Here is a 57,192-nt window from a genome sequence, read left to right as displayed (position 1 = left end):
TTTCCGTAAAAGGGCTGTCGGAACGTGAAGTGAAAGCCGATGTCGCAGTCTGGCCCATCCGTTTTAGTGGCGGTAGTCAGGATCTGACAGAACTGTATGACACCATGGAGCTGCAAACCCAACAAATTCAGGCGTTCTTAAAAGGCGAAGGTTTTAAGGCAGAAGAAATTACCACAGGTTCTCCAGTCACTACAGATAAATACGCCCAGCAATACGGCGGTGATGCCAATGTCGCGCTACGTTATACCGCGCATCAGACCATTACGGTTTATACCCACAATATTGATGCAGTCCGTGCAGCGCAAACCCGTCTGGTCGCTCTCGGTAAAAAAGGTATTGCTTTTGGTGGTGATGATTCCGGGCAAAGAACGGAATATATTTTTACCAAACTGAATGACATCAAACCGGCGATGATTGAAGAGGCCACACAAAATGCCCGCAGTGTGGCAGAAAAGTTTGCAGCAGATTCTCAAAGCCGTCTCGGGAAAATCAAGACAGCCAATCAAGGTCTGTTTAGCATTGAAGACCGTGACAGCAATACGCCTTATCTAAAGAAAGTTCGTGTGGTTTCTACAGTGGATTATTATCTGGCTGATTAAATGGCTGGAAAACTGAACTTAGCGGTTTGAAAAATTTAGAGCAGAATGAAGTTTTAAGTGAAGATAAATTCCAGTAATTCTGCTCTTTCCGCAATAAAAGATCTTTATTTTGAGCTAAAAGATAAAAAATTCTTCTATAAATATATTCTAAGAAAAATATTTTCAAAAACTGGGAAAATTAAAAAATCTTAGGAAATTAATTTTACCGCAGCTTGGCTACTATATATCTCAAGGGTGTGATGGGATCGAAAAGAGTAGCATGCTGTGAGTGGCGCAAAACGCGAGTGCAGTACGAACCCAAAAGGTCTCGATTCGGCTTAGGACGCTATAGACCAAAAGTTTATAGGCTATAAGATCATTTCTTACAAAGAGTGATAGTTGAAGTAAACCATCAAGATGTTTTCCCAACACCCTCAAAATTTTCTCTTCTAATAATAAATCTTCTCCTCCAAACTGCTTAATACTTTCCTTACCCAGTCACTTATCTTCTTCCTCAAATAGCTTTAAATTCATTTGAGATTCAATCAAATACTATTAAAATCACATATCTAATCTATTTTATTTGTAGCCTATTGCTTTCAATTATCCTTTATTTAAATACTATTCTAATGTCACCGGTTGTTTATAAGTATTTGATATAAATAATTTAAAATATAATATGTTTAATATTTGCTCACAAATTATATCCTTGAAAAATAAAACAGAATGCTATGATAATTTTACATATAAGAAAGGGGCACGTCTCATGAAAAAATATGAATTAGAAATCAGTTATCCGCATCAGGAAGAAGACGAAGCAGAGCAGCTAGGCAGCTTATCGGCAGAAGAAATTCTCTCTACTTTTAAGTCCATCAATTGGCAACAGTTACGGATTTTACAATTACAGATGCAAGCCGCCATTACCACTTTTACCGTAACAGATTCCGATACTGAACAGTCGATCCAGATCACGCTAAATGAACTGGCGCCCTCAGGTCAGCTTGAGTTCAGGCTGGAAAGTGATATTGAAGTCGAAGCTCAGCATAAAATTCTGGGACTGTTTAGCCTGAAAAACAAAGACTATGTGTCATTTCGCAGTCTGACTATGTCACAGGTTCAGCAATATCTTATGACATTCTTAAATGAAGATCTCGACAGCCTGAAAACCCAGTATCAGTCAGGTCATTCAGTATCTCCCATCAGTGCAGCGTCCAAAGCTTAGTCGGGCATTGATTCTATAACAGGGCTGGATTGACAGTATTCCCTGACATTGTTATTTTGCGCGTTTTCTCCTGAATGCTTACAGCACATGCCTATTAACGACAACTTTGTCTACGCGCCGCCTCAAGACCCATTGCATATTCTGTATGAAGATGATGATCTAGTCGTCATTGAGAAGCCGGCTGGTTTGTTGTCTGTTCCGGGACGTTTGCCTGAGCATCATGACAGTGCTTATCTACGGGTACTAGAGCGTTATCCGAATGCCAAAATTACCCATCGTCTGGATATGGCGACGTCCGGAATACTGATGTTTGCCAAACATCGCGAAGCCGAAGTGGCGGTCAGTAAAATGTTCCAGGCACGTACAGTCAGCAAGCACTATATTGCGCTGGTACAGGGAGAGATTCAGACCGAGGGCAGTGTCGATGTGCCTTTAATTACTGACTGGGAAAATCGCCCACGGCAAATGGTACATTTTGAACTGGGTAAAGCTGCCAAAACACTCTATCAACGGCTGGAATATCTGCCTGAGCAAGACATCAGCCGGGTATTACTGACGCCAATTACCGGACGTTCACATCAGCTCAGAGTCCACATGCTGCATATCGGTCATCCGATTACGGGCGATAAAATTTATCATCCGGAACCAACGCGTAGTGCTCTTAATCGCATGGCCTTGCATGCCAGTGAACTGACTTTTACTCAACCCTTGAGTGGTCATAAAGTTGAGATTCTTGCACCTGCGCCATTTTAGTGAGACTTAACCATTCAAAAAATGAATATAGATTCTGATAAATATTTGAATTTCAGTAAGCTGCAACAGAAATGTTAGAATTTATTTCAATCATCGGAAAATTATGGAGTTGAATTTAAACAGTTTTCTAGAAAAATTATGTTCTGAATCATGTCTTATCAAGTAATGAATTTTTGAAATAAAAAATGTGTACCAGAAAACATTGCAGGAATCATTTAAGGGGGATTTATCACTTTATCTTTAGTTTAACTGTTTGATCTGTCTATTTTTATTAGGTTTTTCTCAAGATTTTCAGCCTATCCGAAATTCGATCTTATAACTTTTGATATAAAAATAAAAACCACTCTAATCGCTTATCACCAACAGATTCATGTTAAGTAAATTGATAGGCATAAAAATATTAAGGTTTTATAGGTGAAAGATCATTTAAAAGATCAAATATATTAAATATTTATGGTCAATTTTTATCTTTGATTCTCATCATTAAATTATGCAGAATAACTTTAAAACATCATAAATTTTTAATTTTTTAGTGCCTATATATGGTGCAAGGGGTAAGGGACAGGATGATGCTAAGTGGCGCGCTCTTTGTTCTCGCAAGTGTTTTAATCATTGTATTACTAGGGGTATTCAATAGCCTGAAATTATCAAGAAACAATATTCGGTCTCTACAGGAAAATCTGGATCATTCACGCAGTAAATTAGCTGATTATGAAACACAAGTTGATGAATTAAATTATGAAATGACCCAGCTACGGATGCAGTTGGGGAGCGCCAGAACTGAACTGAATAAATATAAAAAATATCAGGATATCTGTGACATCGAGCAGTACATTATTAACCGCAGTTTGCAGGCTGAAAATTTCGTAGAAGTAACCAAGCTTGATGCTTCCATCATGCTGGATGATCTCAAAGCCTATATCGCTCAGGTCAAAGCATATTTACAGAGTTTACAGGCTCAGGCCGAAGCTGATATTGAGCAGCAGGCCCGAAAAGCTTTACAGGCTTATTATCAGCAGGCCAAAGAACAGCAGCGACTGCAAGAAGTAGTTGAGGCTCTCGAGCAGAAGATCAAGGGCTATCAACATGGTTTTGATGTGCCGGTCACGCAGCTTCTGGATCAGCTCATTAGTGGCTACAATGATACTGATGCAGCTCGGCATTTACTGACTATCAGAACACAGATTGAGCAGGCCAAAGAACAGCAGCAGATGGCTAGCTGTAACTATGTTGATGAAGACCGTCGCAAGAGCACCATCGAGATTTTGAGTCTGGCATTTAATAGCAGGGCAGAATTCTATTTGTCCCAGTTAAATACTCATAATCTGGGAGAAATGCTGCAATCCTTAAAAGATGATTATCGCCTGATGAACTATAAAGGACAAAGCTTGAGCCAAGCCATGATTCAGGAGTCTTATCTGAACTTACGTCTGGAAGAGCTTAAATTCGCCGCCATTTTACTCGAGCTTCGACAGAATCAAGTGTCTGAGCCATCTGCAGTAATCGCTTCCTAACTCCAATTAAAAAAGACAAATCAACCGATGAAATTTTTTAATCTGCAGATTGATATGTAGGTATTTTAAATTAGATGAAAATGCAGCTTTTTTTCTCAAATTATTAAATTTATATTGATAAAATTCAGTTGGTTATTTAGAGAAAGTTAATTTTTTTTCATATTCTGTACTCGATAATTCAAATAAAATAAGTTAAGCTGAATCGAATAATAAAACATCATAATAAGGGTATCTCTATGGCACGCGATTATGACAAATTCCCTGACGATGAAAATGGTCATGTACTGTGGCAAATGTATCAGGATGGTGATGATCTGCAGGACGACCATGAAATTGAATTCTCGATAGCCTTTAATAGTGAAGAACAGGCTGACCGCTGTGCATTGAACTTGCTTAAAGAAGAACAAAAGATAAGCCTATATCAGGATGAGGAGAGCGATACGCTGGAATGGACAATTACTATTCATGTCTATATGCAGCCTACCTATGAAAATATTGTCGATCTGGAACAATGGTTTACCAGAATTGCCGCTGAATTTCAGGGTGAATATGACGGCTGGGGCTGTATGGCCTATGTCTATGATGATGAAGTCGACCCGGAAGAGGGCGAAAGCAAACTGCGTAGCAGCTAATCAAAATTTCCTTATTCAAGCCCGGTTAAGCCGGGTTTTTTATCGCCTGCGGTATTGGTCGGGTCAACTGTAGTTTTTTGTTATACATCCTATAAAATGGATAGATAACAATTATATTTAGGCCGTACAGTATGTTGGGCAGTTATTTAAATACTGAGGCCGACGAAATCAGGATGATCCGTCCGAATAATAAATAAAAATAATCTTTCAGTAAGAACAAGAAAAAAAGGTAGGCTGAAATGAGTTATACCCTAAAAATGCATCGCGTATTCAGTGCGCCACCGGAACGGGTGTACCGGGCCTTTATTCATCCAGATGCTATTGCAAAATGGCTGGCACCGCATGGCTTCACTGCCAGAGTTGAGCATGCCGAAGTCAAACCGGGAGGCAGCTATAAAATCACCCTGACCAATTTTGCTACCGGTACCCAGCATCATTTACATGGCACCTATCATGAAGTTATTCCCAACCAGCTACTGCGCTATACCGATTGCTTTTCTACACCTGAAGTCAAAGGTGAAATTGAAGTCACGCTCATCTTTGAAAAAGTGTCTGTAGGCACCAGCCTGCATATTATTCAGGTGGGTTATCCGGATCTAGTACCGCCATCTGCATGCTACTTAAGCTGGCAAGAGTCATTGCAGCTTTTGTCCTGGCTGGTCAATCCACATATTTTGGATGGTTAAGTTCAGTTAATTAAGTTGAGCGGGAGATCCTTTTAAAGCTTGAGCATGAACCTATCCAAAGATGCTATAATTCAGCTTTAATTTTTTGTTTTTTCTTTTATTTTTTTATTTTGTCGAGGTTGCTATGGCTCTACCACAATGCCCAAAATGCCAGTCTGAATATACCTATGAAGATGGTGACTTGTTAATCTGCCCAGAATGTGGATATGAGTGGAAAGAAGGGGAAGCAACTGAGGAACCCGTGGTCATCAAGGATGCGCATGGCAATCTGCTGGCTGATGGCGACACAGTTACGCTGATTAAGGATCTTAAAATTAAAGGGTCTTCTTCAGTGGTTAAAGTCGGGACTAAGGTCAAAAATATTCGTCTATTACCCGATGCAACTGATGGACATGATATTGACTGTAAAATTGATGGCATTGGCGCCATGAAGCTCAAATCTGAATATGTGAAAAAAGCCTAATACGTTCTTATACGAATGAGTGCTTTCGGTCTTCGGGTTTGAAGGTTTATGCTTCTTCCTCAAACTCGAAGATCAATCTCTTCTGATCACTATATCATGCCTGGATCTATGCTTTATGCCTCATCTTCATTTTGAATATTCAGATAATATTCAGCAGCTCGAAACCCAACCTTTAATGTTGGCAATTCATCAGGCCTTATTTAACGCCGGTTATATTAATGACCCGAATGATTTAAAAAGCCGGGCGATTGTACAGCAAGATTTTGTGATTGGACTAGAGCAGAAGACAGATCAGGCTTATGTGCATGCTAAAGTTTCTCTCCTGACTGGTCGTAGTCTGGACATTCGTCAAGCAATTTCCAAGCTGGTACTTCAGGTCATGCAGCAGCACATTGTCTCGCAGCCAGGGCTAAAGATTCAGCTCTGTGTTGAAATTCTGGAAATGGACAAAGAAACTTACACTAAAGCTATTATTTGAATTTTTTAGATTGAAGTGAGGACTAGAAATGAAGTTTTCCTAGTTCCTCTCTTTATCTTGAATGTATAAGAACTTAATAAAAAATTGAGAAGTATCAAAGCAATTTTGAAATATAAAGAACGATAAATAAAACTAGGACGTGTCCTCATTTGGCTTTGCACCAAATAAATATGCAGGCTATACGGATTATAGATTTATAATTGCGTGCTAGTTTATCAAATCGAGTTGCAATAGCACGGAAATGTTTTAATCTCGCAAAAGCATTTTCAACTAAATGTCTTAATTTATATAGATATTTATCAAATTCCTTATTCGATCTCTTACTGTTTGATCTCAATGGAATAATGGGAATCATATTCTTGTTCTTGGCACATATTCTAATGTGCTCAGCATCATACCCCTTGTCAGCAATGAGATAAGTTGCCTCGCGTACAATATCAATCAGTTGTTTTGCAACTTGACTGTCGTGGACGCCACCCCCAGTGATTTTAAAATCAATCGGTAATCCATTCGCGTCGGTTGCAAGATGTATTTTTGTTGTTCGTCCACCACGTGATTGTCCAATTGCTCTTTCGAAACCATTCCGAGCTCCACTTGCATGTTGATGCACGCGTATGTAGCTTCCATCAATGAATACCCATTCCTGATCCAGAATGCCTCGTAATCTAAAAAAAATTTATTCCACAATCCCTTGCTTGCCCAACGATTAAAACGATTATAAGCAGTTTGCCAAGGACAAAGTTCTTGAGGAATATCACGCCATGTCGCACCCGTACGTAGTTTCCATAAGATGGCTTCCATGATATTTCTACTATTTTTTGAACAGTAACAACCGTGTAATCGCATAGTATCTTGAATTTTCTGCCAAATATCATCGGTGAGAAGAGTACGTGCCATTGAAAAAATATAGAAATGAAAAGAGCTTAAAGGAGGATTTTAAGTATTTAAAACCAATTCTTCAAATGAGGACACGCCCTAGAGCATAAAAATTTAAATAATCAGTCAAAATTCACCTGATGATTGTAGTTGATCAGAAAATTTTGCCTATGATTAAAAAATGGTGTAATTTTAGGTATTAGGTCACATTTTTGACCTGATCTATGGGGGATGGGTAAAACCAGAACCCATCCACATAATTAAAAATAATGAAAAACAAGAAAGACTGAAAAATGATGAGATGCTTGAAATCTCGGTTTTCAAGTCTGAATAAAACCTTATAGAGAGGTATTCAATGAAAATAATAGGGGAAGAATGTCTGGCTCAGGAAGTCAGGACATTTTTACAAAAATGGGATCAAGCTATTTGTTCACTTGAATTCAGCGAAATTCGTCAACTTTGCCGACCAGATGTCTGTCTGATTGATATTAGCTCCGAGCTGAAAGGGATTGAGGCTTATCAGGCTGCATGGCAACAGTACCGCCCATATATGCGCAACAATGGTATGCGCGTTGAACGGCAGGAGGTCACCATTCAGGTCAATAATGACATGGCTTTCGTGTATGGGTATGTCCGGATTGCCTATGCGGTGATGGAACGATATTTTTCTTTACAATGGTGCCGCTTCAGCATGGTCTTAAGCAAACAGCAAGATCAGTGGCAATTGCATTATCAACATATTTCTGTTCCTGTTCAGGAGAAAACTGAAAAACTGCGTCCTGTGAAACTGGCAGGTTAAGGCGCAAGTTTTAAATTTCATTGTAACAAGATCATCATGTCTATTTGTCCATTCTTGAAAAAAATCACCATAAAAAGCCTGAATCGTTCAGGCTTTTTTATTTAGGGAAGATTAGAAACGTTTTGGAATCCGCTGACCATCCGGTACCGGAATTTCCGCATTCTTTAATACACCAAATAACCAGGTTTCTGCATGTTGTACGGCTGTTTTTAACTGGTCACCCAAGGCTAGACGTCCGGCAATAAAACTTGCTAATGAACAGCCTGAGCCGTGATATTCACCCTCCAGACGCGGGCAACGGGTTTCGTTGATCAATTCACCCTGAATATATAGACGGTTCTGGATATAGTCGGGAGTATCTTCATGGCCGCCTTTAACCAGAATCGCGTGAGCACCCATTTCAAACAGTTTCTGCGTGGCCTGATCCAAATCCTGTTCACCTGTTAGGGCACGCAACTCAACTGTATTCGGAGTTAAAATCGTGGCTAGTGGAATCAGTTGTGTAAACGCTTTGACCAGTGTGGCCTGATTGCCGAGTGAGCCACCACTGTTGGCTACCAGCACCGGATCCAGTACATACTGATAATCTGCATGCGCTGTTAGAAATTCTGCCAGCGCCTCAATATTTTCAGTAGTACCCAGCATGCCTGATTTAACACAGCGGATCGGTAGATCATTTACCACGGCATTAGCCTGAGCCAGCAATAATTCTTTTGAAGTTGCTTCAAAACCAAAAACCTGTTGCGAGTTCTGAATGGTCAGGGCTGTACAGGCAATTGCAGCATGAGCACCACTTTGGCCGATGGCTTCAATATCTGCTTGAAGGCCTGCTCCACCTGAAGGATCTAAACCTGAAAAGCAAAGTACGGTAGGTCGCAAAATGATGTCCTTCATTCACTAAAATTGCCTTAGTATAGGCAAATTTATTCAAACTCTCGATATTAATTTCTATCACTTGCAAGAACTGTCTGTCAGGCAAAATTTCGTATGTTTATCTGATCAAAATATAGAGTTGACTACCCTGAAAATGGGCGTTATTGGCTTATTTTTATGGCCTAGTAATTGCTTTAGGGTAGAGAAATCTGGCTATACTCACGATATGAATTGATGTCGGCTGCAAACATAGGGGACAAGGTGTGATTCAGAATATTTTAATTGACTTGGATGGTACATTAACTGACCCAAAAGTGGGGATTACGACTTCTGCCCGCTACGGTCTGGAAAAGGTGGGTCATCCGATCAGTGAAGACACGAATATTGACTGGATTATCGGGCCTCCTCTAAAAGCTTCGCTAGCCAAAATTCTGAATGTAGATGCGGATGATACTCTGGCTGAACAGGCACTAATGGCATACCGCGAGCGTTTCGCAGTGACTGGTCTATATGAAAATCACGTCTTTGAAGGCGTAGCTGAAACTCTGGCGGAACTTAAACGCCGTGGTTATCGCCTGTTTCTCGCAACAGCAAAACCAACCGTTTATGCTAAACAGATTCTGGAACATTTTAATCTGGCCCAGTATTTTACTGAGATTTATGGCAGTGAGCTGAATGGTGATCGAACCAATAAAGGGGAACTGATTCAGTATATCTTGGAACAACAAGGCATACAGGCTGAGCAATGCATTATGGTGGGGGATCGTGAGCATGATATTTTTGGTGCCCGCCATAACGGGATTGAGTCGATTGCAGTCAAATACGGCTATGGTTCAGAAATTGAATTACAGCAGGCACAGCCTAAGTATATGATTGAGAACTTTAGTCATTTATTAAACTATTTAAAATAATTTTTTATTTTCATTAAAATAAAATGCTTCTATGTTTAGGAGCATTTTTTATATTCATTATTAACAATAATTTTTAACTTTATCTTTTGAATAGAAATCTATTTTATTGCGTTAACTTAATTAATTATTTGTATACTTTTATTCTAATATTTTTTAGGCTTACATAAATATAATAATGTATTTTGTGTGATGAATGTCATAGTTTAATTATAATTCACAAAAACATATTTGCCATATTTTAATATCTATTTATTTAAATCTAACTAAAATGTTAAAATTCAACAGCTTAACTTTATAATAAGTTTTTAATTTATTCATTTCACTATGTTTTTAATATTTGGTAACAAGTTAAAGATAACATTTTTCAAATTCTCATTCCTTTATTTTGATGCTATGTATTTCATGTTTAATTCAGTAATAAATAAATTATAAAAAAAGGATGGGGGATAATATGGAGAATATACAGATATTGTCGGCAGAAAATGGAGAATTAATTCAGGATATTAATACTAATATTGTGAATTTAACCTAAAAATCAGTGATTAAAGTAAATGCCACGATTGATGAAGTGGCAAAAATTACGCGTCAAGGTAATTCGGCTGTTATCTATTTTAAAAATGGTGAAACTATTACGATCGAAAATTATTTTGATTATGCAGTGAATGATAATCGAATCGTTTTTGAGCATGAAGGCCAATTGTACTGGGCGGAATTTACTGATGAAAATGGGGTAATGCTCGATACGATTCAATATCACCCGCTTACAGGAGATCTGGCTGAGAGTGGAACCGTAGCTGCGTGTGTTTTACCTTGACTGGGTGGGGCACTGGCTCTAGGAGCTATTGCGGCAGCGGCAGGTGGAGGCTCATCCTCAGGAAGTAGTTCGGATAATCGGGATATGAGTCCGCCGAAGTTAACCGGCGTCATTGTGAATGAAGAAGGCCAGCTTGAACTGAGTTTCGATGAAAATATAAATGGTTCAAATCCACGCGCTGAAGATTTCACAGTGGTTGTGGATGGAGAAGAAATTCCCGTCACCGATATTATTGTACAAGATGATAAGATTATCCTGATTACGGAACCGGAGATCCGGGACGGACAAGAAGTTACGGTTGAATATCAGGATAGTACACCTGATGATAATCAGGGAATTAAGGATTCAGAAGGGAATGTATTAGAAGATCTGGATTCAGATGATGTGGGGGGAGTGCAGAATCCGGATATTAGTGGGCCCGTACTTTTAGCTGCCGAAGTTAATGCCAATGGCAATATCGAGCTTAGCTTTAATGAAGCGCTGGATGCAGATAATTTATCTCCTTTAGATAGTCTGGTCGTTACAGTGGGTACAGCTCCAGATCAGACTACAGTCGATGTGATCAATATTGCTGCCGATGGAAATATCCTCACGATGATTACCAATCCAGTGATTACAGCTGGGCAGAGCGTTAGTGTTGAAAATATACTGATCCAACCCCTGGAAATGATGACAATGCAATTCAGGACTTGGCAGGGAATGATGCCGCAAGCTTTACTACAGCGGATCTACCCAATGGAGTTGTAAATAATTCAGAACGTTTACTGAATCTTACCGATGATAATGTGTCCGCAATTGTGGAAGGATCACAAGATGCGACTGTAGTGGCAACATATAGTGATAGGAGTGGTATCGACGTGCTCAATGGCACTTCGGAAGTTGCCGTAGTCGGTTTTACGATTGAGGAAAATACTTCTAGTGTAGTGATCGCTGTACAGCAAGAAAATCTGGTTGGCTTGGCGAATGCCTTTACTTTCGTGGTACGTAGTACAACCACTGGCGAAGAATTTGAGGCCGCTTCAGCAAATACCAGTCAAGGCGGCTTGATTGCTGGTGCATTGGGACTGGAGCTACTGGGTGGAGTGGCAGATGCTCAAGGATTGAAGCTAGATATTAATGACTTGCCTGCTGGAATCTATGAAGTCTCTGTATATGGTGATTCTTCATAATTAGCAGATATCCTGACCACTATAGATCTAGCAAGTTTAGGGGATAACACGGTTAACAATCTGGTGTTAGATACCGTATTAGGTCTACTGGAAGCTACCTTGACTGGCCAAAATGCTGATCCTCGTGGAATTCTGGAGCAATTGACACTTCGTGAGTTATTGGATTTAACTACAGGTTCTTCTGTACCAATTATAAATTTTAACCACAGCAGTTGATTCAGTTTTGTCATTGGCTCTGGATAACATACTAGTTCGCCCAATATTAGGTGATGTATACAATACCTCCGTAGGGAGTTTACTTGCAGGAAATGGAGGCGGGGCATTAGGATTCCTATTAACTACCTTAGGACTGGGTACAGCATTAGATGCGCTTCTAAATGGAATTTTAGAAGGGGTAGATGGTGCAGGAGCAGACACAGCGATCTATTATTTACTAAATAATGCTGATGCAACAGGCGGCAATGGTACAGATACCTGGACTGACTTCAATGCAGTTGAAGGTGATACCATCGATGTCTCTGCATTATTAAGTGATCAGGCAGTAGATGCATCAAATCTGGGAGAACTATATCACGCTCGAACAACGTGGAGATGATACAGTCGTGACGATCGATCGTGATGGTTCCGATACCGATACCACCTTTGCGCGCGCTGATTTGCTGATATTGCAGAATGTAGACAGTGCAACTTTACAGCTGGATGACATCATTAAATATAATCCAATCTAACCAGAAGTTTTTAAAATGGATTATTCATAAAAATTTATAATGTCATTGAACTTCAATTAAAAAATCCCGCTTGATGCGGGATTTTTTAATTTTACATGGGCATTTAAAGTGTTAAAAACCAGATAGAAGCAGCAATGACGACAATTAAGATAACCAGAAAGATTTTTAGATTGGTTTTAGGATACGTGGTGCTCAAGCTTGCTTTCGTAATTTCCTGACCTTCAGGATCATACAGAATCACCTTTTGTGCACTATTTTCATAACCTAACTCTAGCAGGGCACGCTGTTCAAGAGCTGTCAGACCCTCTTCAGGCATATCCATAACTTGCAGCAGCGTTGTAGAGCCCCAAAGTTTTTGAACAATTGAAGTAGATACCAGCTGTTTTAGGGTTTCTGAGGCAGCCTTAAAGTCAGCAATGATGCTGAGTTCATGAGCATAGGGAACGGAAGGGACCATTGTTTGCACAATCATGCCCTCATTGTCCATCAGTTGCATTTTATCTTTATAAATTTGCACCCATATTGCATTGGGAAGTTTGGATAACTGATCTTGCAGCATGAATTGCCCACGTATTGCTTTGATATTAAATTAAATAATCTATAAACATATCCCGTATCAAGACGGGATATGTAATGTTCCATTACTTGGCAGGAGCGCCATATTCATTATTTTCTTTTTTGGTATTACTTGCCCACCAGATGATGAGTAAAATTATTCCTATCCCTGTAAGCACAAGCAATTGCCACCATCCAGAGCGTCCAATGTCATGCAAACGACGCGCCCCTACAGCCAGACTTGGGAGTAAAAGAGCTAAATTTAGCAGGCCATTTACCAAAGGTTTCGTCCCTAAAACTGCATCAATGACTTCACTAATAATGCCTAAAATTACACAAAACAGCATAAAGAACCAAAATTCTTTACGGCGTGCACGACCAGAAAAATTTGCATAATTGGTTAGACATTTTACAAACCAGTCGATACTGCTATAATTCTCTTCAGCCTGATCCAGATTGGAACATTTGTTAATCTGATTGCTAATGCTTTCTCCCAGATGAATCGAGCTGCCCAAAGCCAGATAAATATCTGCTGCCTGACCGGTTGAGTTAACAATAAAATCAACCCGGTCACCGCGTGATGGAGGGCGTTGTCCACGCCAGTCTGCACCGCTAAAACTGTAGCGGTTGTGATCATCCCCTGTGATAAAACCCGTATTATCTTGAATAGAAAAATCCAGGATGGAACCTTTCATAAGCCCTCTCTATTTATCTTCTGGCTACTATGGATTTGTATAAATATTATTCATATATGGCTGATAGTAGCATAGGAAATTTAGTTTGAGATCAAGCTTTTATAAAAATATTTAGGTAATAAATTTTCACTATCTAAAGCTAGAAATTCTGATTAATAAGAAGTTGATTTAGCTTATAATGAATAGTTTAATTAAATTTAGATTTTCTTAATTTTTTGAATAATAAGCAATAATTCAAGGGAAGAAAAACTGAAGTAAATTTAATAAAGCTAAGAATATACTAAGATTTATAAAAATAATTTAAATCAATAACTTAATTAATTTTAGTATTTTACTCAATATGAATATATTGCGAATTTTTACGTAGAGTTTGAATAAGAAACTAATCCTCAACAGACTTTGCTTAAGTTAATAAATGCTTATATATTGATCTCATAAAACAACTTAAACATTACACTGTTTTTAAGCTAATTCACCTATTTTATAAAGGCATTTTTAATTAATAAAACATTAAAGGGTGCCATGATGAAAGCTATTCCAATGAAGAAGATGATTAACTGTGTTGCGATGAGTGGTGTATTGCTATTCACTGCTGGGCAAACAATGGCAATGAATCAGCAATCTTCAACTGTTGCTCAAGCAAATTCTAAAGCATCAAATGACAGCCGAATGCATTTAACCGAGAGTCAAGTGATTAAGGTTGTAAGTACGGTCAATAACGGTGAAATCAAACAGGCAAAAACAGCCTTGCCAAAACTTAAAACAGATGACGCACGTAAGTATGCGCAAATGATGATTAGCGAACATACAGCGAATGAGAAAAAAGGTCAGGCTCTGGCAGACCGTTTAAAATTAACTCCGCAAGCAAGCAGTCTCAGTACGGCATTGCAAAGTGATAGTGACAAGATTGTTACTGACCTGAGCAAGCCATCTGCAGCTGATAAAGACTATATGATGAGCCAAGTTGAAGTACATCGTAAAGCTCTGAACACTTTGGACACACAATTAATTCCAAATGCGAAAAATGCGGAATTAAAAAGCATGTTGACGCAAACCCGTACTGCGGTAGCGATACATCTGAAAAAAGCTGAACAAATTGTTGAAAAGATGAAATAAGTTAAGCATTCATCCAATAAAAAAACCGCCATTTTAGGCGGTTTTTTTGATCATAATACTTTATATATCATGTGATATTTCTTACCAGCTTAACGCACCACCAGTTTGGTAATCTGTTACGCGAGTTTCGAAGAAGTTCTTCTCTTTACGTAGATCCATCATTTCAGACATCCACTGGAATGGGTTGTTTACACCAGTAAACTGTTCAGGCAAGCCTAACTGGCTCAAGCGACGGTTACAGATAAATTTCAGGTATTCTTCCATCATACCGGCATTCATGCCCAATACACCGCGTGGCATCGTGTCACGTGCATATTCGATTTCAAGCATGGTGCCTTCAAGGATCATCTGAATCACTTCTTGCTGGAATTCAGCAGTCCACAGATGTGGGTTCTCGATCTTGATCTGGTTGATCATATCAATACCGAAGTTCAGGTGCATAGATTCGTCACGCAGGATGTACTGGAATTGCTCAGCAACACCATTCATCTTGTTACGACGGCCCATAGACAGAATTTGGGTGAAACCGCAGTAGAAGAAGATACCTTCAAGGACACAGTAGAACGCGATCAGGTTGCGAAGCAGGATCTGGTCATTTTCTGGCGTACCGGTTTTGAAAGTAGGATCACTTAGAGACTGGGTATATTTCAGGCCCCAAGCTGCTTTACGTGCTACTGATGGAACTTCACGGTACATGTTGAAGACTTCGCCTTCGTCCATACCTAAAGATTCGATACAGTACTGGTAAGCATGCGTATGGATCGCTTCTTCAAATGACTGACGCAGAATGTACTGACGGCATTCAGGGTTGGTGATGTGACGGTAAATCGCCAATACCAGGTTGTTTGCAACCAGTGAATCCGCAGTAGAGAAGAAGCCCAGTGAGCGCATCACGATGGTACGTTCATCTTCGGTCAAGCCATTTTCAGACTTCCACAACGCGATGTCGTGGTTCATGTTGATTTCTTGAGGCATCCAGTGGTTGGCACAACCATCCAGATATTTTTGCCAAGCCCATTCGTATTTGAATGGTACTAACTGGTTCAAGTCAGCACGGCAGTTGATCATACGTTTATCATCAACCTGTACACGCTGTGCACCCATCTCAAGTTCTTCAAGACCTGGCGCAACGTCCAGTTGGTCTAGGGAAGCAGATGCTCTTGCCAGTGAATCGGTTGAATTTGATCCTGCGCTTCGAGGGGCTGCAGCGGGTTGTGCAGCTGCCACATTCGACGATGTGTTGCTTGCATCAGATACCATCTGCGGATTAGCCGTTTTTTTCGGCTCGACGGGCGTAGGCTGCTGTTCAGGTGCAGCCGGTTTTTGCGAATCATCTTCGAAATCGTCCCAACTTAGGATAGACATATCAATTCTCTCTAGTTGCTTTATATCTTTTATTAGACATCCAGCAGTGCTGAGATGTCTTACTATACGCTCAATTTGTGTAAACAAAATTAAGTTTTGTCGATGAATGCTCTGAATTTGTTCAGAGATAAATCCCCACTACTTATTTTGTTTACGCTGTTGCTGGCGAACTTTAAACCAGAAATAAGCAATCGGTGCGTAAAAGGTAACGGCAAAGGAAAGGATCAATGCCACAAGTCCTAACATGTAATTGTGAGTCATATGAGGCATAGGTTTTCCTTTTACTTTTAGTTTGTGAATCCTAGCCGAAACTAGGATTCACGTTTAAATCATTTTTTAGATGATTTTGCTGGCTTCACTGTTTCAACAATCGTGGTCTTTGGGTGCTTTTTAGCATATTCCAAAGTAACGTATTGACCAGTGATAGCACTTCGAGCTGCTTTTTGATTATTAGCCATGCTCAGTACTCCTTGATACAAAATCAAGATGACTCTTACTGGCTCATAAACTAATTCAATGATAGAATCGTTCACGCATTCTCATATGCCAGCCTCGTTGTGACCATCTTGGTATCACTTCGAGATTGAAAGCCTTCTAGTTAGTTTTGGTCGACGCTAGAGGGCTTTTTTATTGCCTAAATTTCGTAATCCCCCTAAATCCCCCTTTATAAAAGGGGGACTTTCTCCCTCCTTTATTAAAGGAGGGCCGGGGAGGATTTAAAACCTGTCAGATTACTGACAAGCTTCACAATCAGGATTGTCAATTGAACATGCTTGTGGCACTGGCGCTGCCTGAGTGAAACCTTCTTCCTCTACAGGCGCTTCAGGTTTTTTCTCTTCAACCACTGGCGCTGCAACTACAGGAGCCGCAACGGTTGCAGGTTTAACTGCATTCAATGCACCAGTATTAATGGTTGATTTCTCAGCAGAAGTCGCACCCAATGCACGTAGGTAATAAGTCGTTTTCAGACCACGTAACCAAGCCATCTTGTAAGTGATGTCTAGTTTTTTACCGTTTGCACCCGCGATGTACAGGTTCAGAGATTGCGCTTGGTCGATCCATTTTTGACGGCGAGAAGCAGCATCTACAATCCAGCGTGGCTCAACTTCAAACGCAGTCGCAAAGATCGCTTTCAACTCTTCAGGAATACGAGAAATCTTTTGTACTGAACCTTCGAAGTGTTTCAGGTCGTTGACCATCACCGCATCCCAAAGACCACGTTCTTTCAACGCACGTACCAGGTACGGGTTGATCACTGTGAATTCACCAGACAGGTTAGATTTCACATACAGGTTCTGGAATGTAGGCTCAATTGACTGAGATACACCACAGATGTTCGAAATGGTTGCAGTCGGGGCAATCGCCATCACGTTCGAGTTGCGCATACCGTCTTTTTGAACTTTGGCACGTAAAGTGTCCCAGTCCAGACGTTGTGTACGGTCAACTTCAAACATACGCTCTGGACGAGTTTTCGCAACCAGGTCAAGTGAGTCGATTGGTAAAATACCTTGATCCCACAGTGAACCTTTGAATGTTTCATAAGTACCACGTTCAACAGCAAGGTCACTTGAAGTTGAAATTGCGTAGTAAGAAATCACTTCCATTGATTCATCAGCAAACTCAACCGCAGCGTCAGAACCGTAAGCCATACCCATTTCGTAAAGCGCATCCTGGAAGCCCATGATACCCATACCGACAGGGCGGTGTTTCAGGTTCGAGTTACGTGCTTGTGGAACCGCGTAATAGTTGATGTCAATGACGTTATCGAGCATACGAACCGCAGTTTTTACTGTACGAGCCAGTTTTTCACGATCTAGCTTGCCGCCTTGAACGTGTTGTACTAGGTTGATCGAACCTAAATTACATACTGCGATTTCTTCTTTGCTGGTGTTCAGAGTAATTTCTGTACACAGGTTAGAAGAGTGAACCACACCCACGTGTTGTTGTGGTGAACGTAGGTTACATACGTCTTTGAATGTGATCCAAGGGTGACCTGTTTCGAACAGCATAGACAGCATTTTGCGCCACAAATCTTTTGCACGGATTTTCTTGTGCAACATGTTTGTTTCTTTGGCAATACTTTCGTAGTAAGCATAACGCTCAGCGAATTCTGCACCGGTCAGATCATGAAGATCAGGCGTTTCAGAAGGCGTGAACAGTGTCCAGTCTGCATCTTCGAATACACGTTGCATAAACAAGTCAGGAACCCAGTTGGCAGTGTTCATGTCGTGAGTACGACGACGGTCATCACCAGTGTTCTTACGAAGCTCAAGGAATTCTTCGATATCCAGGTGCCAGGTTTCCAGGTATGCACATACTGCGCCTTTACGTTTACCACCTTGGTTTACTGCAACAGCAGTATCGTTGGCAACTTTAAGGAATGGCACCACACCTTGAGACTTACCGTTTGTACCTTTAATGTAAGAGTTTAGGGCACGAACTGGAGTCCAGTCATTACCTAAACCTCCTGCCCATTTAGACAGCATTGCGTTATCACGCATTGCGCCATAGATGTCAAACAGGTCATCATCAATCGTAGTCAAGTAGCAGCTAGACAACTGTGGACGTAGCGTACCTGAGTTGAACAGGGTAGGTGTAGACGCCATGTAGTCGAAGCTAGACAATAAGTTATAGAATTCGATTGCACGGTCTTCACGGTTATCTTCGTTCAGGGCAAGACCCATAGACACACGCATGAAGAACAATTGTGGCAATTCGAAACGCACGCCATCTGAGTGGATGAAGTAACGGTCAAATAGGGTTTGCAGACCTAGATAAGTGAACTGGTTTGAACGTTCTGGTTGAATCGCTGCAGCCAGTTTAGCCAGGTCAAAGTTTAACAATTCAGGTGAAAGAAGCTCTAACTCAATCCCTTTTTTCAGGAAAGTTTCAAGCGCATCACCTTCATTGGTATCAGTGGATAGACCCAAGAACTCTAAACCGGTCGCTACCAGGTCATCACGCAACAGACGTGCAGTCACATAAGTATAGTTAGGTTCTTGCTCAATACGAGTACGAGTCGCCATCATCATTGTTGTAGAGATGTCAGACTCTTTTACGCCGTTATAAAGGTTTTTTACGGTCTCATCGACAATCGCCTGTACGTCGATCCCTTCAAGGCCTTCAGCAGCGCGAGTTACAGTCGCAGTCAATTCGCTTAAGTCAAGCGGTTTTAACTTGCCTTCTGCATCAGTCACTTGCAGTGTAGGGTGATGGTTGGCACCTAACTGTTTGCGTGCTTCAGAACGTTGTTCACGGTAGATGACATAGGCACGTGCAACTTTCTGTTCGCCAGTACGCATCAGCGCAAGTTCAACCTGATCCTGAATTTCTTCGATATGGATCGTGCCACCCGATGGTAAACGGCGTTTGAATGTATTCAGAACCATTTCCGTTAATTGTTCGATACGGTCGTGTATACGGCTCGAATCTGCACTTTGCTGGCCTTCTACTGCCAAAAATGCTTTTCCAATTGCAACAGAAATTTTTTCTGCATCAAAAACGGCAACATCACCGGTGCGTTTAATCACCTGAAGTTGACCCGGAGTGGACGTGATTACGCTCATGTTAGCATAGCTCCATTGTCATCTATTTTTATGTTTATGGACCGTTTGAACTGGGCAAAAATCGTGCCACAGTGTTCGAGGAATAAACACAAGACCTAGTGGTTATAAAATCAATTGAACACAAGATACGGGAAAATTTAGGGTAGATCAATATTGACATTTTGCTAAATATTTTTCTCAATTTTTATTGATTCTTGCATAAGCCTTATCCGGCAAGGCATAGCATATCAAAGCTGGCAAAAAGTGCTTATAGATAACATTGTGGATAACTAAAAAGGCCCGAATTAACCAGTCACATTTTGTTCAGATTTAGCTGTGATCGATGCAAATAAGCCGATAAACGGTAGTTAAATGCACATTCGAGTGAAATGTGCACGATAAAATATTACAAAATGCTACTTTGATGTATTGGTTTGGTGAACGCTATCTTGTTTACAATGTAAACGTGTGTATATTGCAAGCATATTAAAAACGTATCTATTGGATTTCAAAAGGATACGTCCGTAGCATACGTCCATCAAATAAAGGGGCAACACATGAGCCAAGAAGAAAAGTTACCTAAAATTCTAATTGTTGAAGATGATGAGCGTCTTGCTCGTTTAACACAAGAATACCTTATTCGTAATGGTCTTGAGGTTGGGGTAGAGCCGGATGGCAACCGTGCTATTCGTCGTATTATTGCTGAGCAACCAGACATGGTGGTTCTAGATGTCATGTTGCCAGGTGCTGATGGTTTGACCATCTGTCGTGAAGTTCGTCCACATTATCATCAACCGATTTTAATGCTGACTGCACGTACTGAAGATATGGATCAGGTCTTAGGTCTGGAAATGGGTGCAGACGACTATGTCGCTAAACCGGTTCAGCCGCGTGTCCTGCTGGCTCGTATTCGTGCTTTATTACGCCGTACCGACAAAGTACCTGAGGATGAAGTGGCTCAGCGCATCGAATTTGATGACCTGGTCATCGACAATGGTGGTCGTTCAGTGACCTTAAATGGTGAGCTGGTTGACTTTACCAGTGCAGAATATGACCTGTTGTGGCTGCTGGCTTCAAATGCGGGTCGCATCTTGTCACGTGAAGATATCTTTGAGCGTTTACGCGGCATCGAATATGACGGCCAAGACCGTTCAATTGATGTGCGTATCTCACGCATTCGTCCAAAGATTGGTGACGATCCTGAAAATCCAAAACGTATTAAAACAGTACGTAGTAAAGGTTATCTATTCGTCAAAGAAACTAACGGTATCTAATCGGTGCCTTTAGCCGCCTGAATAAACAGGATAATTAATAGGTGTTTAAACACAGTATATTTTTGCGGATATACGCAGGCTTGGTCATGCTTGTGGTCTTGGTGGCAGTATTTAGCTATCTGCTGGTACAGATCATCAACTACCAGCGTGCGCAGGAGTATCGTGAATCCCTGACTGATGGTATGGCATATATCATCAGTGAGGGGGTTGCGAGACAGCCTAATCTGCAGCAAAAGATGGATTGGGTTTCAGATGCGTCTGATCTGCTGGAATTACCGATCTACTATGTCGAAGCTAGTAAAGTGGATATTACCCGGGCGGAAGGTCGACGTCTGGCTAACCGTAAGGCAGTCGTGCGTTGGGATGCCAAAACCGGGGTAGCTTATATTGTCATCGGGCTACGTGATGATCCAAGTCATTATCTTTATATTAAGGCGGATAATATTACTGAACGTCAGATGAAGGCTTTACCGGTCTTTATTCTGGATTATCTGGTGTACTACCCAGGTCAGGAAAAAGAATACCTGAAGCGAATTCAGGACTATTTCTCTTATCCAATCTCGATCGAAAATGTCCAGAGCCTGCCACTAGATTCCGAGCAGATTGGACGTTTGCGTCTAGATCACAGCATTATTCTATATCGTGATAGTGCCTCAATTCGTGGTACTACAATTTCGATCATTTCTCCTATTCCTAGCTCGACGTCTGAAGTGCTGGTAATGGGGCCAGTGCCATTATTTAACTGGATGCCATTCCAGTTAGCTGCCGGGATTACCTTGCTCAGTCTGTTTGTTTTGAGTCTGGGGATTTATGGTCTGCTGGTGCCAATGCAGCGTAAACTGCGTGAAGTGAGCTATGCCCTGAACAAGATGAAAACTGGCAATATGTCATTACGTCTTCCGGTAGAGGGTAGTGATGAGATGGCGACGCTAGCTTCTAGCTATAACAATATGTCGGATCATATTCAGCGTCTGATTGAAGCGCAGCGTGAATTGATGCGTGCCGTATCGCATGAGCTGCGTACACCTGTTGCTCGTATTCGTTTTGCTGTGGAAATGATGGCAGATGAAGATGACTATGATTATCGCTTGCAGCAGGTTGAGCAGATCGATAAAGATATTGAAGCCTTAAATACCTTGATCGATGAAATCATGACCTATGCCAAACTGGAACAGGGCATGCCTTCAATTGAATTTGAAGATATTGATCTGTTTGAAGTGTTGGATCAGGTGGCAGTCGAAACAGATGCTTTAAAAACTGGCAAAGAAGTCGAAGTACTGCCGATGCCAGTACCTGTGATCGTAGAAGCTGAACGACGTTACCTGCATCGTGTGGTACAAAATCTGGTGGGGAATGCAGTACGCTACTGTGAGCAAAAAATCCTGATCAGCGGCGGACTAGACGCTAAGGGCATGGCGTATATCTGTGTAGAAGATGATGGTCCGGGGATTCCGGAAGCTGACCGTGCTCGTATCTTTGAGGCTTTTGCCCGACTGGATGATAGTCGTACCCGTGCTTCAGGGGGGTATGGTTTGGGCTTGTCTATTGTTAGCCGGATTGCCTACTGGTTTGGTGGAGAGATTCAGGTCGATCAAAGTCCGACACTGGGTGGTGCACGCTTTATCATGATTTGGCCAGCCAGCCGTTACGGTAAAAAAATCAAGCAAAAACCGATCGAAAAACTGGAAAAAGCTGAAGTGTCAGATCAATCAGAATAAGAGTTTAGGTGAGAAAAAACGATACATAGGTATCGTTTTTTTTATGGCTATTTAAAGGGGATTATTCATGGAGGGTAGCATCCGGTTCAATCAGTGGCTTGCCTTCTTTCAGGCTGTTTAAGGCATCAGAATTGAAGTTGATCAGTAGCTTGTTGTTTTTAACATCTACCTGATAGCTTTGGATTAGTTTCTGGTCACCAGATAAGGTTTCAAGCTTGTACTCATCGGCAATATTCATAATACCGTCTAGGTTAATGCTGGAAGAGGCATAGTCTGTCTGGAAAAGTTTATGAATATCCCCTAAGTCAAAGATTGCATTGCTGGCATCCTGATGTTTTTGGATATAGCTTTCTACATGTCGCATCAATAATTGAGCAAAGAAAAAATAATCAGGTTTATGGGTAAATCGTAGAGACATGCATGGACTCCTTATTGTTACTTTATAAATGTCATAGTGTGTTTAAAAATAGAAATATCATAATCTGAATCAAACTGTTGGACGTGTTGCAAAAATACACAATTGCTCTTTTAAGGCTTACCGAGAGCGGGTAGAAAAGGGGCTTCTAATTGAATGACAACATTCATGTTAAACATCTTTTAAAACACACTTATTTTTCCGGAGCATGATGCAAAGGTGAAATGTTTTTAATTGATTCTTTATAAGTTTCGTTTCATTGGGTGGGTAGCCAGCCATTGTAAAAGGAGTGAGGCTTAATTAAGCAGAGCTTTAAAAGCCTATCTGGTTTTAGAAAAAATAATGGAAATTTAAACTTTAATTTAAAAAAACGATTGGTTGAGATTCTCTGAGCTTAAAGCCAGAATAAAATTAGGAATGTCTAAAAAATCATCCAAAAGACTAAGGCTTATAAACTAGCAAGTGAAATCCAAAATCAGGTACAATTGGCGGGATTAATTTTGTGTTTGGTGTATTTGAAGGCCAATACATACATTCTTTGTTAATAAATCGGCCTGCCAGGAGTTATCCCCGCATGAGTGCCATTACTCCATACGAATGGGCAATTATTGCCTTCGTGATCGGCGTTACATTTTTATGCGTCTTTATGCTCACTGTCCCATTACTCCTCGGGGGTAAATCATGGGGCCGTGCCAAGCAGGAGCAGTTTGAGTCAGGCGTAGTCAGCGCAGGTGGAGCTCGTATCCGCTTGTCTGCGAAATTCTATTTAGTTGCAATTTTCTTTGTAGTCTTCGACCTCGAAGCACTTTACCTGTATGCATGGGCATCTTCTGTTCGTGAAGTAGGTTGGATTGGTTTTGCAACTGCAGCTATCTTTATTTTGGTTTTACTTGTTGGTTTGGTTTACGAATTATCGACAGGCGCACTGAACTGGGCACCTTCAGACAGACGTAAAGCAGCAGGATACAAAGCTAAAATTGGTTCGCCAAATATGGATCTTGCAGAAATTACGCGCTTCAACTCTGTTGAAGAATTGGTTATGGATCCAACTGGTCAAATCCCAGCTCAATCATCTGGTCTTGTGAAAAAATCACAAGTTCAACCCTCTGATAAGGAGTAACTCGGGATGAAATATACATTAACCCGTGCGAATCCGAATGCTGATGAATATCCACTTCAAGAGCGTATCGTTGTAGAAGATCCGCTTCTAGAAGAAGAAGTGAATAAAAATGTGTTCATGACTCGCCTAGAGGATGTAATGCACACAGCAGTGAACTGGGGTCGTAAGAACTCAGTTTGGCCATTTAACTTTGGTACATCTTGCTGCTACGTTGAATATGCAACGACTTTGACCGGTGTGCATGACTTGTCACGTTTTGGTGCCGAAGTTATCCGTGCTTCACCGCGTCAAGCAGACTTGATGATCGTAGCAGGTACATGTTTCGTAAAAATGGCTCCGGTAATTCAACGTCTGTATGAACAGATGCTTGAACCGAAATGGGTTATTTCAATGGGTGCGTGTGCGAACTCAGGTGGTATGTACGATATTTATTCAGTCGTACAAGGTGTGGATAAGATTATTCCGGTAGATGTATACGTTCCGGGTTGCCCACCACGTCCTGAAGCATTGATCCAGGCATTAATGCTGTTACAAGACCAAATTCAATTAGAGCGTCGTCCGCTGTCTGCGGTAATCGGTGATGATCTTAAGCCAGTGTATAAGCCAAAGATGATGCCGGAACGTGACCGTAAGAAAGACCAGCGTGTGGCTGTGAAGAACTTACGCTCTATGGATGAAATTAAATAATTTAAACGACCGGTTTTTTGTTGTGCACCCGCTATGGGTGTAGTTGTCGTTTAGGTTGACTGAATTTGTATTAAATAGGAAGCCAAGCCAATGGCTGAAACTGACATTGCTATGCCAGAATCAACAGCAGTTGATTCACGCCCAGCATTTGCCATCATTGAAGAGCTCAAAACCAAGTTTGGTGAGAACTTCTTTGTGCAAACGACTTTCGAGGATTTCCCGACAGTTTGGGTTGAGCGCGCACGTGTACAAGAAGTACTGATGTTCTTGCGTACCGTGCCACGTCCATACGTGATGCTATTCGACTTGTCTGCAGTAGATGAGCGTTTACGTACGCACCGTGACGGTTTGCCTGCGTCAGAATTCACAGTGTTCTATCATTTATTATCTTTAGAGCGTAACTGTGACATTCGTATTAAAGTTGCATTAAGCGACAGCGATCTGAATATTCCGACCGCAACGAATATCTGGCCAAATGCGAACTGGTATGAGCGTGAAGCTTATGACATGTTCGGCATCAATTTCGAAGGGCATCCAATGCTCCGTCGTATCTTGTTGCCAACCTACTGGGAAGGTCACCCGCTACGTAAAGAATATTCTGCACGTGCAACGGAATATACACCGTATATGCAGAACCAAGCCAAACAAGACTTCGAGCAAGAACACCTTCGCTTTGTGCCTGAAGATTGGGGCTTAAAGCGTGGTAATAAAGACGAAGACTTCATGTTCCTGAACTTGGGTCCTAACCACCCATCTGCGCACGGTGCGTTCCGTGTAATTTTGCAGTTGGATGGTGAAGAAGTGAAAGACTGTGTGCCAGATATTGGTTATCACCACCGTGGTGTGGAAAAGATGGCTGAACGTCAAACTTGGCATTCATTCATTCCTTATACTGACCGTGTGGACTACTTAGGTGGTTGTGCTCAAAACATGCCGTATGTGATGGGTGTGGAACAACTGGCAGGTATTACTGTGCCAGACCGCGCACAATGTATTCGTGTCATGATGTCGGAACTGTTCCGTATCAATAACCACTTGCTGTACATCGGTACTGCGATTCAGGATGCCGGCGGTATGACCCCAGTATTCTATATGTTCGCTGACCGTCAGAAAGTGTATGAGATCGTGGAAGCGATTACTGGTTACCGTATGCATCCAGCATGGTTCCGTATCGGTGGTACTGCACATGATTTGCCAAATGGTTGGGAAAAACTGGTTCGAGACTTGCTCGACTGGATGCCTAAACGTTTGAACGAATACTATACTGCAGCACTGAAAAACTCTGTATTCATGGGTCGTACCCGTAATGTGGCTCAGTACGATGCGAAATCTGCATTGGCATGGGGTGTAACAGGTACTGGTCTGCGTGCGACAGGTATCGACTTTGATGTTCGTAAATACCGTCCATACAGTGGTTATGAAAACTATGACTTCGAAGTGCCAGTTGAGTACGAAGGCGATGCATATGCTCGTGTGATTGTTCACTTCCGTGAAATCGAACAGTCACTGAAAATCATTAAGCAGTGTCTAGAGAATATGCCTTCTGGTGCGTACAAAGCGGACCATCCGCTGGCTGTTCCACCACCAAAAGACAAAACATTACAAGATATTGAAACCTTGATTACGCACTTCTTGAGCGTTTCTTGGGGTCCTGTAATGCCTGCAGGTGAATCATCTGTGATGGCAGAGGTGGTGAAAGGTGCGTCGACTTATTATCTGACTTCAGACAAGTCAACCATGAGTTACCGTACCCGTATTCGTACACCAACTTTCACGCATTTACAGCAAATGCCTTCTGTGATTAACGGCAGTCTTGTATCTGACTTAATCATTTATTTAGCGACAATCGACGTCGTAATGGCTGACGTGGATCGCTAAGGGGTAAACGCATTATGATGATTTTGACTGATAAAAAGCCACGTGTGAATGTTGAAGGGATTTTAACTTCGGAAGAAATCCACGAAATTGAACATCACATTGGGCATTACCCGTATCCACGTGCAGCGTGTCTAGATGCGCTCAAATGTGTACAACGCCGTAATGGCTGGGTAGACGATGCTCAAATGAATGCCATCGCGCAAATGCTCAGCATGAGCCTTGCCGATTTGGAAGGGGTTGCAACGTTCTATAACCGTATTTACCGTCAGCCAGTGGGTCGTCACGTAATTTTATTGTGTGACTCAATTGCGTGTTTCTTGATGGGTGCGGAGACTTTAGCAGAAGCATTCCAGCGTGAATTGGGTATCCAGTTCGGCCAAACCACAGCAGATGGCCGTTTTACCTTGCTTCCAATTTGCTGCCTAGGTAACTGTGACAAAGGTCCAACCCTCATGATTGATGAAGACACTCACGGTCTCGTGGAAGTGACATCAATTAAACAGTTATTGGAGAAGTATGTATGAATACCGAACCAAAACCAATTTATGGCGACGGTAACCCGGAAACGCATCCACTGACTTGGCGTCTGAGCAAACAAGCAAATGTCCGTCACGTTGATGACTACGAAGCGCTTGAAGGCTATGCAGGCTTTAAAAAAGCCCTGTCTATGACACCGAAAGAAGTGCTGGAAGTTGTAAAAGCAGCAACCGTAAAAGGTCGTGGTGGTGCAGGCTTCCCGGCAGGGATCAAATGGTCGCTGATGGCGCCAAATGACAATTCAGGGCCACGTTACCTGATTTGTAATGCCGATGAGATGGAACCAGGTACCTTCAAAGACCGTCTGTTGATGGAAGATCTTCCTCACCAGCTGATCGAAGGTATGCTGATTGCAGCTTATACCCTTGAAGCAACTCAAGGTTATATCTTCATCCGTGGTGAATACATCGAAGCGGCGAAATACCTGAACGAAGCACTTGAGCAGGTTCGTGCCAAAGGTTATCTGGGTGACAACATCCTGGATTCTGGCTGGAGCTTCGAGTTACACGTGCATACTGGTGCGGGTCGTTATATCTGTGGTGAAGAAACTGCATTGATTAACTCGCTTGAAGGTCGCCGTGCAAACCCGCGTACCAAACCGCCATTCCCGCAGGTTGCAGGTGCTTGGGGTCGTCCTACAATTGTGAACAACGTAGAGACCTACAACAACTTGCCAGCCATCATGTTGCGTGGTCCAGAATGGTACATCGGTCTGTCTGCAGGCAAATCGAAAGACCCTGGCACAAAAATTTATGGTGCTTCAGGTAAGGTGAAATTCCCGGGTCTATGGGAACTGCCATTCGGTACCACTGCACGTGAAGTGATTGAAGAACATGCTGGTGGTATGCGTGACGGCTTGAAGCTGAAAGCATGGTTACCCGGTGGTGCATCAACTGACTTCCTGGCTGCTGAGCATATCGATCTTCCGATGGATGCGGAAAGCATCATGAAAGCAGGTTCACGTCTGGGTACGTGTTTGCTCATGGTGGTTGATGAAACTCAATGTATGGTTTCAGCAACACGTAACCTAGAAGAATTCTTTGCGCGTGAATCTTGTGGTTTCTGTACACCTTGCCGTGATGGTTTGCCTTGGGCGGTGAAAGCGCTGAAAGCACTTGAAGATGGTACAGGTAAGAAAGAAGATATCGATCACTTACAAGAGCTTACCCGTAAGCTTTGGATTGGTAAAACTTTCTGTGCTCACGCACCAGGTGCGATGGAACCGTTAATGGGCGCACTCAAACATTTCCGTGGCGAGTTTGAAGCGAAAGTGGTGAATGCCGCAGCTCAAACTAGCAACGTAGAACAAGCTTAAGGAATTCGACTATGGCTACAATTCATGTCGATGGAAAATCGTATGAAGTCAACGGCTCAGAGAACTTGCTACAAGCATGTTTGAGTCTGGGCATCGACATCCCATACTTTTGTTGGCATCCATCCTTAGGTTCTGTCGGCTCTTGCCGTCAATGTGCTGTGACTCAATACGCGAATCCAGAAGATACGCGTGGCCGTTTGGTCATGTCATGTATGACGCCTGCGTCTGACAATACCTACATCTCGATTGAAGACAAAGAAGCGAAAGATTTCCGTGCTTCGATTGTTGAATTCTTGATGACCAATCACCCGCACGACTGTCCAGTCTGTGAAGAAGGTGGTCACTGTCACCTACAAGATATGACAGTAATGACTCAACACGACCGTCGTCGTTACCGTTTCACCAAACGTACGCACTACAACCAAGAACTTGGTTCGTTCATTGCGCACGAGATGAACCGTTGTATCGCATGTTACCGTTGTGTTCGTTATTACAAAGACTATGCGGGTGGTACAGATTTCGGCGTATATGCGAACGCTTCTCGCGTTTATTTCGGTCGTCCAGAATCAGGCACTTTGGAATCTGAATTCTCGGGTAACTTAACTGAAGTCTGTCCGACTGGTGTATTCACCGATAAGACTCACTCAGCACGCTATAACCGTAAATGGGACATGCAGTATGCGCCTAGCGTATGTCATGGCTGTTCTTCAGGTTGTAACATCTCTCCGGGTGAGCGTTATGGTGAATTGCGTCGTGTAGAAAACCGTTTCAACGGTGAAGTGAACCAATACTTCCTGTGCGATAAAGGCCGTTTCGGTACCGGTTATGTAAACCGTAAAGACCGTCCACGTCAGCCACAGTTCCGTACTGGCACGAATGTAGAAACAGTTTCTGTTGATACAGCATTGGATACTGTGATTGCGAAAATCCAGGGCAAAAAAGTTCTGGGGATCGGTTCACCACGTGCATCACTTGAAGCTAACTTCGCGCTACGTGAATTAGTTGGTCAAGACAACTATTCAACCGGTATGGCTCAAAAAGAGCAAAATCTGGTTGAACTGGCTGCATCGATCATGCAAACCGAGGGTGTCTATAACCCGAACATGCGTGAAATCGAAAGCTATGATGCGGTACTGATTCTGGGTGAAGACCTGACTCAAACTGCGCCACGTATGGCTTTATCTGTTCGCCAAGCTGCGAAAAATAAAGGCAAGGAAATGGCTGCAGAGCGCCGTACGCAAGAATGGCTGGCTGAACCTGTACAACGTATTGCCCAAGATGCGAAATCTCCGATTTACATTCTGGCTGCAACACAAACTCGTTTGTCTGACGTTGCAGAAGGTGAAGTAGTTGCTTCTCCAAATGACATCGCACGTTTAGGCTTCGCGATTGCTGCGGGCGTGAAAGGTGAAATCATCACTGGTCTTGATGACGATGCGAAGGCATTTGCACAAACCATTGCAGATACGCTAAAAGCTGCGAAGAAGCCACTGATCATCTCTGGCACAAGTCTACAAGACGCAACCATCATGGAAGCTGCTGCACAAGTAGCACAGAACCTTGGTAATGCTGGTCTGACCTTGACTGTTCCTGAAGTGAACTCAATGGGGCTGGCAATCTTCGGTGGTCAAAGCCTTGAACAAGCATTTGCACAAGACTATGACACTGTCCTAATTGTAGAAAACGATCTATACCGTCGTTTACCAGTAGCTCAGGTTGATGCTGCGCTTGCAGGCAAACAGGTGATCGTATTGGATCACTCTGAAACTGCGACTGTGAAGAAAGCCAATATTGTATTGTCTGCTGCTTCATTTGCTGAAGGTGATGGTACTGTCGTTTCTCAAGAAGGCCGTGCACAACGTTTCTACCAAGTGTATGACCCTAACTACTACAACCCGGAACTGGCAATCAAAGAATCTTGGCGCTGGATACACGCACTGGAAACAGGCGTACAAGGCAAAGCGATTTCTTGGACTGTGCTGGATGATGTGATCGAGTCAGTAGCAAGCAACGTTCCTGCACTTGAAGGTATTCTGGATGTAGCACCAGATGCAGGCTTCCGTGTCCATGGTCTGAAAGTGGCACGTGAACCACGTCGTTATTCAGGTCGTACTTCGATGCGTGCGCCATTGTCTGTACATGAGCCGAAACAGCCTACTGATAAAGACAGTGCATTAACATTCTCTATGGAAGGTTATGTCGGTGATGAGACTCCATCTTCACTGGTACCATTTGCTTGGGCTGCAGGCTGGAACTCACCACAAGCCTGGAACAAATACCAGGATGAAGTGGGCGGTCACTTAAAAGGCGGTGATTCAGGCGTTCGTTTATTCGACCGTTTACCAAAACGTCCAGCGCGTAGCTTCGTTGCACCAGCACCTGTGCTTGTAAATGCTGAAAGCTTCCGTCTGGTGCCAATGCATCACATCTTTGCATCTGGCGAGTTCACCATTAAAACTCCGGCAATGGAATCACGTATTCCTGATGCAGTATTTGCAGTGGGCGAACAGGATGCTACACGCTTGAACCTGCAAGACGGTCAGAAGATCACTGTGAAAGCAGGCGAGGCTTCAATCGTTCTTCCTGTACAAGTGATTGAATACTTACCAACAGGTTATATTGGCTACCCAATTGGTCTTGCACCAACGGTATCTCTTGCAGAGCCTGTTTCAGTCGCGGTAGGAGCGTAATTCATGGAACAAGAATTAATCCGTCAAACGCCGCTGTGGGCTGAAAACTGGCCAATCGCCTATTCAGTACTTCAAGCGATCGTGATCTTACTGGTTGTAGTACTGATCGCTGCGTTGATGTCTTTTATTGAACGTCGTTTACTCGGCTTATGGCAAGACCGTTACGGTCCGAACCGTGTCGGTCCGGGCGGTATGTTCCAGATTGTTGCCGACATGCTGAAAATCATGTTCAAGGAAGACTGGACACCAAAATTTGCCGATAAATTGACTTTCCGTATGGCTCCAGCAGTTGCGATGGCAACTGCGGTGCTGTCGTTCATGGTTATTCCTGTATCACCTTACTTAGGTGTTGCAGACATGAGTATCGGTCTGTTGTTCTTCATGGCAATGGCAGGTATTGCGGTATATGCAGTACTGTTTGGTGGTTGGTCTTCTAACAACAAATACGCATTGCTTGGTGGTCTACGTTCAGCAGCACAAACTATTTCTTATGAAGTGTTCCTGGGTATTTCCCTGATGGGTGTAGTGGCAATTGCCGGTTCATTTAACATGCGTGAAATCGTAGAAGCACAGAAAGATGTATGGTTTATCATTCCTCAGTTCTTAGGCTTCCTGATCTTCGTGGTTGCAGGTGTTGCGGTAACTCACCGTCACCCATTTGACCAACCAGAAGCAGAACAGGAACTGGCGGAAGGTTACCACGTAGAATATGGTGGTATGAAATGGGGTATGTTCTTCGTTGCGGAATACGTAAACGTAGTACTGATCTCTGCATTGATCGTAACCCTGTTCTTCGGTGGCTGGTTAGCACCATTTGGTCTTGATTTCCTTCCACCAGCATTCTGGTTCATTATTAAAACAGCATTCTTCGTAATGATGTTTGTATTGGCGCGTGGTTCTTTAATGCGTCCACGTTATGACCAGGTGATGAACTTTGGTTGGAAAATTTGCTTGCCATTGGCGTTGGTTAACCTTTTGGTGACTGGTGCTGTGATTCTGTTGAATCAGGCCTAAGACAGCAGGGAGAACAAAATGTTTAAATTTCTAGCTGGATTCGGGTCAATCGTTCGTACGTTGTTTATGGTATTTACCCATGCAACGCGCAAACGTGACACCATTTTATATCCGGAAGTGCCAGCCGAAGAAATCGTGCCACCACGTTTCCGTGGTCGTATCGTATTAACGCGTGACCCAGATGGCGAAGAGCGTTGTGTGGCATGTAACCTGTGTGCGGTTGCATGTCCGGTAGGCTGTATTTCACTCCAAAAAGCAGAACGTGAAGATGGTCGTTGGTATCCGGAATTTTTCCGTATCAACTTCTCTCGTTGTATTTTCTGTGGTATGTGTGAAGAAGCATGTCCTACGACTGCGATTCAAATGACACCAGATTTCGAATTAGGCGAATATGTTCGTCAAGACCTAGTCTACGAAAAAGAACACTTGCTGATTTCTGGTCCTGGTAAATATCCTGACTATAACTTCTACCGTGTAACCGGTATGGCAGTTGCTGGTAAGGACAAAGGTCAGGCACAGCGTGAAAGTGCACCTGTTGATGTACGGAGTCTATTACCATGATGTGGCCATTTTATTTAATGGCCCTTGTGGCCATCGTCTCTACGGTTCGTGTGGTAACTAACACGAATCCGGTACATGCTTTATTAAGCCTGATCGTTTCACTCCTTGCTGTAGCAGGACTGTTCCTGATCGTGGGTGCACCGTTTGCGGGTGCACTTGAAGTCATCGTTTATGCTGGCGCGATCATGGTGTTATTCGTGTTCGTGGTCATGATGCTGAACCTGGGCGAACAGACTGTTGCTCAGGAACGCAAATGGTTGACTTCATCAGCTTGGGCTTATCCGGCATTGATGAGCTTCCTGATTGGTCTGATCCTGGTTTGGGTACTTAAATCAGACTACGTACAGCCTTCAATGGTGATGGGCACTGAAATGGTCGGTCCTAAAGCGGTAGGTCAATCACTCTTTACGCAATACTTATTGTTGGTAGAAGTTGCCGCGATGTTATTGCTTGCATCACTTGTTGCAGCATTCCATTTGGGTAAACGTGAACCAGGTGCAGAAGAGGAACAACAATAATGGGCAACATCCCTTTAGAGCATGGTTTGATCGTTGCATCCATTCTTTTTGCACTGGGTTTTTACGGTGTAATGGTGCGACGCAACCTGCTATTCATTTTAATGAGCCTTGAAATCATGATGAATGCTGCTGCTTTGGCGTTCGTCCTGGCGGGCAGTGCATGGGCACAGCCTGATGGTCAAATCATGTTTATCCTGATTCTGACCCTTGCTGCGGCAGAGGCATGTATCGGTCTTGCGATCGTCCTTCAGTTCTATCATCGCTTCCATCATCTGGATGTGGATGCTGCTAGTGAGATGCGCGGATGAGTTATTTATATCTAACAATTTTATTCCCGCTCATTGGCTTCGTCCTTTTAGCGGCAGGGCGTCATAAGCTTCCTGAAACAGTTGCAGCCATTATTGGTGTAGGGGCTGTGGGGTTATCGGCATTGTTCGCACTCATTGCGGGTATGGACTTTGTCAACAATGGTTCTACCGCAGTAGTACAAACTCTTTGGACCTGGTTCAATGTCGGTGGTTTTGCACCAGGCATTAGCCTGCACCTGGACGGTTTGTCTCTGTTGATGCTGGGCATGGTGACAGGCGTTGGTTTCCTGATCCATATCTTTGCATCATGGTACATGCGCGGTGAACAAGACTTCGCACGTTTCTTCTCTTACTTCAACCTGTTCGTTGCAAGCATGTTATTGCTGGTACTGGGTGACAACCTGGCGTTGTTATTCTTGGGTTGGGAAGGTGTAGGTCTGTGTTCTTATCTGCTGATTGGTTATTACTACCAAAACCCTGCAAACGGTGTGGCAGCGATCAAGGCATTTACCGTTACCCGTATTGGTGACGTATTCCTGTTGATCGCCATGTTCTTGCTGTTCCAGCAATTCGGTACATTGAATACTCAGTACATCGTAGAAAATGCTGCGACTGTGATGACGCAAAGCTCATCATTGACCATCTGGACTGCACTAATGTTGTTCCTGGGTGCTGCTGGTAAATCTGCGCAGATCCCGTTACAAACATGGTTGGCAGATGCGATGGCAGGTCCGACTCCTGTTTCTGCATTGATCCACGCTGCAACAATGGTAACAGCGGGTGTTTACCTATGCTGTCGTCTATTCACAGTGTTTGAGCTTGCGCCTGAAGTGATGATGTTCATCTCGATTACTGGTGCGGTGACATTACTGGTAGCTGGTTTTGCTGCATTGGTACAAACAGACATCAAACGTATTCTGGCTTACTCAACGATGAGTCAGTTGGGCTACATGTTTATGGCTGTAGGTGCTGAAGCATACCAGGCGGGTCTGTTCCACATGCTGACTCACGCATTCTTCAAGGCATTATTATTCTTGTCTTCTGGTGCAGTGATTCTGGCTTACCACCACGAACAAAACATCTTCAAGATGGGCGGTCTGTTCTACAAGAACAAGTTCCTGTTTGCATGTTTCGCCATTGGTGGCGGTGCATTGGCTGCAATTCCATTCATCACTGTGGGCTTCTTCTCAAAAGATGCAATCCTGGGTGCGGTATGGGTACAAGGCCAATCAATCGCAGTTTACAGCACACTTTACTGGGTGGGTGTAATCGGTGCGTTCCTGACTTCGATCTATACATTCCGTCTAATCTGGGTTGTATTCTTCGGTAAAGAAAACACACCTTACCACGCAATCAAGGGTGTAACTTACTGGGGTCCATTGGCAATTCTTGCAGTACTTTCAACTTTCGTGGGTGCGGCATTAAAAGCGCCTGTGGAAAGCATTTTGAATGCGGCTAAACTTCCTGCATTTGAAATTCCGGAAGCACTTGAACATGGCATGCATGCTGCAGAGTACACAGCAGTAGGTATTGCACTGGTAGGTCTTGCAATTGGCGTAGTGCTGTTTGCTTTTGCTTACAACGCTGTGAAATCTTTTGCGAAAACTTCTCTGGGTGCGGGTCTTGCCAACATCTGCCGTAATGCACTTGGTTTCGACAAGCTGTATGACATCGTTTTTGTGAAGCCTTATTTGTTCTTCGCGAAACTGTTCGGCCGTGATCCAATTGATGGCTTCTGGCTAGTGCTGCCTGCACTGGTTAAAAGTGGTCATAGCTTTACCAGTTCACGTCAAACAGGTTCACTGCGTGAATATGCATCTAGTATGGGGCTCGGTGTCGTTGTCCTACTGATGATCTTGCTCGTGATTCAGGTAGTGGGGAAATAAAATGGAAGCTCCAAACAATATTATTTTGCCGGCTCTGATCCTCATTCCGTTCATTGCAGGTTTTATTTGCTGGTTGGTCGATAAACTCGACCAACACCTTCCGCGTTATATCGCGCTGATTGGTATGTTAGTGACGCTCGTCTTGACCATCGTCCTTTGGCAGTCGGGTACTTATAACTATGAACTTGGCGGTGCGGCTCCTACGTGGGCAGCCGAGTTCAAATTGCCTTGGATTCAAACCCTGGGCATTAACATTCACCTTGCAGTGGATGGTTTGTCTTTACTGATGGTTGGCTTGACTGCACTCCTTGGTGTGCTGGCAGTAGGCTGTTCATGGGGTGAGATTCAGAAAAACGTGGGTTTCTTCCACCTGAACCTTTTATGGTCTCTGGGTGGTGTAATCGGTGTATTCCTGGCGATTGACCTGTTCCTGTTCTTCTTCTTCTGGGAGATGATGCTGGTGCCGATCTACTTCCTGATCGCACTTTGGGGTCATAAAGGGGCAGAAGGCAAGTCCCGTGTATATGCTGCAACCAAGTTCTTCATCTACACACAGGTAGCTGGTTTAGTTATGCTGATTGGTATCCTCGGTCTGGTGACTGTAGGCTACACCATGACTGGTCAAATCCGTTTCGACTATAACTACCTGATGGGTGTAGCGAACATGCTGGATACACAAGCGCCAGCAGTGGCTTATGCATTCATGATCTGTCTATTCATCGGTTTTGCGGTAAAACTTCCAGTTTTCCCATTACACGGCTGGTTACCAGATGCGCATGCGCAAGCACCGACAGCGGGTTCTGTTGACCTTGCAGGTATCTTGATTAAGACAGCTGCCTACGGTCTGATCCGTTTCGTGATTCCATTCTTCCCGGCGGCTTCTGCACAGTTTGCAGACATCGCGATCATTTTCGGTTTAATCGGTATTTTCTACGGTGCTTGGTGTGCTTTCCAGCAAACCGATATGAAACGTTTATTGGCGTATACGTCTATTTCACACATGGGCTTCGTTTTACTTGCAATTTATGCAGGTAACATCCTGACCTTCCAAGGTCTGATGATCATGATGCTGGCTCACGGTCTGTCATCTGCGGCGCTGTTCATTATGTGTGGTCAGGTGTACGAACGTGTTCATACACGTGATATGCGTTTGATGGGTGGTATTCGTGGTCAGTTCCCATACCTTGCATTCTTCCTGATGTTCTTCATCGCGGCGCTTGTCGGTATTCCAGGTCTAGGTAACTTCATTGGTGAGTTCCTGATCCTGATGGGTTCATTCGGTAAATTCCCTGCATTCACAATCCTCGCTGCAATCAGCTTGGTATTTGCGGGTCTGTACGGTTTGATTCTGATCCATAAAGCGTTGTTTGGTGTTCCAAACGAAGAGCAAAAACAGCACTACACAAATCCGTTAAAAGATTTAAATGCACGTGAAGTGGTAATTTTGCTGATCTGTGCATTTGGTCTAGCATGGCTTGGTCTATACCCACAAAGCTTCCTTGACGTTTCTAACTCAAGCATGGCGTGGTTAGCGAATAGCTACATTCCTGTGTCTGAAGCAGCTGATGCTGTGCAGCAAGCTGCCGTTTCAGCTGAAAATGTGGAGATCCAATAAGCCATGAACTTCACAATGTCTTTTTCTGAGCTTATGCCTCTAGCACCTGTGATGATCGTGTCATTGACTGCGATCGTCGTGATGTTGCTTACTGCAATTAAGCGTAACCATAACTTAGTTGCGACTACGACAGTCATTGGTTTAAACCTGGCGGCGTTGTACATTCTGTTCGTTCTGTTAGCGGGTCAATTTGCACCTGCTAATGTAATGAACCTGTTCCTCGTAGATCCGTTTACGATGCTGTATCAGTTTGTGATTATTGTGGCTGCACTGGCGTGTAGTACCTTGTCACATGCTTATATTGAAACCTATAAAGATAACCGTGAAGAACTGTATATCCTGATGCTGACCTCCGTTGCCGGTGCGATGCTGATGGTGGCAAGTTCTCACTATGCATCTTTCTTCATTAGCCTTGAGCTCATGTCGATCCCTGTATACGGCTTATTGGCGTATACACATCAACGCTCTCAATCGCTAGAAGCAGGTGTGAAATATCTGGTGCTTTCAGCAACGGCGTCTGCAATGTTGTTGATGGGTATGGCATATGTTTACGCATATACAGGTTCTCTAAGCTTTGTCGCTGAACCAGGCAAACTGTTGACTGCATTTAGTCAACCTGCTGTGGTGATCGGTCTGGCACTGATTGTATTCGCTGTTGGCTTTAAATTGTCATTGGCTCCGTTCCACAAATGGACACCAGACGTATATGCAGGTGCTCCAGCGCCAGTTGCAACTTTCCTTGCAACTGTGTCTAAAGTGGCAATGCTGGGTCTGTTCGTACGTTATGTATTGTCTTCTGGCTTAATCCTGTCAGATAGCTTCGTCACTATCATCAGCGTGATTGCAGTACTTTCTATCATTGTAGGTAACTTGCTTGCAGTGAAACAGGTGAACTTGAAACGTATCTTGGCATACTCTTCAATTGCTCACTTCGGTTATGTACTGGTTGCAATCGTATCTGCACGTAATACAGATTTTTTACAGGTTCAAGGTTTCGCGACTTTCGAAAGTGTAAACGTCTATATCATCACGTATGTATTGACTACGATTGGTGCTTTCGGCGTGGTAACGCTGATGTCTAGTCCGTATAACAATACAGATGAAGCAGGTAGTCTGGCAGAGTACCGCGGTCTATTCTGGCGCCGTCCAGTATTGACTGCTGTATTAACTGTGATGATGCTGTCTCTAGCAGGTATTCCATTAACAGCGGGCTTCATCGGTAAGTTCCTGGTAGTGAAAACTGCGGTAGCTGGCGAGTCTTGGTTCCTTGCTGCGATGGTTATCCTGGGTTCAGGTATCGGTCTGTACTACTACCTGCGTGTGATGGTTGTCATGTATATGACTCCACCTGAAACACCACGTCTTGACGCTATAAATCACTGGGGTCAAAAAGTCGGCGGTATCATGGTATTGCTCGTTGCATTACTGGTACTGGTGATCGGTGTTTATCCGGATCCAATCATTGCGCTGTCTCGTTATGCGTTCTTCGCAATGTCGCCTGAATTACAACAGTTTATTTTCACTTTGGTTCAAAGTGGTTTTAACTAATTCAGCACAAGTTTGAAGTTATTACAAAAAAGCCTCCACGATTGGGGGCTTTTTTAGTTAAACAAATCCGGAAAAGTCTTTATAATAGCGGAAATTTATCTTTAACCTTCTAGGTGTTCTCCCGTGGCAATCCATGAAATCCGTCATCCTTTAATTCGACATAAACTCGGTTTACTGCGTCGTGCTGACATTAGTACCAAGAACTTCCGTGAGCTGGCTCAGGAAGTGACTATGCTTTTGACTTATGAAGCGACCAAGGATCTTCCTGTCGTTGAACATGAGATTGATGGCTGGAACGGACCGGTGACTGTAGACCGTATTGCAGGTAAGAAAATTACTGTTGTGCCAATTCTACGTGCAGGTATTGGTATGCTGGACGGTTTCCTGAATCTGATTCCAAGTGCCAAAGTCTCTGTACTGGGTCTGGAACGTGATGAAGAAACCCTACAGGCACGTACTTATTATAAAAAACTGGTTCCAGACGTACAAAACCGTCTTGCCATGATCATTGATCCAATGCTGGCGACTGGTTCTTCTCTGGTAGCTGCGATTGACGTATTGAAAGCCAACGGCTGTAAAGATATTCGTGTGATGGTGTTAGTTGCTGCACCTGAAGGCATTAAACGTGTTGAAGAAGCTCATCCAGATGTGGTGATTTTCACTGCAGCGATTGATCATGGCTTGAATGAAAATGGTTATATCGTTCCGGGTCTGGGCGATGCGGGTGACAAGATTTTTGGTTCAGTTCAGAAAGACTAATATTTTTGAAAATGAACAGAAAAGGGGCTTTTACAGCCTCTTTTTTATATACTGAATACTGACAGATACAGAGCAGGGGACGTTTATGACTTCCGAGCAATACCAAGGAAAAGTTAAACAGTACAATCCAGAAAAAGGATTTGGTTTTATTTCTTCACCTGAAGGTGAGGTATTTTTTCATATCTCAGATTTCCCCGCCGATTCAGGTGAGCCGAAGCGCAATGACCGGGTAAAATTCAATGTGGTTCAGAATGGGGATCGCTATAAAGCCATTAAAATTGAACGTGTAGAAGATAAATCGAAGAAAGCCAAAAAAGCCAAAGCGGTAGCAGTCAATACTTCGATTACGTCAGCACTATTGTCGAATTTAAAGCGTTAATTTTTGCTTGGAAAATACATTCAAAAGGAGGCTTTAAAGCCTCCTTTTTATTCGAATTATAAGTTTATGTAAGTTGTAGGAATCTTGTGTAATCTAAAGCTTATAGAATGTTGCGAAAACAATAAAATACCCACCAAAGCTTAACAATATCCTTTAATCCCTTCCATATAAACTACGCATCAGTTGAATGGTTTAGAGACACATATCATGTTTACAGATGGAAGAATTAAAACCTATGATGCTGTACGAGGGATGGGAAGTATTGAACCGGCAAATAATGCGCAGGAACTTAATTTTCAGTTAGATCAATTACCTTCACCTGAAATAGTACCTCAAGTCGGAGAACGACTTAAATTTAGAATAATTGAAGAGCAAAATGCGATTCTACTGGACAATATGGTACGTTTGGATATCAAGCGTCAGGAAGAGTTCGTTTCTGAAGTAGTCGCATTGCCATCTCTAGCTTCTACTACGATAGTTAATCCGGCACGCAATACCATTTTCTTTAGTCCTACACTCTGGTTGATTCTGGTAACAGCAATTGGATTCATGATATTTGGAGAAATTTAACTTAGGTTCTCATTTACTAAGATATTTGTCTCATCATTCAAATAAAAAAGCATCTTACGGTGCTTTTTTATTTTTAGAATTTTTATCTATTTTTGAATACACTTACTAAAAATATCAAAGACAAGAGCGAGCTATGTTTCAAGAGGGGAAAATCAAAACTTATAACGAGTAACGTGGTTTTGGTTTTATCGAAATTGAAGGGGAAGTGAAAGACTTATTCTTTCACATAAAAGATTTCCCAAATAAGAACGTACCACCTAAGGTTGGAGAAAGCTTAAAATTCCGTAAAGTACAGGATGCAGGCAAGTTTAAAGCAGATAATATTGTGCGTTTGGATCTCAAAACGGAAACCCCTCGACATACGCCTCAGTCACGAGCATTAGAAAATAAGCCTCGTACTACTCAACGAAAACAATCTCAAGAGAAGAAAAGTAGCTTTAGCACTTATATTGGGTTTCTGATTATGATTGGCTTAGCCTATGCGGTCTATAATAAATATCAGGATTGGCAAAGCAGCAGAATACAGCTGGTAGAAGGGCAACGTATAGTTGAAGAACCACAAGTACAGCAGAATTTTAGCTGTGATGGACGACAGCATTGTAGTCAAATGAGTTCATATGAAGAAGCTTTATACTTTTTAAAAAATTGTCCGAATACCAAAATGGATGGTGATGGCGATGGTATTCCATGTGAAAGCCAATTTAGACATCGCTAAATAAAAAAAAGCGCCAAAAAGCGCTTTTTTTATTGAAAGTGAAATTTACGCTTCACAGAATTTCATAAAAGCTTTGAGACCTGGACCTTGATATTTCTGGCGGTGTACCAGCATAAATAAAGGACGGGTGAGTGACCAGAATGGAGTATCCAGAATCACCAGTTGGCCTTTTTCCTGTAAAGGTTCAATTGCCAGCTTGGAAATACAGGACATACCTATGCCACCTGCAACAATCTTCAGAATTGCCTCGTTATGACCGAGTGTCAGACGGATATTAGCATCTGGAACATCTTGCAGAATGGCATTGTCAAAGACTTCGCGCGTGCCTGAACCTTCTTCACGAAGAATCCATTCTACAGATTTAAAGTCTTCTGCAGTCAGTGGACGGTTTAACTGAGCAAGTGGATGATCGGGAGCACAGCACACCGCGAGTTCATCATCACGCCAATGGATACATTGCAGCTGTGGTAAGTGACAAGAACCTTCAATCAGCGCAAGATCCAGCTGGAACTGGTTGACGGCTTCAATCATCTGACGAGTATTACCCACCTGAAGTTGCAAGTGTGCCTGTGGCTGGATTTTTAAAAAATCCGCCATTAGGTCTGGCATCAGATAGTCGGAAATGGTCAGGGTCGCACCGAGACGCAGGTCAATGCTTTGCAGTTCACCTTTAGCAGCTTGTTCAAAAGCTTCACAGCGACCAAGAATTTCAAGTGCTTGCGGGAGAAGAAAACGACCTAAATCATTCAGCTGTAAACGCTTGCCTAGACGGTCGAATAAAGGTGCGCCAAGACCATCTTCTAAATCTGCTAAAGCCATACTCGCCGCACTTTGGGTGAGTTTGACTGCATCACTGGCTTTGGTGACGGTACCTTCTTGAGCAACTGCTACAAAAACAGCCAACTGGCGTAGAGTCATGCGCATGAATAGAGCCTTAACATTTAAAAAATATTAATAAATTATGCTGTCATGCTACCATGGGCATAGTCTTTGATGCCACGTTTGAATCATGTCTATTGAAAAATTTAGCTTAGAAAAGGTTTTATCTGTACACCGTTGGACCAATACGCTGTTTAGTTTCACCATGACCAGACCTGCGCATTTCAAGTTTACGGCAGGACAGTTTGCGCGTATTGGCTTAAAAGTGGGGGATGAACTGGTTGTTCGGGCATATTCAGTCGTATCATCACCATTTGATGAAACACTGGAATTTTTTTCGATTGTGGTTCCGGAAGGGAAATTTACTTCGAATTTACAACATCTTAAAGTAAGTGATGAACTCTACTTAGAGAAAATTCCCTATGGCTATCTGACTTTGGCACGTTATCAATTGCCATTACCACAAGATTTATGGTTGCTTGGCACAGGTACAGGTCTGGCACCATTTTTATCCATGCTGCAAGACTTTGAAACCTGGAATAAATATCAACATATTAACCTGGTTTATAGCGTTCGTACGCAAGACGAACTGGCTTATGTCGACCGTATTCAGGAAATTGCCGAGAGCTTTGGCGAAGGTCATACAGGTTTTAAATTTATTCCAATCATTACCCGTGACCCTGAAGCAGCACTTCACCATCGTTTACCGATCTTGATTGAAAATGGAGAACTTGAACGGGCAGCAGCACTCCAGCTTAATCCTGAAACCAGTCATGTGATGCTCTGTGGTAACCCGGAAATGGTCGAAGATACCAAAGAAGCGCTAAAAGCACGTGGTCTGACCATGAACCGCCGTGGTGAAGGAAATATTGCGGTAGAGAATTATTGGTAATTCCTTCAGAGTTCCTCCCTTTCTAAAAGGGAGGTTAGGAGGGATTAAAGTTAGATTATTTGCCAGTTCTTGAATCCTCCCCCAACCCCTCCTTTGCAAAGGAGGGGTTTTTACCTCTCTCTTGCGTAGCAGTGCTGCTCATCGCCTAAAAGGAAAGGGAGTTACAGCCTTCTAAAAGTTAGAAATGGATTAAAATTGAAAAAATATTTTCAAATTAAAAAGAATCCCCCCTAAATCCCCATTTGTTAAAGGGGGGACTTTTATTTTCTTTAGGCACAAAAAAAACCTCCATACGGAGGTTTTTTGCTATTTAGGAATTAATGTACAAACATATCCATAAAGTCACGGATTTCCTGAATGGCAGTATCTGTATCGGTGGTTAACCAGGTCGGCTCAAAGAAACCGGCATAATGTTCGATTCGATCCGCGGGCACAACTAAACGTACCGGACAATCTTCCTCCAGCAGGCGCCATGGAATAATCGGAACGTCATTATCTAGCCAGGCCGCCACATTCCGTACATCAATGACCATGGCATTAATGCAGTCCGGAAAAGGCATTACCGACATTTCTTCAGTACGGCGGCGGAAATATTCCAGATCTTGCCAGCGTAGCATAAAGCTCGGTTTGCTAAATTCAATGATTCCAATCAGATGCTGATCACGAGTGTAGTGCAAAGCACATTGATGTGTGACGTCAGTGTCAAGATCAAGCGATACACTCTGTTGACGATACGCCATAAAACTCGGGTGCATGAAAAATAAGGTGGATAATTATAACGTATTTTGCGCAAAGTAGCAGGTATATTGAAAAACGGTATTTTTACAGCATGTTTTAGCCCACTTAAAATGTGCTTAAAATTTAATAAAATCATAATGGTATATTGTCTATTTTATAGACAATTCAATTCCTGATAAATCAGCTAAAAACCGCCAGTATTAACTGTCTCGGAAAAGAGTTTCTAACCATAAGAGCATAGTATATTTAGGCTAGAAAATGCCTCTTTTTGAAACTAATACCAAGTTCATCAGACTCATACATATAACTTACATCCATTCACTATCTCACCATCTTTTGTCACAGAAGCTGTGATAACTGCTTGTTATGATAAAAATCTACTTATGAATAAGAAAGAGTGAGAATGGTCATGGTTGATGATTTTAATAAAAAACCACCTTTGCATGATCAGGCAGCAATTACGCAGAAGAAGCGCATTCCTGTCTATATCCTGATTTTGGTCGGTATCTTTTTACTGGCAGTCCTGTTCTATATGTTTGCAGATGTGAAGCCAGATGCGCCTGCGACCCAGCCTAATACACCGGTACCAGCGACTGAAGCCCCTGCCAATAATGGTAGTCCGGCGGCTACTCCAGGCGGTGAAAGCAATGAAGCAATGGCTACCGTAGATGATGCGATGACAGAAGCAACAGCCACTGTAGGCGAAATGTCACAAGATACAGCAGAAGCCACTGCAACTGATGCTCAACAGGCCACCCAATAATTGGAATTGTTAAAAAAACTCTGGTTAATGACTAGAGCTTTTTTGCAATAGGTGGTGATGTTTTTCAAAGTTCTGTATCTCCAGGCAAGCTAAGCACAGGAAGTTCAAGCTTTATAAGTAATCGGAAAGAGCTAAAGATTTCGAAAATAAGCTCGTGAATTCAGATAAATAGCGTAATAACAAAGAGGGCAGAAAACATGAATGATTATATGAGAGGCCCACGTGGTGGCTATGATGCCATGTACTACTGGGATCAGTTTCATCCAATTCTTAGTGCAATTGCCATATTAGTCTTAGGTTGGATTATTGCATTACTCGTTTCGGCAGGTGTTAAAAAAATCTTGCAAAAACTAGGGACCAATACACACTTAAATGCAGCGACAGGACATCGCTCTAATGTCGAGAGTATTATCGCTCGTGTTGTGTTCTGGATTATTCTGATTATTGCGGTGATCGGGGCGCTTAACGTACTGAATCTGACAGCAGTGAGCGGACCGTTCAGTAATATGATCCAGCAGTTCCTGCTCTTTATTCCACAATTGCTGGCGGCTATTGCTGTGGCCTTTGTTGGATGGATTGTGGCGAATCTGGTTAAAGTCGGCTTGCAAAAAATGCTTGATCGCACTCAGCTGGATGAAAAGCTGAGTGCCGAAGTCGGTGTCAGTCCGATTAGCCAAAATATCAGTGAAATTGTTTACTGGCTGATTTTACTGCTGTTCTTGCCAATCGTCTTGTCGATTCTAGGTTTACACGGTTTATTACTGCCTGTGCAGAACATGCTGACGGATGTCGTAAGTTATCTGCCTAATATCTTCATTGCTGCAGTTATTGTATTTGTCGGATACATTCTGGCAAAAATCGTTCGCGGTATTGTCGAAGGTTTGCTCAACAGCTTGAATATTCAACATCAAGCTGAAAAAGTCGGCATTTTCAAAAACTCGAATGTCGCTCAACTGATTGGTTCATTCATCTTTGCAGTCGTAATTATTACGTCATTAATCATTGCATTTGAAGCACTGGGTATCGAAGCAATTTCTCAACCAGCAACTGCAATGCTGTATGAGATCATGAATGCCATTCCAAATATCATTGCAGCTGCACTGATTCTAATTCTGGCTTATGTAGTTTCTAGACTGGTAGCACGTCTGGTAACTGAAGTCGTTGCCGGAACAGGCGTAGATGAGGTTCCAGCTAAACTGGATCTACAACGCTTCCTGGGCAAAACCAAACTATCAAGCTTGGTGGGTTATCTGATTGTACTGTTCACTATGCTATTTGCGGTTTCTGAAGCAGCGGACCGTTTAGGCTTTGAACAGGTAAGTGGCCTGATTGCGATGTTCATCTACTTCGGTGCAAACATCCTGCTAGGTGCTGTAATTCTGGTGATCGGCTTCTGGCTGGCCAACGTAGTTGCCAACATTGTGCAACGCGGTGAATACAACAGTTCACGCTGGTTAGCAAACTTGGTTCGTGTACTGATCATGGGTCTGGTCATTGCAATGGGTCTACGTGCCATGGGCATTGCTGACTCGATCGTGAATCTGGCCTTCGGTTTAACTCTGGGTGCTGTTGCAGTGGCCTTTGCCTTGGCCTTTGGTCTCGGTGGCCGTCAACCAGCAGAACGTGTACTGACTGATTTGATCGATAAAGCTAAACGAGAAGCTAAAGAACCGAATCCTTTGAAAAATGAAACCAATATCATGACTTCAGGCCTAGGTGCTGATGTCAGTGGTACTACAGGTGCAGGCAGTTCAACTACAGGAGAAAATATTGTGCCGAATCAAGATCAATCACAAGATGACAATACGCCAATGCGTACCAATTTATCCAATAGTACACCAGCGACCTTGACCACTGCACCACAGGATGATGAAGCTTCAGGTATAGATCAGGTGACACCAGATGTAGATCAGGCTGTACCGGATTCGCTTCAAGTTGATCCAATTCATCCACCAGCGAATAATCCATTTGGTTCTACAGGTGAAGAAGAACCGAATGTCGATAGTCATCCAAAAAAAGATGACCCGAATTAACCTGTTCTATCTAAACAAAATCGGCCACGCTTGAGTGGTCGATTTTTTTAATGATGAGGAAATCTGAATGAATGCCAAGAAACCGAATAATCTATTAGCACCCTTAGCGATAGCAGGCATTACCATTGGCTTTTTCACGGCTGCTTATCGATTTGTCTTTGTGAAAAGTAAACAGGATGAGCAGGCTGAACGAGAGCTGGATAAGAAAATACCTGATCCAGACGAATTTAACTAAGCCAGAACACTGCTCAGTCACTCCACATAGAATTTCTTTTTTAAAAAATATAGAATATTCAAGTGAATACTAAAATGATTTTGGTATTTTTCTTGCATTAAAAATATAAAGAAAAAGGAGATCAATAATATGTGGAAAACATTGCAGCATAAATTTATGGCATCTATGGCAGACCAAGTACCATTACATCTGCAGGAAGCGGCTCAGAAAATGCAACTGACGATTGACCGTTTAGAAAATATGGCCAATCTCAACCTGTTTAAAACGGATTATCTGGAATAAGCGAAGTATTTTCTTTTTCCTAGATCATCTCTGTATTAAACATATTCCGATGCGGCATGCGCTGATGACCATGCCCATTGGAAGTTAAAACCTCCCAAATGACCAGTCACATCCAGTATCTCGCCCACAAAATACAAGCCTTTCTGTTTTTTGCTTTCCATGGTTTTAGATGAAACTTCGGTTGTATCCACACCGCCCAAAGTCACCTCGGCTGTCCGGTAACCCTCAGTTCCAGAAGGCTTCAATTCAAAGCCACTTAAACGTTTGGCAATCTGTTCGAGCTTGTCATCACTAATATTGCCAATAGATGTTTCAGCTATTTCAGGCCAGATAAGATTCTGTAATTCTAGTACTACGCTCTTTGGTAAATGTTCGGTCAATAGTGTACGTAGCAGAACTTTAGGCTGACTCTGTTTTTTAGATTTAAAGAAATCAAACAGATCTATACTTGGCAGAAAGTCGACCTTAAAACTTTGGCCAACATCCCAGTAATTTGACAGTTGTAGGGAGCTAGGGCCGCTCAGACCACGATGGGTAAACAGTAAAGCTTCAGTAAAACTATTTAAATTATTAGACAGCGTGGCTTCGACTGCATTACCGCTCAGACGAGTGGTGATTTCCTTGAAATTATCCGAGAAAGTAAACGGCACCAGACCGGCACGGGTTGGATAGACATGATGGCCAAACTGTTTGGCAATCTCATAGCCGATGCCTGAACCGCCTAGAGTCGGAATCGACAAGCCACCTGAAGCAACCACAACTGATTCCACTTCAAAATATCCTAAAGAAGTGGCTACCTGAAATCCTTGATCGTCTACAGTGTTGACGGCTTTCACTTCGCAGTTGGTTTTGATCTCGACCAGACCAGTCTTGTCACATTCAGACAGTAGCATCGACAGAATTTCTTTAGCACCATTTAAGGTAAATAACTGTCCATGTTTACGTTCTTCATACTCGATGCCATATTCGCAGACCATACCAATAAAATCCCAATTGGTATAGCGGGTCAGTGCTGAAATCACGAAATGCGGATTATGCGAGATGAAATTTTCAGGTTCGACATAGAGGTTGGTGAAATTACATTTGCCGCCACCAGACATCAGAATTTTTTTACCCACCTTATTGGCTTTTTCAACGACTACGACTTTTCGACCACGTTGTGCTGCCATATAGGCTGTCATTAAACCGGATGCACCTGCACCTATGACCAAAACATCGTATTGCTGAACAGACATGACACACTCAAGGGAGAAGAAAGGGGAGCATTATAGACAATTTTATTTCAGCTTTCTCTATTCCTGAAGGAGGCTGCCCGAATTACAGCGTGTTAGCGAATATTTATCATAAATAATTTGAAGCAGCTGGCGGATTCATGCATAGTTTTGTCAAGCCTAAAAAATAATCACAATGAAAAGGAATAATTTATGACGGATACGGCAGCATACAAACAATATAATCTGATCAGCTATATTCTTCATCTAATGGGTTTTTTCCTGGGAATAACCCCATTAATCGCTATTATCATGAATTATATTAAACGTGATGAAATGCGGGGCACCTGGCTGGAAAGTCATGTGGACTGGCAGATTAAAACCTTCTGGTTCAGCTTGCTGGGTTATATTCTGGGTGGGCTGCTCACCGTAATTCTGATCGGTTTTGTGATTATTTTTCTGGTCTTTGTTTGGCACGTCTATCGATTGGTAAAAGGGTTAATTGCATTAAACGAAAATAATCCGATAGGAACTTAAGTTTCGATCAGCACTTTAAGCGAGTTAAATATTTCGACCTTGTAGTCCACCAGTATGCAGGATTAGTAGCTTTGCTTCTGCTGGAAAATAGCCTGTTTCAATTAGGTCGGAAATTCCCAACAGCATTTTTCCCGTATAAATATGCTCTAAGGGAATATCATATTCAGCTTCAAAGTGCTGTATAAACTGGATCAGTTCAGGAGTGATTTTGGCATAGCCACCGCAACAATAATCATCGAGAATGGACCAGTTTCTTTTCGTGGTCAGCTTAGCCACATCCTCATTCAGGAAATCGCCTTTTAAGGCAGAAAATCCTAATACCTGTTGCTGAGGCTGGCTGGCTTCAATCAAACCTGTGATCGTGCCACCCGTGCCTACAGCACAGCAGATCACGTCAAATTGTGCATCGCCGTCCTTTAGAATCTTCTGACATCCCTGAATCGCCAATGCATTAGTACCGCCTTCAGGAATGATGTAATGTGCGGGAAAATTTTGTGCTAACCTTTCTAGATAATCAGTGTCCTGTTTACGTTGATATTCTTCACGACTCACAAAATGTAACTGCATGCCGAATTGTTGTGCCAACGCTAAAGTGGGGTTTAAAGGCTGATGAGCCAGTTCTTCACCCCGAATAATACCGGCACTCTCAAAGCCAAACTGCTGGGATGCAAACGCCGTTGCGGCAATATGATTGGAATAAGCACCACCAAAAGTTAGCAGCTTTTTAAAGCCAAGTTGCTGTGCTTCCAGAAAATTGTATTTTAGTTTAAAAAACTTGTTGCCGGATATTTGCGGATGCACCAGATCCAGACGGCGTATGGTTACAAGCCTATCTTTCAGCCAGATGCGCTGGTCTGGAATATGCTGGGCGATTTTTTCAAACATGGTATTTTCATAAGCTAAGAATGAGCAAATTATAGCGAAATAGAATCAGCAGGATGGCAGAATCATGAGCTCCTTAAACTAAGAATAAATTTTTGTAGATTGTCACAATTCATATGCTGAAAATTTAAACAAATTTGCTAATCTGAATCTTATAGGGAACTTAGAGGAGGATAGAATAATGAAAATACTATCCTGTACGATTTTAAGCGTATTGCTCTTAGGCTTATCTGGCTGTGATGATCCGCTGAATAAACCTAAAACTGATACACGAAGCATGATTATTGGCGGAGTGCCGGTGCATGACCATGATTATAAGATGCTTGATTCATCCCTCACCGCTCAAGACCAATTGAAGAAATAGCCGGATTTTGCACAAATATTGCATCATTTGTGTAGAAATATTAAAGCAAAATAAATTATTTTTACTTAAAATAAGCCATTCATTTTAAGTTTGGATGGTCACGTGGAATCATTTTGGATTTTAGGTTCAATTGCCTTTGCCCTCATGTTAGGTGCAATGAGCCCAGGACCGACTTCTATTTATGTAGCGAAAAATTCAATTGCGATCTCACGTAAGCATGGCCTATTTACAGCTTTAGGTACCGGAACAGGGGCGGCGATTTTTGGCCTACTTGCAGTCCTAGGTTTACAGGCATTCTTGCTGGCTGTGCCATCTGCTTATTTGGCGCTTAAAATTTGTGGTGGTTTATATCTGCTCTGGTTAGCTTTTAAAATTATCAAACATGCCAAAGAACCGATCGAGGCAGGCGATGACAGTCAAACTCAGATGTCCTTGCGTCGTGCCTATATGACAGGTTTGATTACCCAATTATCTAACCCAAAAATTGCCATTGTATTGGCCAGTATTTTTACTGCGCTTTTGCCAAAAGAAATTCCAACTTACTTTTACTTTGTATTGCCGGTTTTATGTTTCTTTATTGATGCAGGCTGGTGCTCGCTGGTGGCTGTTGCACTTTCTGCTGAAAAACCACGTCGTGTGTATTTAAAATTTAAAGCCGGTTTTGACCGTGCAGCAGGGGCGGTCATGACCGTGCTTGGCTTAAAGCTGATTTTTGGGATGAAGTAATTTTCCAATTATCGCAGACTATAAAAAGCCCCGATGATTCGGAGCTTTTTTTATTTGGTGCTTAAAAAATATTTTCTTCCGAATTAGCCGAGATCCGGTGAATAGATAAGTCTGCACCAGTAAATTCCTCTTCCTGACTCAGACGAATACCGATCAACATTTTCAGCAGACCATAAATCAGGAATCCACCTGCCAGAGCCACTACAATTGCCAGTACGGTACCGAATAGCTGTGAAATGATAGAAACACCACCCATGCCTCCGAGCCATTGCTGACCGAATACACCGACCGCAATTCCACCGAAAGCACCACATACGCCATGCAAAGGCCAGACCCCTAATACATCATCGACTTTGAGTTTATTTTGAGTATAGGTAAAGAGTTTTACAAAAATCACGCCTGCGCTGATTCCGATAAATAACGCACCCAGTGGATGTACCACATCAGAACCTGCACAGATGGCCACCAGTCCGGCTAATGGGCCGTTGTGCAAGAAGCCAGGATCATCTTTACCCGCTACTTTTGCTGCAATAGTTCCACCGACCATCGCCATTAGAGAGTTAATCGCAACCAGTCCGGAAATAGCATCTAGGCGTTGTGCACTCATCACATTAAAGCCAAACCAGCCAACAATCAGAATCCATGAGCCTAGAGCAAGGAAAGGGATAGATGATGGTGGATGTGCAGTAATCCGGCCATCATTTTTATATCGACCATTACGTGCACCAAGTAAAACGACTGCAGCCAGAGCAATCCAGCCTCCCATGCCATGCACGACCACAGAGCCGGCAAAGTCGTGGAAAGTGGCACCGAAGGTATTTGCCAACCAGTCTTGAAAACCAAAGTTGCCATTCCAGATCATTCCTTCAAAAAATGGATAAATCAGAGCAACTAAAAATAAAGTCGCTAAAGCCTGCGAACGCATTTTAGCCCGTTCAGCAATACCTCCCGAGATAATCGCAGGAATAGCTGCGGCAAAGGTCAGCAGGAAGAAACAGCGCATCAGGTTATAACCATGATCGGCTGCTAAAGTAGAGGCATCATGGAAAAAATACTGACCATAGGCAATATAGTAGCCCACCAGAAAGTAAGCGATGGCGGATAGGGAAAAGTCAGTGAGAATTTTACTTAAAGCATTGACCTGATTTTTATGGCGAACTGTCCCTAGTTCTAAAAATGCAAATCCTGCATGCATGGCAAGCACTAGAACTGCACCGAGAAGGAGAAATAATAAGTCTATATTTTGCATTATGCGTTCCAATTTAGTGCATAGAATCACAAAAGAAATCCAGTATATAGAGGCAAACTGATTCGAAAAGAGTTACTAACAAGGGAAATTTTGATAAAGAATTTCTTGAAACTGACAAGACTCGATATGAAGCACAATAGAATTTTATGCACCAAACTAAGACATCATAAGAAAAGATAAAATTTGAATTTATATTTTGTTTTTTAGATATTTAGCTTTATCACAGAAAATGGCGTGTTAAAAATGTGTGCTAAAGGTGCACATGAAAAGTAAAAGGATTTTTAAGAAAAAATTTAAAAAAATTAAGTGATAGATTCTTTTGAATTGCAAAAGTACATCATGGTTTTAAATTTTAGAAGTCATGAAGACTATAACTTAGCTATATCTTCAATAAAGAAAACCCTAAAAAATTAGGGTTTGATCCGGAGCTAAAATCTCTGAAGTATTCAATTAATCTTTGAAATGCACAGGAATCCATTGATAGCTCTTTCCATCTTTTGAGTAAATACGACCGATCCCTGGGAATGGTAAATGTGGTGCTGCAATGGTCTGGCCTTGCTTGGCATATTCAGCAAAATCCTTTAAACGGGTTTGCACCGCAGTTTTAGGATCAACATCGAATTCTATGGCTGTTTCAGGTTTTTCGAATTGCAAGGTATGTGAATGGACGATGTCACCGACAAATACGACTTCTTGACCATCTGCTTTGAGTTTAAAGCTGTAATGCCCTGGGGTATGACCAAAGGATGGCTTAAACTCGATCCCACCAAAGGCTAAAGATTTATCAGAAAAGACTTTCACTTTTTTAGCTTTTTCATAGGGTGCAAGGGCGGCTTTAATTTTCTCTACGGTGTCTAAGAAACCCTCCTGCTGGTCTTTCGGTAGTTTTTTAACGGTATTTGGACTTAGCCAGTAGTCATATTCGGTTTTAGAAATATGTAAGGTGGCATTTGGATAATTTGCTGCGCCGTTATTTGAAATGCCACAAACATGATCAGGGTGGAGATGAGTCAGGAAAATACCACTCACTTGCGCAGGCTGATAACCTGATGCCTTGAGGTTATTATAAATTGATCCTAAGTGCGCACCAAAGCAGCTTGCAGCACCGCTGTCGACCATGAGTAGTTGATTATCTGTATTAATCAGGAAAGCATTGACTGAAGTCTGTATACCTTTGGCTTGATCGGCATGATATTTCTTTAAAATCTCAGTCTTTTCTGCATCACTTAAGCCTTTAAACATCGATGGATTTAAGTAGTTTGTACCATCGAGCAGGGCAGTAATCTGAGTATTACCAATTTGGTGATGGTAGTAGCCGGCGACTTGTTTTGGTGAAGCAATCGTTGCAGTTTCAGCAGCCTGACTCACACTTACACTCAAAACAGAAAATGAAAGTAAAGAAGTGAGAAGGGATGTCCTTAAAATATTCATGGCAATTCTTATGGTTGTGAAGTTTATGCTATGTATTAGCATGTAAAGCATGAAAATAGAATATAAAAATATTTACCTTTTTTTAAAGAGAGAAGAGAAATTGAATATCTGTACTAGGCATTCAGTTTGAATCTGTATATTGATTTTGTAAGGAAATAAAAGATTTTTTTATCTAAAAATATTTTTATAAATAAAATACTTAGATAAATTTCACTTTTATAAAAAAGCCCGTTAACATGGGGTATTGCAAACAGCATTGGGTATCGCTATGAGTTTTTGGAAAAAGAAAAATAATGCAGCATTTGTATTTTTCATTATTACCTTATATTCATTGCTGGGCTTCGGCATTGGCTATGTCATCTGGGAATTTTTCCTTGATAAATAAGTGCTATCCGATTTATAGATCGACGTAAAAAAGCCTCTAAAGATAGAGGCTTTTTTAATAAGCAATTATTTACTGCATTCAGGCTGAGAACGGTCAATAATTTGAGTGCCTTCTACGCGATAGCCAATTTGGCCTACCAGAAACGCTTGATTTAGTTGAGTGATGACTACATCAGAAAGTGCTACTGCACAACGATCTTTTTCAATTGCACGATCTACTGCTGTTTTGAAATTAGGAATACCTAAAGGGAACAAAATTACTGGAACTTTATCTTCGCCTTTAACGCGTTCGCCTTTAACGAACTGAGTTGAGTTTAGGTTGAAGTTTTTCGTTGAAGCTACAGTCATATCAGCCATACGAACTGAACATCCTGTGAATACAATTGTTGATGCTGCTAAAGCTGAAACTAGTAATTTTTTCATGTTTACCCCGAATAATTCTAAAAATAAAAAAAAAGCGTTTAGATTCTATAGATATATTTTTTAAAAACAAGAAAATAAATTGTATAAATGGTAAAAAATTAAAGATGAAGAACTTTTATTGGCTGAGTATTATTTTATTAGACTAAGTAAAAAGCCCCTACATCAGTAGAGGCTTTTCTTCTATCTAAGACCTAAATCTTAAGAAACTTTATCACCCGGTTTAGCACCAGATTCAGGTGAAATCACCCAAACACCTTCGCCATTGCCAGCCGCAAGTACCATACCGTTTGAAATACCAAAACGCATCTTACGTGGAGCAAGGTTCGCAACCATCACCACAAGTTTACCTTTCAGGTCTTCCGGTTGATAAAACTCACGGATACCGCTAAATACGTTACGTGGCTCAGCTTCGCCGACATTTAGAGTCAATTGCAGCAGCTTATCAGAACCTTCAACCGTTGCAGCTTCCAATACTTCCGCTACACGTAGGTCAACTTTCATAAAATCATCAATATTAATGATTTCAGCTTCGCCCACTTTAGGTTCAGATTTCTTCTCTTTGGCTTTCTCTTTTTTCTTTTCAGCTTTTGGTACTTCCGCAGGTGCAGCTAAAGAATCTTTAGACGCATCGACCATCGCAGCCACAGCTTTCGGATCCACACGTTGCATTAGTGGCTGGAACAACGCAATTTCATGACCAGTCAAGATTTCTGTACGTGAAGCAAAGTCGAAAGAAGCCAGTTTCAGGAAGTCCTGAACTTGAGCAGCCAAAGTTGGAAGTACTGGAGCTAAATACACAGCCAATTGACGGAACAGGTTAATACCGACAGAACACACATCGTGAACCTGTTGTTCTTCGCCTTCAATTTTCGCTAAAGCCCAAGGTTTTTTCTCATCAATGTATTGGTTGGCTTTATCTGCAAGCGCCATGATTTCACGGATCGCTGCCGAGAATTCACGGGTTTCATATGCTTTGGCAATTGAGTCACCAGCATCAATAAAGCTTTGCACCAGTTCAGGCTCAGCACAAGTTGTACTTAACTTGTTGTCAAACTTGGTATTGATGAATTTTGCACAACGGCTTGCGATGTTCACCACTTTACCTACAAGGTCCGAATTCACTTTCTGGACGAAATCATCCAGATTCAAGTCAGAATCTTCAACCTTGTCAGAAAGTTTAGAAGCAAAGTAATAACGCAGGTATTCAGGATTCAAATGCTGTAAATAAGTTTCAGCTTTAATGAAGGTACCACGAGATTTAGACATCTTCTGACCATTTACAGTCAGGAAACCGTTCACAAATAAACCAGTTGGAGTACGGTAGTCTGCACCTTCCAGCATTGCAGGCCAGAACAGGGCATGGAAGTAAACGATGTCTTTACCAATGAAGTGATAGACTTCATTTTTAGAATCTTTTTGCCAGAAATCATCAAAGCTTAAGTCAGGACGTTTGGTTTTGATGTAATTTTCGAAGCTCGACATATAGCCGATTGGCGCATCCACCCAAACATAGAAATATTTGTTGGGTGCATCTGGAATTTCAAAACCGAAATAAGGTGCATCACGTGAGATGTCCCAGTCGTTTAAGCCATTATCAAACCATTCATCCAATTTGTTGGCGATAGACACTGGGAGACGACCTTCGTCACGGGTCCATTTTTGCAGGTATTCACCAAAATTTGGCAGTTTAAAGAAGTAATGATCCGAAGATTTCTCAACAGGAGTCGCACCGCTTAAAGTCGATTTTGGATTTAATAATTCAGTCGCGTTGTAAGTTGTACCGCAAACTTCACATGAATCGCCGTATTGATCTTCCGCCTTACATTTTGGGCATGTACCCTTAATGAAACGGTCTGACAGGAACATGCCTTTTTCAGGGTCAAATAACTGGGTTACAGGGCGAACTGCAATATTGCCGGCTTCACGGTTTTTGATATAGATTTCTGAAGCGCGGGCGCGGTTAGTATCACTGTGGGTAGAGTCATAATGATCGAAATGCACACCGAAACCGTCAAAGTCACGAATGTGTTCTTTTTGCACATTGGCGATCTGTGCTTCAGGTGAAATGCCATTTGCCTCAGCACGCAGCATGATCGCTGTACCATGAGCATCATCCGCACAGACATACGTCACGTCATGACCCATTGCACGCATCGCACGTACCCATATATCAGCCTGGATATAGCCGAGTAAGTGACCCATATGAATCGGGCCATTGGCGTAAGGAAGGGCATTGGTGACTAGGATTTTACGCACAGATTCACTCTCTCATTCGTATTCATTATGCAATGGGCCATAATTTTACATGATGCAGAAGGGATTACAAAGAAATGCTTTTACAGAAGCCTCAGGAATAAATCAGGCTGAATATTCAGAATACAAAAACTGGGTATAGACGGGTAATTGGCCCGTAAAAATTCGATTGAGATAAGTTGATGCTACTTCTTGCAATCAATAGCAACAACATGTACAGGCTTTGTTGCAGTTTGCTTAATTCATCCACGTCATTGCATGCTTTGTGCTAAAAATTTAGCTGATCATTTTTATTATGACGCCTTAGGAGGGTACTCATGACTCAGAATAACCAGACAAGTACTTCAAAACAGAATCAAGATAAAGAACAACATGCACGAGAGCTGCATGACAAAATTGAACAAGAGCAGAAGCAGAACGAGATTGATAAACAGCATAAGCAGAAACATGAAGAAGTCCTAGAAGCCCAAAAAAATGGTGCTGATGAAAAGTCTGATAATCAGCAAGACTCTAAAGCATCTGGTAATCAGCAATCAGAGCAAAAAGATGCGTCTAAAAATGACCAATCTGATTTTGATAATGTTGATCAATCAGATAAAAAGACCGAAAGTACCAAGATGGATGACTTAAA

63 protein-coding genes (2 of these 63 only partly in view) are annotated in these 57,192 nt (G+C 42.3%); 46 read left to right on the top strand and 17 right to left on the bottom strand.

What is annotated here, in order from left to right; genetic code table 11:
- The 8 genes from F897_RS14985 to F897_RS14950 form a co-directional block, all read left to right on the top strand.
- On the top strand, positions 1 to 599 hold the 3' portion of the coding sequence (locus tag F897_RS14985) for an SIMPL domain-containing protein (RefSeq protein WP_005237113.1). It extends 115 nt beyond the left edge of the window; the window shows 599 of its 714 coding nt (coding positions 116-714); its start codon lies beyond the left edge, outside the window; its stop codon occupies positions 597 to 599.
- A 745-nt stretch (positions 600 to 1,344) separates the two neighbouring features.
- Complete coding sequence (locus F897_RS14980; protein ID WP_005237111.1) at positions 1,345 to 1,800, top strand: hypothetical protein; 456 nt, start codon at positions 1,345 to 1,347, stop codon at positions 1,798 to 1,800.
- Between the two features lie 87 nt (positions 1,801 to 1,887).
- Complete coding sequence (locus F897_RS14975; protein ID WP_005237110.1) at positions 1,888 to 2,553, top strand: pseudouridine synthase; 666 nt, start codon at positions 1,888 to 1,890, stop codon at positions 2,551 to 2,553.
- Positions 2,554 to 3,122: 569 nt separating this feature from the next.
- Entirely contained in the window at positions 3,123 to 4,067 is a 945-nt protein-coding gene (locus F897_RS14970) for an SNIPE associated domain-containing protein (protein WP_034581229.1), read from the top strand.
- 236 nt (positions 4,068 to 4,303) lie between these two features.
- Positions 4,304 to 4,699, top strand: coding sequence for a ribonuclease E inhibitor RraB (locus F897_RS14965; protein ID WP_005237106.1), 396 nt, complete (start codon positions 4,304 to 4,306; stop codon positions 4,697 to 4,699).
- Between the two features lie 239 nt (positions 4,700 to 4,938).
- A complete protein-coding gene (locus F897_RS14960; protein WP_005237101.1) occupies positions 4,939 to 5,385 on the top strand; it encodes an SRPBCC domain-containing protein in 447 nt (148 codons plus the stop codon).
- 124 nt (positions 5,386 to 5,509) lie between these two features.
- Positions 5,510 to 5,848, top strand: a complete 339-nt coding sequence (locus F897_RS14955) for a zinc ribbon domain-containing protein YjdM (protein WP_005237099.1) — start codon at positions 5,510 to 5,512, stop codon at positions 5,846 to 5,848.
- A gap of 115 nt (positions 5,849 to 5,963) precedes the next feature.
- Complete coding sequence (locus F897_RS14950; RefSeq protein ID WP_005237097.1) at positions 5,964 to 6,326, top strand: 5-carboxymethyl-2-hydroxymuconate Delta-isomerase; 363 nt, start codon at positions 5,964 to 5,966, stop codon at positions 6,324 to 6,326.
- 145 nt (positions 6,327 to 6,471) lie between these two features.
- On the opposite strand, the gene F897_RS17190 is transcribed toward F897_RS14950, so the two are convergent.
- Positions 6,472 to 7,223 (bottom strand): IS5 family transposase gene (locus F897_RS17190; protein WP_224213998.1). Its coding sequence is split into 2 segments (ribosomal slippage): positions 6,472 to 6,989 and positions 6,989 to 7,223, totalling 753 coding nucleotides; the frame shifts between segments, so codons are not numbered across the junction.
- Positions 7,224 to 7,557: 334 nt separating this feature from the next.
- Here F897_RS17190 and F897_RS14940 point away from each other — a divergent pair.
- On the top strand, positions 7,558 to 8,001 hold the full coding sequence (locus F897_RS14940) for a YybH family protein (protein ID WP_005237093.1): 444 nt from the start codon (positions 7,558 to 7,560) through the stop codon (positions 7,999 to 8,001).
- 111 nt (positions 8,002 to 8,112) lie between these two features.
- On the opposite strand, the gene F897_RS14935 is transcribed toward F897_RS14940, so the two are convergent.
- Positions 8,113 to 8,880: a hydroxymethylpyrimidine/phosphomethylpyrimidine kinase gene (locus F897_RS14935; protein ID WP_034581228.1), complete on the bottom strand. Its 768-nt coding sequence runs from the start codon at positions 8,878 to 8,880 to the stop codon at positions 8,113 to 8,115.
- A gap of 257 nt (positions 8,881 to 9,137) precedes the next feature.
- Between F897_RS14935 and F897_RS14930 the strand changes: the two genes are divergently transcribed.
- From F897_RS14930 to F897_RS18095, 7 genes are all read left to right on the top strand, one after another.
- Positions 9,138 to 9,785 carry an HAD family hydrolase gene (locus tag F897_RS14930; RefSeq protein WP_005237090.1) on the top strand — a complete coding sequence of 216 codons (648 nt, stop codon included), beginning with the start codon at positions 9,138 to 9,140 and terminating at the stop codon, positions 9,783 to 9,785.
- A 538-nt stretch (positions 9,786 to 10,323) separates the two neighbouring features.
- On the top strand, positions 10,324 to 10,599 hold the full coding sequence (locus tag F897_RS14925) for a BapA/Bap/LapF family prefix-like domain-containing protein (RefSeq protein ID WP_005237089.1): 276 nt from the start codon (positions 10,324 to 10,326) through the stop codon (positions 10,597 to 10,599).
- An 84-nt stretch (positions 10,600 to 10,683) separates the two neighbouring features.
- Positions 10,684 to 11,346 (top strand): SwmB domain-containing protein, encoded by a 663-nt coding sequence (locus tag F897_RS14920; RefSeq protein WP_005237088.1) that lies wholly within the window; start codon positions 10,684 to 10,686, stop codon positions 11,344 to 11,346.
- Positions 11,289 to 11,768 (top strand): hypothetical protein, encoded by a 480-nt coding sequence (locus F897_RS14915; protein WP_005237086.1) that lies wholly within the window; start codon positions 11,289 to 11,291, stop codon positions 11,766 to 11,768. Before F897_RS14920 ends, F897_RS14915 begins: the two co-directional genes overlap by 58 nt.
- A 63-nt stretch (positions 11,769 to 11,831) precedes the next feature.
- Positions 11,832 to 11,984, top strand: coding sequence for a hypothetical protein (locus F897_RS17805; RefSeq protein ID WP_164071346.1), 153 nt, complete (start codon positions 11,832 to 11,834; stop codon positions 11,982 to 11,984).
- A 7-nt stretch (positions 11,985 to 11,991) separates the two neighbouring features.
- The gene (locus F897_RS14910) at positions 11,992 to 12,363 is read left to right on the top strand and encodes a type I secretion C-terminal target domain-containing protein (RefSeq protein ID WP_005237084.1); all 372 of its coding nucleotides are present in this window, start codon (positions 11,992 to 11,994) and stop codon (positions 12,361 to 12,363) included.
- Positions 12,364 to 12,370: 7 nt separating this feature from the next.
- Positions 12,371 to 12,496, top strand: coding sequence for a hypothetical protein (locus tag F897_RS18095; protein ID WP_265596767.1), 126 nt, complete (start codon positions 12,371 to 12,373; stop codon positions 12,494 to 12,496).
- Between the two features lie 103 nt (positions 12,497 to 12,599).
- Here F897_RS18095 and F897_RS14905 read toward each other — a convergent pair whose 3' ends face one another.
- Both F897_RS14905 and F897_RS14900 read right to left on the bottom strand, forming a co-directional pair.
- Entirely contained in the window at positions 12,600 to 13,055 is a 456-nt protein-coding gene (locus tag F897_RS14905) for a hypothetical protein (RefSeq protein ID WP_005237080.1), read from the bottom strand.
- An 82-nt stretch (positions 13,056 to 13,137) separates the two neighbouring features.
- A complete protein-coding gene (locus F897_RS14900) occupies positions 13,138 to 13,746 on the bottom strand; it encodes a DUF805 domain-containing protein (RefSeq protein ID WP_005237078.1) in 609 nt (202 codons plus the stop codon).
- A gap of 525 nt (positions 13,747 to 14,271) precedes the next feature.
- On the opposite strand from F897_RS14900, the gene F897_RS14895 reads away from it, so the two are divergent.
- Positions 14,272 to 14,862, top strand: a complete 591-nt coding sequence (locus F897_RS14895; RefSeq protein ID WP_171065454.1) for a DUF4142 domain-containing protein — start codon at positions 14,272 to 14,274, stop codon at positions 14,860 to 14,862.
- Positions 14,863 to 14,943: 81 nt separating this feature from the next.
- Here F897_RS14895 and F897_RS14890 read toward each other — a convergent pair whose 3' ends face one another.
- The 4 genes from F897_RS14890 to F897_RS14885 form a co-directional block, all read right to left on the bottom strand.
- A complete protein-coding gene (locus F897_RS14890; RefSeq protein WP_004785102.1) occupies positions 14,944 to 16,227 on the bottom strand; it encodes a ribonucleotide-diphosphate reductase subunit beta in 1,284 nt (427 codons plus the stop codon).
- Between the two features lie 138 nt (positions 16,228 to 16,365).
- Entirely contained in the window at positions 16,366 to 16,497 is a 132-nt protein-coding gene (locus tag F897_RS18215) for a hypothetical protein (RefSeq protein WP_005237071.1), read from the bottom strand.
- A gap of 59 nt (positions 16,498 to 16,556) precedes the next feature.
- Positions 16,557 to 16,685, bottom strand: a complete 129-nt coding sequence (locus F897_RS18090; RefSeq protein WP_255209521.1) for a hypothetical protein — start codon at positions 16,683 to 16,685, stop codon at positions 16,557 to 16,559.
- 273 nt (positions 16,686 to 16,958) lie between these two features.
- A complete protein-coding gene (locus F897_RS14885; protein WP_005237069.1) occupies positions 16,959 to 19,793 on the bottom strand; it encodes a ribonucleoside-diphosphate reductase subunit alpha in 2,835 nt (944 codons plus the stop codon).
- A 536-nt stretch (positions 19,794 to 20,329) separates the two neighbouring features.
- On the opposite strand from F897_RS14885, the gene bfmR reads away from it, so the two are divergent.
- Positions 20,330 to 21,046 (top strand): response regulator transcription factor BfmR, encoded by a 717-nt coding sequence (gene bfmR / locus F897_RS14880; protein ID WP_004785097.1) that lies wholly within the window; start codon positions 20,330 to 20,332, stop codon positions 21,044 to 21,046.
- A 41-nt stretch (positions 21,047 to 21,087) separates the two neighbouring features.
- Positions 21,088 to 22,764, top strand: coding sequence for a sensor histidine kinase BfmS (gene bfmS / locus F897_RS14875; protein WP_034581104.1), 1,677 nt, complete (start codon positions 21,088 to 21,090; stop codon positions 22,762 to 22,764).
- A gap of 61 nt (positions 22,765 to 22,825) precedes the next feature.
- On the opposite strand, the gene F897_RS14870 is transcribed toward bfmS, so the two are convergent.
- Positions 22,826 to 23,182: a hypothetical protein gene (locus F897_RS14870; RefSeq protein WP_005237065.1), complete on the bottom strand. Its 357-nt coding sequence runs from the start codon at positions 23,180 to 23,182 to the stop codon at positions 22,826 to 22,828.
- Positions 23,183 to 23,753: 571 nt separating this feature from the next.
- On the opposite strand from F897_RS14870, the gene ndhC reads away from it, so the two are divergent.
- The 17 genes from ndhC to F897_RS14785 all read left to right on the top strand — a co-directional run bounded on the left by ndhC (position 23,754) and on the right by F897_RS14785 (position 41,279).
- Entirely contained in the window at positions 23,754 to 24,299 is a 546-nt protein-coding gene (ndhC, locus tag F897_RS14865; protein WP_004785092.1) for an NADH-quinone oxidoreductase subunit A, read from the top strand.
- A 6-nt stretch (positions 24,300 to 24,305) separates the two neighbouring features.
- Positions 24,306 to 24,986 (top strand): NuoB/complex I 20 kDa subunit family protein, encoded by a 681-nt coding sequence (locus F897_RS14860; protein WP_004785090.1) that lies wholly within the window; start codon positions 24,306 to 24,308, stop codon positions 24,984 to 24,986.
- Between the two features lie 90 nt (positions 24,987 to 25,076).
- Complete coding sequence (gene nuoC, locus F897_RS14855) at positions 25,077 to 26,864, top strand: NADH-quinone oxidoreductase subunit C/D (RefSeq protein WP_005237064.1); 1,788 nt, start codon at positions 25,077 to 25,079, stop codon at positions 26,862 to 26,864.
- 14 nt (positions 26,865 to 26,878) lie between these two features.
- Positions 26,879 to 27,388 carry an NADH-quinone oxidoreductase subunit NuoE gene (gene nuoE, locus F897_RS14850; protein WP_004785086.1) on the top strand — a complete coding sequence of 170 codons (510 nt, stop codon included), beginning with the start codon at positions 26,879 to 26,881 and terminating at the stop codon, positions 27,386 to 27,388.
- Positions 27,385 to 28,716 (top strand): NADH-quinone oxidoreductase subunit NuoF, encoded by a 1,332-nt coding sequence (gene nuoF, locus F897_RS14845; protein ID WP_005237063.1) that lies wholly within the window; start codon positions 27,385 to 27,387, stop codon positions 28,714 to 28,716. The genes nuoE and nuoF overlap by 4 nt, the downstream gene beginning before the upstream one ends.
- An 11-nt stretch (positions 28,717 to 28,727) precedes the next feature.
- The gene (nuoG, locus tag F897_RS14840; RefSeq protein WP_005237062.1) at positions 28,728 to 31,406 is read left to right on the top strand and encodes an NADH-quinone oxidoreductase subunit NuoG; all 2,679 of its coding nucleotides are present in this window, start codon (positions 28,728 to 28,730) and stop codon (positions 31,404 to 31,406) included.
- 3 nt (positions 31,407 to 31,409) lie between these two features.
- A complete protein-coding gene (nuoH, locus tag F897_RS14835) occupies positions 31,410 to 32,420 on the top strand; it encodes an NADH-quinone oxidoreductase subunit NuoH (RefSeq protein WP_004785081.1) in 1,011 nt (336 codons plus the stop codon).
- A gap of 18 nt (positions 32,421 to 32,438) precedes the next feature.
- Positions 32,439 to 32,981, top strand: coding sequence for an NADH-quinone oxidoreductase subunit NuoI (nuoI, locus tag F897_RS14830; RefSeq protein ID WP_004785079.1), 543 nt, complete (start codon positions 32,439 to 32,441; stop codon positions 32,979 to 32,981).
- Entirely contained in the window at positions 32,981 to 33,499 is a 519-nt protein-coding gene (nuoJ, locus tag F897_RS14825; protein WP_171056685.1) for an NADH-quinone oxidoreductase subunit J, read from the top strand. Before nuoI ends, nuoJ begins: the two co-directional genes overlap by 1 nt.
- The gene (nuoK, locus tag F897_RS14820) at positions 33,499 to 33,807 is read left to right on the top strand and encodes an NADH-quinone oxidoreductase subunit NuoK (protein WP_004280769.1); all 309 of its coding nucleotides are present in this window, start codon (positions 33,499 to 33,501) and stop codon (positions 33,805 to 33,807) included. The genes nuoJ and nuoK overlap by 1 nt, the downstream gene beginning before the upstream one ends.
- On the top strand, positions 33,804 to 35,693 hold the full coding sequence (nuoL, locus tag F897_RS14815; RefSeq protein ID WP_005237061.1) for an NADH-quinone oxidoreductase subunit L: 1,890 nt from the start codon (positions 33,804 to 33,806) through the stop codon (positions 35,691 to 35,693). The genes nuoK and nuoL overlap by 4 nt, the downstream gene beginning before the upstream one ends.
- Position 35,694: 1 nt before the next feature.
- Positions 35,695 to 37,308 carry an NADH-quinone oxidoreductase subunit M gene (nuoM, locus tag F897_RS14810; protein ID WP_004785072.1) on the top strand — a complete coding sequence of 538 codons (1,614 nt, stop codon included), beginning with the start codon at positions 35,695 to 35,697 and terminating at the stop codon, positions 37,306 to 37,308.
- A 3-nt stretch (positions 37,309 to 37,311) separates the two neighbouring features.
- On the top strand, positions 37,312 to 38,856 hold the full coding sequence (gene nuoN, locus F897_RS14805) for an NADH-quinone oxidoreductase subunit NuoN (protein ID WP_005237059.1): 1,545 nt from the start codon (positions 37,312 to 37,314) through the stop codon (positions 38,854 to 38,856).
- 123 nt (positions 38,857 to 38,979) lie between these two features.
- Positions 38,980 to 39,615: a uracil phosphoribosyltransferase gene (upp, locus tag F897_RS14800; protein ID WP_005237058.1), complete on the top strand. Its 636-nt coding sequence runs from the start codon at positions 38,980 to 38,982 to the stop codon at positions 39,613 to 39,615.
- Positions 39,616 to 39,700: 85 nt separating this feature from the next.
- A complete protein-coding gene (locus F897_RS14795; RefSeq protein WP_004785065.1) occupies positions 39,701 to 39,994 on the top strand; it encodes a cold shock domain-containing protein in 294 nt (97 codons plus the stop codon).
- A 207-nt stretch (positions 39,995 to 40,201) separates the two neighbouring features.
- Positions 40,202 to 40,564, top strand: coding sequence for a hypothetical protein (locus F897_RS14790; RefSeq protein ID WP_005237055.1), 363 nt, complete (start codon positions 40,202 to 40,204; stop codon positions 40,562 to 40,564).
- A gap of 187 nt (positions 40,565 to 40,751) precedes the next feature.
- A complete protein-coding gene (locus tag F897_RS14785) occupies positions 40,752 to 41,279 on the top strand; it encodes an excalibur calcium-binding domain-containing protein (protein WP_224214004.1) in 528 nt (175 codons plus the stop codon).
- 45 nt (positions 41,280 to 41,324) lie between these two features.
- On the opposite strand, the gene gigC is transcribed toward F897_RS14785, so the two are convergent.
- Entirely contained in the window at positions 41,325 to 42,203 is an 879-nt protein-coding gene (gene gigC, locus F897_RS14780) for a LysR family transcriptional regulator GigC (protein ID WP_005237052.1), read from the bottom strand.
- 85 nt (positions 42,204 to 42,288) lie between these two features.
- Between gigC and F897_RS14775 the strand changes: the two genes are divergently transcribed.
- Entirely contained in the window at positions 42,289 to 43,050 is a 762-nt protein-coding gene (locus F897_RS14775) for a ferredoxin--NADP reductase (RefSeq protein ID WP_005237050.1), read from the top strand.
- Between the two features lie 317 nt (positions 43,051 to 43,367).
- Here the strand turns inward: F897_RS14775 and F897_RS14770 are convergent, their stop codons facing one another.
- Entirely contained in the window at positions 43,368 to 43,790 is a 423-nt protein-coding gene (locus F897_RS14770; protein WP_005237048.1) for a hypothetical protein, read from the bottom strand.
- Between the two features lie 407 nt (positions 43,791 to 44,197).
- On the opposite strand from F897_RS14770, the gene F897_RS14765 reads away from it, so the two are divergent.
- From F897_RS14765 to F897_RS17795, 4 genes are all read left to right on the top strand, one after another.
- Positions 44,198 to 44,551, top strand: coding sequence for a hypothetical protein (locus tag F897_RS14765; RefSeq protein ID WP_005237046.1), 354 nt, complete (start codon positions 44,198 to 44,200; stop codon positions 44,549 to 44,551).
- Between the two features lie 197 nt (positions 44,552 to 44,748).
- Positions 44,749 to 46,584, top strand: a complete 1,836-nt coding sequence (locus F897_RS14760) for a mechanosensitive ion channel (protein ID WP_005237043.1) — start codon at positions 44,749 to 44,751, stop codon at positions 46,582 to 46,584.
- Between the two features lie 67 nt (positions 46,585 to 46,651).
- Positions 46,652 to 46,819 carry a hypothetical protein gene (locus F897_RS17800; RefSeq protein ID WP_005237035.1) on the top strand — a complete coding sequence of 56 codons (168 nt, stop codon included), beginning with the start codon at positions 46,652 to 46,654 and terminating at the stop codon, positions 46,817 to 46,819.
- A 129-nt stretch (positions 46,820 to 46,948) separates the two neighbouring features.
- Positions 46,949 to 47,101 (top strand): hypothetical protein, encoded by a 153-nt coding sequence (locus F897_RS17795; RefSeq protein ID WP_005237033.1) that lies wholly within the window; start codon positions 46,949 to 46,951, stop codon positions 47,099 to 47,101.
- A 35-nt stretch (positions 47,102 to 47,136) separates the two neighbouring features.
- Here the strand turns inward: F897_RS17795 and F897_RS14755 are convergent, their stop codons facing one another.
- Positions 47,137 to 48,336, bottom strand: a complete 1,200-nt coding sequence (locus tag F897_RS14755; protein WP_005237032.1) for a BaiN/RdsA family NAD(P)/FAD-dependent oxidoreductase — start codon at positions 48,334 to 48,336, stop codon at positions 47,137 to 47,139.
- Positions 48,337 to 48,525: 189 nt separating this feature from the next.
- Here F897_RS14755 and F897_RS14750 point away from each other — a divergent pair, with 189 nt between their 5' ends.
- On the top strand, positions 48,526 to 48,849 hold the full coding sequence (locus F897_RS14750) for a DUF4870 family protein (RefSeq protein ID WP_005237031.1): 324 nt from the start codon (positions 48,526 to 48,528) through the stop codon (positions 48,847 to 48,849).
- A gap of 24 nt (positions 48,850 to 48,873) precedes the next feature.
- Here F897_RS14750 and F897_RS14745 read toward each other — a convergent pair whose 3' ends face one another.
- Positions 48,874 to 49,734, bottom strand: coding sequence for a 1-aminocyclopropane-1-carboxylate deaminase/D-cysteine desulfhydrase (locus tag F897_RS14745; RefSeq protein ID WP_005237030.1), 861 nt, complete (start codon positions 49,732 to 49,734; stop codon positions 48,874 to 48,876).
- A 178-nt stretch (positions 49,735 to 49,912) separates the two neighbouring features.
- On the opposite strand from F897_RS14745, the gene F897_RS14740 reads away from it, so the two are divergent.
- Positions 49,913 to 50,095 (top strand): NF038215 family lipoprotein, encoded by a 183-nt coding sequence (locus tag F897_RS14740; protein WP_005237029.1) that lies wholly within the window; start codon positions 49,913 to 49,915, stop codon positions 50,093 to 50,095.
- A gap of 102 nt (positions 50,096 to 50,197) precedes the next feature.
- The gene (locus tag F897_RS14735; RefSeq protein ID WP_005237028.1) at positions 50,198 to 50,821 is read left to right on the top strand and encodes a LysE family translocator; all 624 of its coding nucleotides are present in this window, start codon (positions 50,198 to 50,200) and stop codon (positions 50,819 to 50,821) included.
- A 61-nt stretch (positions 50,822 to 50,882) separates the two neighbouring features.
- On the opposite strand, the gene F897_RS14730 is transcribed toward F897_RS14735, so the two are convergent.
- Complete coding sequence (locus F897_RS14730) at positions 50,883 to 52,070, bottom strand: ammonium transporter (RefSeq protein WP_005237027.1); 1,188 nt, start codon at positions 52,068 to 52,070, stop codon at positions 50,883 to 50,885.
- Positions 52,071 to 52,520: 450 nt separating this feature from the next.
- Positions 52,521 to 53,501, bottom strand: coding sequence for an MBL fold metallo-hydrolase (locus tag F897_RS14725; RefSeq protein ID WP_005237026.1), 981 nt, complete (start codon positions 53,499 to 53,501; stop codon positions 52,521 to 52,523).
- Positions 53,502 to 53,769: 268 nt separating this feature from the next.
- Here F897_RS14725 and F897_RS18210 point away from each other — a divergent pair, with 268 nt between their 5' ends.
- Complete coding sequence (locus F897_RS18210) at positions 53,770 to 53,886, top strand: hypothetical protein (RefSeq protein ID WP_373683639.1); 117 nt, start codon at positions 53,770 to 53,772, stop codon at positions 53,884 to 53,886.
- Between the two features lie 65 nt (positions 53,887 to 53,951).
- Here the strand turns inward: F897_RS18210 and F897_RS14720 are convergent, their stop codons facing one another.
- Both F897_RS14720 and metG read right to left on the bottom strand, forming a co-directional pair.
- Positions 53,952 to 54,308, bottom strand: a complete 357-nt coding sequence (locus F897_RS14720) for a hypothetical protein (RefSeq protein ID WP_034581100.1) — start codon at positions 54,306 to 54,308, stop codon at positions 53,952 to 53,954.
- A gap of 198 nt (positions 54,309 to 54,506) precedes the next feature.
- A complete protein-coding gene (gene metG, locus F897_RS14715; protein ID WP_005237025.1) occupies positions 54,507 to 56,564 on the bottom strand; it encodes a methionine--tRNA ligase in 2,058 nt (685 codons plus the stop codon).
- Between the two features lie 314 nt (positions 56,565 to 56,878).
- Here metG and F897_RS14710 point away from each other — a divergent pair, with 314 nt between their 5' ends.
- Positions 56,879 to 57,192, top strand: partial view of a hypothetical protein gene (locus F897_RS14710; protein ID WP_005237024.1) — the beginning only. It continues 496 nt past the right edge of the window; only the first 314 of its 810 coding nucleotides appear in the window; it begins with the start codon at positions 56,879 to 56,881; its stop codon lies off the right edge, out of view.

The organism is Acinetobacter variabilis (assembly GCF_000369625.1).
Taxonomy (GTDB): domain Bacteria; phylum Pseudomonadota; class Gammaproteobacteria; order Pseudomonadales; family Moraxellaceae; genus Acinetobacter; species Acinetobacter variabilis.
The sequence above is the reverse complement of the archived record's forward strand: the minus strand, read 5'-3'. Positions and strand labels throughout refer to the sequence as shown.

What these genes read in the sequence shown, in the direction of transcription:
- F897_RS14720 (WP_034581100.1), bottom strand. Translation starts at nt 54,308, where the DNA reads ATGAAAAAATTACTAGTTTCAGCTTTAGCAGCATCAACAATTGTATTC.
- F897_RS14890 (WP_004785102.1), bottom strand. Translation starts at nt 16,227, where the DNA reads ATGTCTATCCTAAGTTGGGACGATTTCGAAGATGATTCGCAAAAACCG.
- F897_RS17800 (WP_005237035.1), top strand. Translation starts at nt 46,652, where the DNA reads ATGAATGCCAAGAAACCGAATAATCTATTAGCACCCTTAGCGATAGCA.
- F897_RS14750 (WP_005237031.1), top strand. Translation starts at nt 48,526, where the DNA reads ATGACGGATACGGCAGCATACAAACAATATAATCTGATCAGCTATATT.
- F897_RS14965 (WP_005237106.1), top strand. Translation starts at nt 4,304, where the DNA reads ATGGCACGCGATTATGACAAATTCCCTGACGATGAAAATGGTCATGTA.
- F897_RS14885 (WP_005237069.1), bottom strand. Translation starts at nt 19,793, where the DNA reads ATGAGCGTAATCACGTCCACTCCGGGTCAACTTCAGGTGATTAAACGC.
- F897_RS18090 (WP_255209521.1), bottom strand. Translation starts at nt 16,685, where the DNA reads ATGGCTAATAATCAAAAAGCAGCTCGAAGTGCTATCACTGGTCAATAC.
- nuoN (WP_005237059.1), top strand. Translation starts at nt 37,312, where the DNA reads ATGAACTTCACAATGTCTTTTTCTGAGCTTATGCCTCTAGCACCTGTG.
- nuoE (WP_004785086.1), top strand. Translation starts at nt 26,879, where the DNA reads ATGATGATTTTGACTGATAAAAAGCCACGTGTGAATGTTGAAGGGATT.
- F897_RS17795 (WP_005237033.1), top strand. Translation starts at nt 46,949, where the DNA reads ATGTGGAAAACATTGCAGCATAAATTTATGGCATCTATGGCAGACCAA.
- F897_RS14920 (WP_005237088.1), top strand. Translation starts at nt 10,684, where the DNA reads ATGAGTCCGCCGAAGTTAACCGGCGTCATTGTGAATGAAGAAGGCCAG.
- nuoF (WP_005237063.1), top strand. Translation starts at nt 27,385, where the DNA reads ATGAATACCGAACCAAAACCAATTTATGGCGACGGTAACCCGGAAACG.
- F897_RS14790 (WP_005237055.1), top strand. Translation starts at nt 40,202, where the DNA reads ATGTTTACAGATGGAAGAATTAAAACCTATGATGCTGTACGAGGGATG.
- F897_RS14795 (WP_004785065.1), top strand. Translation starts at nt 39,701, where the DNA reads ATGACTTCCGAGCAATACCAAGGAAAAGTTAAACAGTACAATCCAGAA.
- nuoG (WP_005237062.1), top strand. Translation starts at nt 28,728, where the DNA reads ATGGCTACAATTCATGTCGATGGAAAATCGTATGAAGTCAACGGCTCA.
- F897_RS18215 (WP_005237071.1), bottom strand. Translation starts at nt 16,497, where the DNA reads ATGCCTCATATGACTCACAATTACATGTTAGGACTTGTGGCATTGATC.
- ndhC (WP_004785092.1), top strand. Translation starts at nt 23,754, where the DNA reads ATGAGTGCCATTACTCCATACGAATGGGCAATTATTGCCTTCGTGATC.
- F897_RS14950 (WP_005237097.1), top strand. Translation starts at nt 5,964, where the DNA reads ATGCCTCATCTTCATTTTGAATATTCAGATAATATTCAGCAGCTCGAA.
- F897_RS14740 (WP_005237029.1), top strand. Translation starts at nt 49,913, where the DNA reads ATGAAAATACTATCCTGTACGATTTTAAGCGTATTGCTCTTAGGCTTA.
- F897_RS14955 (WP_005237099.1), top strand. Translation starts at nt 5,510, where the DNA reads ATGGCTCTACCACAATGCCCAAAATGCCAGTCTGAATATACCTATGAA.
- F897_RS14960 (WP_005237101.1), top strand. Translation starts at nt 4,939, where the DNA reads ATGAGTTATACCCTAAAAATGCATCGCGTATTCAGTGCGCCACCGGAA.
- F897_RS18210 (WP_373683639.1), top strand. Translation starts at nt 53,770, where the DNA reads ATGAGTTTTTGGAAAAAGAAAAATAATGCAGCATTTGTATTTTTCATT.
- F897_RS14970 (WP_034581229.1), top strand. Translation starts at nt 3,123, where the DNA reads ATGCTAAGTGGCGCGCTCTTTGTTCTCGCAAGTGTTTTAATCATTGTA.
- F897_RS14980 (WP_005237111.1), top strand. Translation starts at nt 1,345, where the DNA reads ATGAAAAAATATGAATTAGAAATCAGTTATCCGCATCAGGAAGAAGAC.
- F897_RS14770 (WP_005237048.1), bottom strand. Translation starts at nt 43,790, where the DNA reads ATGGCGTATCGTCAACAGAGTGTATCGCTTGATCTTGACACTGACGTC.
- bfmR (WP_004785097.1), top strand. Translation starts at nt 20,330, where the DNA reads ATGAGCCAAGAAGAAAAGTTACCTAAAATTCTAATTGTTGAAGATGAT.
- nuoJ (WP_171056685.1), top strand. Translation starts at nt 32,981, where the DNA reads ATGTGGCCATTTTATTTAATGGCCCTTGTGGCCATCGTCTCTACGGTT.
- F897_RS14730 (WP_005237027.1), bottom strand. Translation starts at nt 52,070, where the DNA reads ATGCAAAATATAGACTTATTATTTCTCCTTCTCGGTGCAGTTCTAGTG.
- F897_RS14905 (WP_005237080.1), bottom strand. Translation starts at nt 13,055, where the DNA reads ATGCTGCAAGATCAGTTATCCAAACTTCCCAATGCAATATGGGTGCAA.
- F897_RS14725 (WP_005237026.1), bottom strand. Translation starts at nt 53,501, where the DNA reads ATGAATATTTTAAGGACATCCCTTCTCACTTCTTTACTTTCATTTTCT.
- F897_RS14860 (WP_004785090.1), top strand. Translation starts at nt 24,306, where the DNA reads ATGAAATATACATTAACCCGTGCGAATCCGAATGCTGATGAATATCCA.
- F897_RS14870 (WP_005237065.1), bottom strand. Translation starts at nt 23,182, where the DNA reads ATGTCTCTACGATTTACCCATAAACCTGATTATTTTTTCTTTGCTCAA.
- gigC (WP_005237052.1), bottom strand. Translation starts at nt 42,203, where the DNA reads ATGCGCATGACTCTACGCCAGTTGGCTGTTTTTGTAGCAGTTGCTCAA.
- F897_RS14895 (WP_171065454.1), top strand. Translation starts at nt 14,272, where the DNA reads ATGAAAGCTATTCCAATGAAGAAGATGATTAACTGTGTTGCGATGAGT.
- nuoL (WP_005237061.1), top strand. Translation starts at nt 33,804, where the DNA reads ATGAGTTATTTATATCTAACAATTTTATTCCCGCTCATTGGCTTCGTC.
- nuoC (WP_005237064.1), top strand. Translation starts at nt 25,077, where the DNA reads ATGGCTGAAACTGACATTGCTATGCCAGAATCAACAGCAGTTGATTCA.
- F897_RS14755 (WP_005237032.1), bottom strand. Translation starts at nt 48,336, where the DNA reads ATGTCTGTTCAGCAATACGATGTTTTGGTCATAGGTGCAGGTGCATCC.
- F897_RS14745 (WP_005237030.1), bottom strand. Translation starts at nt 49,734, where the DNA reads ATGTTTGAAAAAATCGCCCAGCATATTCCAGACCAGCGCATCTGGCTG.
- F897_RS14975 (WP_005237110.1), top strand. Translation starts at nt 1,888, where the DNA reads ATGCCTATTAACGACAACTTTGTCTACGCGCCGCCTCAAGACCCATTG.
- nuoK (WP_004280769.1), top strand. Translation starts at nt 33,499, where the DNA reads ATGGGCAACATCCCTTTAGAGCATGGTTTGATCGTTGCATCCATTCTT.
- F897_RS14765 (WP_005237046.1), top strand. Translation starts at nt 44,198, where the DNA reads ATGGTTGATGATTTTAATAAAAAACCACCTTTGCATGATCAGGCAGCA.
- F897_RS14775 (WP_005237050.1), top strand. Translation starts at nt 42,289, where the DNA reads ATGTCTATTGAAAAATTTAGCTTAGAAAAGGTTTTATCTGTACACCGT.
- nuoI (WP_004785079.1), top strand. Translation starts at nt 32,439, where the DNA reads ATGTTTAAATTTCTAGCTGGATTCGGGTCAATCGTTCGTACGTTGTTT.
- F897_RS14900 (WP_005237078.1), bottom strand. Translation starts at nt 13,746, where the DNA reads ATGAAAGGTTCCATCCTGGATTTTTCTATTCAAGATAATACGGGTTTT.
- nuoH (WP_004785081.1), top strand. Translation starts at nt 31,410, where the DNA reads ATGGAACAAGAATTAATCCGTCAAACGCCGCTGTGGGCTGAAAACTGG.
- nuoM (WP_004785072.1), top strand. Translation starts at nt 35,695, where the DNA reads ATGGAAGCTCCAAACAATATTATTTTGCCGGCTCTGATCCTCATTCCG.
- F897_RS14760 (WP_005237043.1), top strand. Translation starts at nt 44,749, where the DNA reads ATGAATGATTATATGAGAGGCCCACGTGGTGGCTATGATGCCATGTAC.
- F897_RS14940 (WP_005237093.1), top strand. Translation starts at nt 7,558, where the DNA reads ATGAAAATAATAGGGGAAGAATGTCTGGCTCAGGAAGTCAGGACATTT.